Consider the following 57671-nt stretch of genomic DNA (forward strand, 5'->3'; position numbering starts at 1 on the left):
CCCGATCGGATCTGAGCTGCGTCTCGTATGCGACGCTGCGGATAAGGGGTTGGTGAAACACATACTCGGGCTGTCGAGTGAACGTGACCTGATCGATGAGTTGAGCCGCCAGCAGGTCGTCGACCACAGGGTCGATGCCAAGCGCCGTCAACAGGTCAGCGCCGAACCGTGACCCGACTACCGCAGCTGCGCTCAACGTTCGTTTAGCCTTCGGGTCGAGTCGATCGATGCGTGAAGCGATGGTCGCCTGCAACGTCGCAGGCACACTGACCTCCGCTGCCTCTGCGGCGGCCACGTACGAGCGTGGTTTACCTTGCAGCACACCACGTTCCGCCAGCTCGAGAACGATTTCTTCGGCGAAGAACGGTGTGCCTGCGGACCTTTCGATGATCGCCTCGCCCAGCGTACCGACAGAGGGGTCGGTTCCGAGCAGATCCGAAACGAGCGCCGCGGTCTCGGGATCGCTAAGCGGCGCGAGGGCGAACGTGTGTGCCCCCGGCACCTGTGCCATCGCGCCGCGGTACTCGGGACGGTAGGTGATCAGCGTCAGCAAGGGCGTTTGGGGGACCACGGCGAGGAAGTCGGCGAACATCGACTCACTGGCCTCGTCCATCCAATGCGCATCTTCTATGACGTAGACCGCCGGGGCCTGCGTGGCCAGCGTCGCAGCATTCACCATCGCGGTCAGTCGCCGCCGACGGGCGTCTGGGTCGATTTGGGGCAGCTGAGCATCGGGATCACCGATGCCCAGCAGATCCTCGAACAAGGCCAAGTCCTCGGCGTCGACGTCGCTTGGCTGCGCCCCGACGAGTGCGCGAGCGCTCGCCCCGTCGAGGCCCTCGACTCCCGTCGCTGCCCTGAACAGCCTCTTGACGACATGGAATGGGACGTGACTGGTGTGCGATTCGCAGAACGTGGTGAATACATCCACGCCACGTTCGCTGGCCATCGCCGCAAGTTCGCGCGCAAGTCGGCTCTTGCCGATGCCGGCAGGCCCGGACACCCCGACGATGGCGCCTTGGCCGTCTATTGCCCTGTCCAAGAGTCCCTCAAGTGCCGACATCTCCCACCGCCGGCCGACGAGGGTCGATTCGGTGCGGACGACAGCGCGTTCCCGGCCGATGCCGAGCAGGCGACAGGCGGGGACGGGTTCGTCGGCGCCCTTGATCTGAGCCAACTCCGGCGTACCCAAAGTCGCCACCGCATCCACGAGTCGCGCGGTGGACGCGCTCAGCATGACGCCGCCCGGCGGGGCGGCCGACTCCATCCGCTGTGCCATCCCGACGTGCTCACCGACGGCCGTGTATCCCAGGGCGCCAGAACCGATTTCACCGGCAATTACCTGGCCCGAGTTGAGGCCCACCCGCAGCTGAAGATCTACGCCGTCTTGCCGCTTGACTTCGACGGCTAGGGCCTCCGCTTCTTGCTGAATCCCCAGTGCGGCCAAACACGCTCGCACCGAGTGATCCTCCAATGCCACCGGCGCGCCGAACACCGCCATGATGCCGTCGCCGGTGAACTTGTCCACGGTGCCGTCGTAACGCTGCACCACCGAGATCGCAATATCGACCAGTTCGGCCATGATCTCGCGCAACCGCTCGGGGCCGACGGCCGCTGCGATGTCCATCGAGCGGACGACATCGGCGAACAGGACCGTGACCTGCTTGTACTCGGCCGCCGATTGCGTGGCGCCCCCGACCGGGGTGCCACACTCGCTACAGAACTTGGCTGTCGCGCCTACCGCAGTGCCGCACAGCCCGCAGCGTGTGTCGTCCACGCCGATATCGTGTCACCGTCACCAGCCGCGTTCTCTCCACTCGGCGAGATTGGGGCGCTCGGTACCCAGCGTGGTGTCGTCGCCGTGACCCGGATAGACGACCGTCGAGTCGCCGTAGACGTTGAACACCCGGTTGGTCACGTCGTCGAGAAGCTTCTCGAAGTCGCCTTTTTTCCACGTCTTGCCCACGCCGCCGGGGAACAGACAGTCACCGGTGAACAGGTGGGTCGCCCCAGTTTCCGGGTCCGCTCCGTCCAGTGCCAGCGCGACCGACCCCGGTGTGTGGCCCTGCAGATGGATGACATCGAACGACAGCTCGCCGATCTGAATCGTGTCCCCGTTGGCCAGTAGCCGGTCGGGTTTGACGGGGAGGGGCTCGGCGTCCAGTTGGTGGGTGGCCGTCGGTGCGCCGGTGGCCCCGGCGACCGCCGACAGCGCCTGCCAGTGGTCGAAGTGCTGGTGACTGGTCACGATGAGCGACAGCTTGGGGGCGTATCGCTCGATGAGTTCGAGCAGGATGTCGCCGTCGTTCGCGGCATCGATGAGTAGTGTTTCGCCGGTTTGGGAACAGGTGACCAGGTATGCGTTGTTGTCCATCGGGCCCACCGAAACCTTGACGATGGACGCGCCCGGAATGGTGCGCCGGGCGCCCGTCCCGGGATCGACGTGCCCGGTGTAGTTATCGTCGACAACAGTCATGTCGTCACCGTAGTCGCCGCGAGACTGGAGCGTATGCCCGCATTAGGTCGACTGATATCGCATCACGCCGGCGAGGCAACCGCGCTCGTGCACAACGGTCGCCGGTGGACGTATCGAGAACTCGCCGCCGCCGCGGATGCACTCGCCGAAGCGATGGATGCCGACCGGCTGGCCGGCGAACGGGTCGCGCTGATGCTGCCGAACAGCCCGGAACTGGTGACCACCTACCTCGCGTGTTTCGCCGCCGGTGCCGTCGCGGCGCCGCTCAACCGCCGCTACGCCCCGCCCGAGATCGAGGCGGCGCTGCGCAGGGCGCGCCCCCGGTGGCTCGTCGTGCACGCAGATCGGCTGCACGCGCTAGGACAGGTCGACGACGCGGTGCTGGCCGACATTCGGGTGATCGTCGCCGGCAACGCGAATTCACCTGTGCCGCACGAGGATTACTCCGCATTGCTGGTGGACCGCAACTCGGCACCGCGGCCGCCCGTCGCGCCCGACGCCCCGGCCGTCATGTTCTTCACCTCGGGGTCGACGGGACAGCCCAAGGCGGTCGTGCACAGTCACGCCTCCACGCTGGCGATGCTGACCAGCACGTCGGAGGCGCTCGGCGACGTCCGGTCCGACGACGTGATTCAGGTCTTCGAACCACAAGTGCATGTCAGCGGCTTCATCGCAACCTTCTCCGCATTGCTGGCCGGCGGCACCGTCGTCCTCAACGACGGATTCGACATCGACGCCTACGTTCGGGCGCTGATCGAGCACCGTCCGACCCTGGTGTGCACACACGTTGACGTGTTGGCGCAACTGCTGCGCGCACCCGGGGTGTGCCGGGACTGGTTCTCCTCTCTGCGTGGCGTGTACACCGGCGGCGACACCGTGCCGGCTGCGCTGCAGCGGGAGTTTGTCGAGGTCACCGGCTTGCCGATCGGAGTCGGCTACGGGATGACCGAAGCGATCTGGCTCACGGTGCAACGCGAGCCGCGCACCGACCGCGACGGCTGCATCGGACGACCGGTGCGAGACGTCCGGCTGCGGCTCGACGACGCGACGGGCGAACTCTTGGTCGCCGGCCCGATGGTGATGCTGAGGTACTGGGACGAAGACGCGCGCACCGCCGACACGCTGAGAAACGGGTGGCTTCATACCGGCGATCTCGGGCAGCAGGATGCCGATGGCGTGTGGTGGTTCACCGGCCGGATCAAGGACGTGATTGTGCGGCGCACGTCGAAGATCACCCCGGGGGAGATCGAGGCCGCGTTGGATCAGCATCCGGACGTCGCGATGGCGGCCGTCATCGGCGCCCCCGATGCCGACGAGGGCCAGGTGCCGGTGGCGTTCGTGGTGCCGCGACCCGGCGCGGCGCCGCCGGCGGACGATCTGGTCGCCTTCCTGCGCGAGCGTATCGCCGGCTACAAAATCCCCGCCCGCGTCCACGTGCGCTCGTCGCTGCCGCTCACCGCGAGCGGAAAGATTTCTCGGCATGACCTCTCCGAAGACGGCCCATAGTTATGAGCTGGCCGACTCCGCCTTGTCGGTGGCGCCACATAGCATGGGCATGAACTCTGTCGTGCGGGAGGGACCGCGATGAGCGCTTGCGCGAAGAGCAAGGAGTCTGAGAAAGGACACAGTTGTCTGAGCGCCTGATCATCAAGGGTGCGCGGGAGCACAACCTTCGAAGCATCGACCTCGACCTACCTCGGGATGCGCTGATCGTCTTCACCGGGCTGTCCGGGTCCGGCAAGTCGTCACTGGCCTTTGACACCATCTTCGCCGAGGGCCAGCGGCGCTACGTCGAGTCGCTGTCGGCGTATGCCCGGCAGTTCCTCGGCCAGATGGACAAGCCCGACGTCGACTTCATCGAGGGCCTGTCGCCCGCGGTCTCCATCGACCAGAAGTCCACTAACCGCAACCCGCGGTCGACGGTGGGAACCATCACCGAGGTCTACGACTATCTGCGGTTGTTGTACGCGCGGGCCGGGACACCGCATTGCCCGGTGTGCGATGAGCGGATCGCTCGCCAGACGCCCCAGCAGATCGTCGACCAGGTGCTCGCAATGGACGAGGGCCTGCGGTTTCAGGTGCTCGCGCCGGTGGTGCGGACCCGCAAGGGCGAGTTCGTCGACCTGTTCGACAAGCTGAACACCCAGGGATACAGCCGCGTTCGGGTCGACGGCGTGGTGTATCCGCTGACCGACCCGCCGACGCTGAAAAAGCAGGAGAAACACGATATCGAGGTGGTCGTGGACCGGCTCACGGTCAAGGCGTCCGCCAAGCAGCGGCTGACCGATTCGGTCGAGACGGCGCTCAAGCTGGCCGATGGCATCGTGGTGCTGGAGTTCGTCGACCGCGACGACGACCACCCGCATCGTGAGCAGCGGTTTTCCGAGAAACTGGCCTGCCCGAACGGGCACCCGCTGGCCGTCGACGATCTCGAGCCGCGGTCGTTCTCGTTCAACTCGCCCTACGGGGCCTGCCCGGAGTGCACCGGCCTGGGCATCCGCAAGGAGGTCGACCCCGACCTCGTCATCCCGGATCCGGAGCTCACGCTGGCCGAGGGCGCGGTGGCGCCGTGGTCCATGGGCCAGACCGCCGAGTACTTCACCCGCATGTTGGCCGGGCTGGGTGACTCGCTGGGCTTCGACGTGGACACTCCGTGGCGCAAGCTGCCGGCCAAGGCGCGCACCGCGATTCTGGAGGGCTGCGACGAGCAGGTGCACGTGCGGTACCGGAACCGTTACGGCCGAACCCGGTCGTACTACGCCGATTTCGAGGGCGTGATGGCGTTTCTGCAGCGGCGCATGGAGCAGACCGACTCCGAGCAGATGAAGGAGCGCTACGAGGGCTTCATGCGCGACGTTCCGTGCCCGGAGTGCGACGGCACCCGGCTGAAGCCGGAGATCCTGGCCGTCACGTTGTCGGCAGGGAAGCGTGGCAAGAAGTCGATCGCCGAAGTCGCCGAGCTCTCGATCGCCGACTGTGCTGACTTCCTCAATGCACTCACCCTCGGGAAGCGTGAGCAGGCGATCGCCGGACAGGTGCTCAAGGAGATCCAGTCGCGACTCGGCTTCCTGCTCGACGTCGGCCTGGAGTATCTCTCCCTGTCGCGCGCGGCGGCGACGCTGTCCGGCGGTGAGGCGCAACGCATTCGGCTCGCCACCCAGATCGGTTCCGGACTCGTCGGCGTCCTGTATGTGCTCGACGAGCCGTCGATCGGTCTGCATCAGCGTGACAACCGCCGGTTGATCGAAACCCTGTTGCGGCTGAGGGATCTGGGCAACACGTTGATCGTCGTCGAGCACGACCTGGACACCATCGCGCACGCCGACTGGGTAGTGGACATCGGCCCGATGGCGGGGGAGCACGGCGGGCGGATCGTGCACAGCGGCCCGTACGACGAGCTGTTGCGCAACCGCGATTCGCTTACCGGTGCTTACCTTTCCGGCAAGGAGAGCATCGAGATACCCGTCATCCGCCGGCCGTTCGACCGCCGGCGGCAACTCACCGTGGTGGGTGCCCGGGAGCACAACCTGCGCGAGATCGACGTGTCTTTCCCACTCGGTGTGCTGACCTCGGTCACGGGCGTGTCGGGCTCGGGGAAGTCGACCTTGGTGAACGACATCCTGGCGTCCGTGCTGGCCAACAAGCTCAACGGGGCGCGACTGGTGCCGGGGCGGCACACCCGGGTCAACGGCCTCGACAACGTGGACAAGCTGGTCCGGGTGGACCAGTCACCGATCGGCCGGACGCCGCGGTCCAACCCGGCCACCTATACCGGGGTGTTCGACAAGATCCGCTCGCTGTTCGCCGCGACCACAGAGGCCAAGGTCCGCGGCTATCAACCGGGCCGGTTCTCGTTCAACGTCAAGGGTGGCCGCTGCGAGGCGTGCTCGGGCGACGGCACCATCAAGATCGAGATGAACTTCCTGCCCGACGTGTATGTGCCCTGCGAGGTGTGTCACGGCGCGCGTTACAACCGGGAAACCCTCGAGGTGCACTACAAGGGCAAGACCATCTCGGAGGTCCTGGACATGTCGATCGAGGACGCGGCCGAGTTTTTCGCGCCGATCACGTCCATTCACCGGTATCTGCAGACGCTGGTCGACGTGGGACTGGGCTACGTGCGGCTCGGGCAGCCCGCCCCGACGCTGTCCGGCGGGGAGGCGCAGCGGGTGAAGCTGTCCGCCGAACTCCAGAAGCGCTCGACCGGCCGCACGGTCTACATCCTCGACGAGCCCACCACCGGTCTGCACTTCGAGGACATTCGCAAGCTGCTCGCGGTCCTCAACGGCCTTGTGGACAAAGGCAATACGGTCATCGTCATCGAGCACAATCTCGATGTGATCAAGACGTCCGACTGGATCGTCGACCTCGGCCCGGAGGGCGGTGCCGCCGGCGGCACCGTGATCGCGGAGGGCACGCCGGAAGATGTCGCGGCGATCCCGCAGAGCTATACCGGCAAGTTCCTCTCCGACGTGGTGGGCGCCTCGGTCCCCGCTCCGGCGCCGGCACGGCGGCGCCGCAAGGTCAGCGCGTGAGGTATGTTCTCCTCGGCTGAGAATGCCGTTACCGAGATCGGCGAGGAGAGTATGTCGAGAACAGTAGTGGTCGGCGCGTCGAGTGGGCTCGGGCGCTGCATTGGTGTCGGACTGGCACAGCGCGGCGATCAGGTGGCTCTGCTCGCCCGGCGCCGTGACCGAATAGAGGCTGCGGCGAAGGAGGCGGGGCCGGGAGCGATCGGAATCGAGTGCGACGTCACCGACCAGGCCTCGTGCCGTTCGGCCATCGGTGAGGCCGCGGACTCACTGGGTGGCATCGACAACGTGGTCTACGCACCCGCCATCGGTCCGCTGGTCCGGTTGGTCGATACCGACGCCGAAACATGGGGGCGCGTGTTCGCGACCAATGTCACCGGTGCGGCCCTGACGACGGCGGCAGCCATTCCGCACCTGACGGCATCGGCGGGCAAGGTGGTCTATCTGTCCTCGGACGCCGGCAGTTTCGCTCCGCCATGGCCTGGCCTCGGCGCCTACGGCGTCAGCAAGGCCGCGCTGGAGAGACTTATCGAGGCGTGGCGCGCCGAACACCCCGATATCGGGTTCACGTCCCTCATCGTCGGGGAATGCCAAGGCGGCGAGGGTGACTCGCGAACGGGATTCAACGTCGACTGGGATCGGGAGCTCGCAGCCGAGAACTATCCGATTTGGTTGGCGCGGGGGTGCATGCCCGGCCAGTTGATGCCGGTCGAGGATCTGGTCGAGGTGGTGCACACGGTCCTGCGGACCGACGCCGCGACGGCGATGCCGGTCGTGGTGGCGCGGGGTGCGCCCGCCCGCCCGTCAGCCACCGGCTCTTGACACCGGCGAGGGGAAGCGCGGGCTGATCCGCACGCCGCCGAGCCAATCCGTCAGTTCGTCCGCCCGCCGCGCCAGGGCCTGCTGGGCGTCCCGTCCGACGTCCTCCAGCAGCCGCACCTGCACCCGCCCGTCGGCGTCCTGGCCCCAGCCGCCGACCACTCGCCCGTTCCACCAGGCCGTGGGGCCGGCGTTGCCGTTGGTGTCGAACACCTGGCCGCGATGGGCGCCGAGATACCAGTCGCGGTCGTACCAGCCCATCGTGCTGACATCCAGGCCCGGCAGCAGCGCGCCCCAGGGTTCGGGCTCCGGTTCGGGGTCCAGATCGTGGTGCAGCGCGTAACCCGGCGTGCCGTCCAGGTCGACCTCGACCGCGTCGATGTCGCGCAGCGCGTGCCGCGCCCAGGTCAACGTGTTGCCGAACCACCACTTGATGTCGGTGACGGTGGCCGGTCCGAACGCCCGCAGCCAGGCGCAGACCAATTTCGCGCGGGCCGATTCGATTGCCGCGGCTTCGGCGCTCGGGCTCAGCCAATGTGACGCGGCGGCCCACCGCGGCCGCGATACCGTCCAGGCGCCGTCGTTCGGGCCGCGGACGATGTCGCCGCGCACCGACAGCACGGTCAGCACCCGCGGGGACAGCGGAGTGTCTCCGCCCCAACGCTTTCCGGGCGCCGGGTCATAGCTGCCCGCCAGCTCGGGCAGGGCTTCCCGCAATTGCCTGGCGCTGGTCGGACCATGGTCGGTCAGATGCGCCAGCACCGCCTCGCACGCCCGGTCCAGCCACCGGTCTCCGTCGGCCGCCACGCCCGCCTTCTGCACGTCGGCGACCAACCGTCGCCGTTCGTTGTCGGCCACCCGGTCACTGGCCGCGGCCTGGACGACGGGCAGGTCCTCGACGCGTACCACCCACAACGTGCGGCGCATCGCGAGATGTTTGGCCAGCGTGCGGTGCTGGTACAACTCGGCGTCAAGGTCGGCGACGGTGAAACCCGGCACGCGGGCCCACAGTGAGAGGTAGGGCGTGGCGGGGTCGGTGGCATGCAGCCCGACGAGCGCGCCGGTGATCGTCGTTATCGGTTCGGCCGCCCGGTCGGGTGTCAGGTAATGCCGGCGTGCCAATCGCGCCCGCCGTTCGGCGGGATCGAAAGACCGCACCGCTCAGGAATTGTCGCGCTGCTCGGAGTCGTCGCGCATCGACTCGCGGATCTGCTCCAGGCGCTCGGCGGCGGCCCGCTGGCGCTCTTCGTACTGCTCCTCGACCGTTTGGCCTTCGGGAGTCTCCGCGGCCAGCTCGGTGGCGCCGATGGCGGTGCCGTACCGCGTATCGATCTTCTCCCGCACCGACTCGAACGTCGGCACGCCGCCGGGCGTATAGCCGGTATCTTCAGGCGGCGCCGGCGCGGCCTGCTCCTCCGAGTCAGCCGGGGCAGGCTCGGGTTTCGGTTCATCGGGCATGCCGTCACCGTACTCCGCGGCCTAGCGCGGTTTGGCCAACGGGAACGGCAGTGTCTCGCGGATGCTGCGGCCGGTGATCAGCATGACGACCCGGTCCACCCCCATGCCGAGCCCGCCGGTGGGCGGCATCGCGTACTCCATGGCTTGCAGGAAGTCCTCGTCGAGCTCCATCGCCTCGGGATCGCCGCCCGCGGCCAGCAGCGACTGCTCCTGTAGCCGCCTGCGCTGTTCGACCGGATCGGTCAGCTCGCTGTAGGCGGTGCCCAGCTCGACCCCCCAGGCCACCAGGTCCCAGCGTTCGGCGATGCCGGGGACGCTGCGGTGCGGCCTGGTCAACGGCGACACGGACGTCGGGAAATCCTTGTAAAAGGTGGGCTCCTCGGTGCGGTCCTCGACCAGCCGCTCGTAGAGTTCGAGCACCACCGCGCCGGCGTCCCAATGGGTCAGGTAGGGGATGTCGGCGGCGTCGCACAGCTTGCGCAGCGTCGCCAGGTCGGTGTCGGGCCCGATCTGTTCGCCGAGCGCCTCGGACACCGCGCTGTGCACCGTCTTGACCGCCCACCTGCCCGAGATGTCGACGGGTTCCAGCGCGCCGTCTGTGCTGTTTGGGCGCGGACGCAGAAACACGTGCTCGCCGTTGGCGGCCAGCGCGGCGTTCTGGATCAGCTCGCGACAGCCGTCGATCCACACGTTGTAGTCGGCATGCGCCTGGTAGGCCTCCAGCAGCGTGAACTCCGGGTTGTGACTGAAGTCCACGCCCTCGTTGCGGAACGCCCGGCCCAGCTCGAAGACCCGCTCGACACCGCCGACGCACAATCGCTTCAGGTACAGCTCGGGCGCGATGCGCAGATACAGGTCCAGGTCGTAGGCGTTGATGTAGGTGAGGAATGGCCGCGCATTGGCGCCACCGTGGATCTGCTGCAGGATCGGGGTCTCGACCTCCAAAAACCCCTTACCGACCAGGGTTTCGCGGATCGCATGCAGAACTCCGCTGCGGGCGCGAATGAGGTCACGAGCATCGGTGTTGATGGCCAGGTCGACATATCGGGCGCGGACCCGCGCCTCCTGATCGGTCAGGCCCTTCCACTTGTCGGGCAGCGGGCGCAGGCACTTGCCGGTCAGTCGCCAGCCGTGTGCCATCAGTGATGGCGTGCCCGACTTGCTGTGGCCCATGGTGCCGGTCACCTCGATCAGGTCGCCCAGATCAATGGCATGGGTGAAATCGACGGTCGTTCCCTTTTCCAGCCGCGAATTATCGAGCAGCAGTTGGACTTCGCCGGACCAGTCGCGCAGCTGAGCGAACAGCACGCCGCCGTAGTCGCGGATCCGCAGCACCCGCCCGGCCACCGTCACGCCTGCGTCGTCGTCGGCCTCGAGCGCCTGCGCGATGGTGTGACTGGGTTCCTGGCCGACGGGGTAGGCGTCGACGCCGTCGTCCTGCAATGCCTTGAGCTTGGCCATCCGGACCCGAACCTGTTCGGGCAGCCGTTGCTGGTCCTCGTCATCGGGCAGGTCGGCCTGCAGCTCCCCGAGATCGGGCGCGCTGCCGTCGTGGTGCAGCAACCCGGTTGCCACCAGATTTTCTGGTGCGGATATGTGATGGCCGGTGTGGGGTTGGGTGTTGCGGCGCGAAAACGGCAGCACCAGAAAGCCTTCGGCGATCACCGACGCGACACCGACCCGGGGAACGAGCCTTGCGTCCTCATAGCAGGCGTACCGCGGCACCCATTCGGGTTGGTACTTCATGTTCGACCGGTACAGCGTCTCGAGCTGCCACCAGCGGGAGAAGAACACCAACAGCCAGCGCCAGAGCCGCGCCACCGGACCGGCCCCTAGCTGGGCGCCCTGCTCGAACGCCGATCGGAACATCGCGAAGTTCAGCGAGATCCTCGTCACCCCAATACCTTCGGACTGCATACACAGCTCGCTGACCATCAATTCGATCGTGCCGTTGGGCGATTGCGGCGAGCGGCGCATCAGATCCAGCGAAACGCCATTGTTGCCCCACGGCACCAGTGACAGCATTGCGAGGACGTTCTGGTCATTCTGTACGGCCTCGACCAGCAGGCAGTCGCTGTCCGCGGCATCGCCGAGCCGGCCCAACGCCATCGAGAAACCCCGCTCGGTCTCGGTGTCACGCCAGGCGTCGGCCCGCCTGATCACCTCGGCCATCTCTTCGGCGGTGATGTCGCGATGCCGACGGGTCCGCACCGTCAGCCCGGCCCGCCGCGCCCGGGTCACCGCCTGGCGGACGGCGCGCATGTCGGGCCCGGACAGCCGGAAGCTGTCCGGGTGCAGGATCGCTTCGTCGCCGAGTTGCAGGGCGTTCAGCCCGGCTTCTCGGAAGGCTTCGGCCGCAGCGGAACTGGCGCCCATCACGCCGGGCGCCCAGCCGTATTCCTGGCACAGCCGCAGCCACGCCTCGATGGCCTGCGGCCAGGCCTTCGGATCACCCACCGGGTCGCCACTGGCCAGACAGACGCCGACCTCGACGCGATAGGCGATGGCGGCACGGCCGTTGGGCGCGAACACCACCGCCTTGTCGCGGCGGGTGGCGAAGTAACCCAGTGAGTCGTTCTTGCCGAACACCTCCAGCAGTCCGCGGATGGCGGATTCGTCCTCGCCGGTCAGCGCGTTCTCGGCACGCTGCGATCGGAACAGCACGATCGCCGCGACCATCAGCGCCAGCGCGCCGAACAGGCCCAGCAGTGCGTTGACGAATACGTGAGGATGGCCGGAGAACGAATCAGAGGCGGCGCCCGCGAAGGCGCCAACCCTGTTCAGCGCGTACCAGAATCGGTCTTCGCGGGCCAGGGTGCCCGGGAAGAGCTCCAACAGTCCCCACCCGACGAGAGTGCCGATCGCCATGCCGGCGACCAGAACCGCCGCCGCCTTCAGCAGTGCCCCCCGGCGAACCTTCGCCCAGAACTCCTTGCGGGCAAGAACCAGGAAGGCGATGGCGGCGACATGGAAGACCAGACCGATGACCTCGCCGATGTCTTCGACGATCGTTTCGTCGCCGGCGATCAGGTCGCCGACGTTCCAGCCGATCGCGGCGATCATGTATCCCACCAGGATCAACCACGCGAGGCGCTTGCGGGCCGCCAGGGCCGCCGCCAGCAGGGCCAGCACGAAGGCCCAGGCGAAGCTGGTGTCGGGGAAGTTGAAGATGTAGTCGTTGACGAACTCCCGCGGCACCTTGATGATCCATCGGATCAGCGGCGAGATGCTCGCGAGCAGCGAGAGAGTGGCGATGACGCCGACGGTCCAGCCGGCCGCCGCAGGGACCCACGAGTATCGGGACGTCGGCCGCGCCCTCGGCGGGCTAGTCAGGGTCATAGGCCGCGAGGATATTCCGTATCAGACCGGGCCGGTGTATTTCTCGCCCGGACCGTGTCCCGGTTCATCTGGGACGGCGCTGGATTCACGGAACGCCAACTGCAGGCTGCGCAATCCATCGCGGACCGGTCCGGCGTGCGGCCCGAGGTATTCCGCTGAGCCGGTCACCAGACCGGCCAACGCGGTGATCAGCCGGCGCGCCTCGTCGAGATCGCGATGCGCGCTGTCGTCAGGGCTTTCCGACGACAGCCCGAGCTTCTCCGCCGCGGCGCTCATCAGCATCACCGCCGCCCGGGTGATCACTTCGACCGCGGGAATTTCGGCCAGCTCACGGATGTTCGGGTCACCGGTCATGCCTGATAGACTGACATGCGCGACCGTCCCGGCGTACGCCAGGACAGCAAGTGGAGTCCCACTCCCACCGCTGGCCAATCCGGCTCAGCGGTCCGGTCACAGCCACCTGCGTGGTGGCTGTCCTGGTCGGTATTGGGCCCTGCTTCGTGCAGGGCTTTTCTGTTCTGATGAGCAGGGTGCTGATGGCGTGGGCTCCTCGAAGAGGACAACATAGGAGGCCCCATCAGCACTGAGACCCGCGTCAACGAGCGCATTCGGGTACCCGAAGTCCGCCTGATCGGACCAGGTGGTGAGCAGGTAGGCATCGTGCGCATCGAAGACGCACTCCGCGTCGCCGTGGACGCCGATCTCGACCTTGTCGAAGTAGCCCCGAACGCCAGACCTCCGGTCTGCAAGATCATGGACTACGGCAAGTACAAGTACGAAACGGCGCAGAAGGCACGCGAGTCTCGCAAGAACCAGCAGCAGACCGTCGTCAAGGAACAGAAATTGCGACCCAAGATCGACGACCACGACTACCAGACCAAGAAGGGTCACGTGGTGCGCTTCCTGGAAGCCGGGTCCAAGGTCAAGGTCACCATCATGTTCCGCGGACGCGAGCAGTCGCGGCCCGAGCTGGGCTACCGGCTGCTGCAGCGGCTGGGCGCCGACGTCGCCGACTACGGCTTCGTCGAGACGTCGGCCAAGCAGGACGGACGCAACATGACGATGGTGCTGGCACCGCACCGCGGCGCGAAGACTCGCGCCAGGGCGGCGCAACAGGCCGAGCATGCTCCCGAGACAGCTGAACCTGAACCCCAAGGCTCCGACGTAGCACAGAACTGAGGACTAGAAAATATGCCCAAGGCGAAGACCCATAGCGGCGCTGCCAAGCGGTTCCGGCGCACCGGAACCGGAAAGATCGTGCGCCAGAAAGCCAACCGCAGGCACCTGCTGGAGTACAAGCCGAGCACCCGCACCCGCCGCCTCGAGGGGCGCACCGAGGTGTCGGCGAAGGACAAGCGGCGCATCAAGAAGCTGCTCAGCGGCTGATTCGCAAGACGCACCGGCCTTTTGGCCCGAACGAGAATAGGAACACCTCATGGCACGCGTAAAGCGCGCAGTCAACGCCCATAAGAAGCGGCGCACCATACTCAAGGCCTCGAAGGGATACCGGGGTCAGCGGTCACGGCTGTACCGCAAAGCCAAAGAGCAGCAGCTGCATTCACTGACGTATGCCTACCGCGACCGGCGTGCCCGCAAGGGTGAGTTCCGCAAGCTGTGGATCTCCCGAATCAACGCAGCAGCCCGCGCCAACGACATCACCTACAACCGGCTGATCCAGGGCCTGAAGGCCGCCGGTGTCGAGGTGGACCGCAAGAACCTCGCCGAGATCGCCGTCAGCGACCCGGCCGCGTTCACCGCGCTGGTCGAGGTCGCCAAGGGTGCGCTGCCCGAAGACGTCAACGCGCCTTCCGGAGCCGCTCGGCCGGCGACATCAGACGCCGGCGAGGCCGCCTGACGCTCACCGAGCGCTCCGCCCGGGTGGCGGCCGCAGTCAAGCTGCATCGCCACGTCGGACGGCGCCGTGCCGGCCGCTTCCTCGCCGAGGGGCCCAACCTGGTCGAGGCGGCACTGCGGCGCGATCTGGTGGTCGAGGCGTTCGCCACCGAGGCCGCAGCGCAGCGGTTTGCGCCGATCCTGGGCGACGTGCCGGTCCATCTGGTCACCGAGCGCGCCGCAAAAACGTTGTCGGACACCATCACGCCGGTCGGCCTTGTCGCCGTCTGTGATGTGCCGACCACCGACCTGCAGGACGTGCTCGCCGATGCACCGCGACTGGTCGCGGTCGCGGTGGAGATCTCGGAGCCGGGCAACGCCGGCACGCTCATTCGCATCGCCGACGCGATGGGCGCGGACGCGGTGGTACTGGCCGGCCACAGCGTCGACCCCTACAACGGCAAGTGCCTGCGCGCCTCGGCGGGCAGCATCTTCTCGATCCCGGTGGTTTCCGACCAAGACGCCGGACGGGCGGTTGGCGCGCTGCGCGACGCCGGCCTGCAGGTGCTGGCGACCACCGTCGACGGCGAAACCAGCCTCGATGACGCCGACCTGTCGCAGCCGACGGCGTGGTTGTTCGGGCCCGAAGCCCATGGACTGCCAACCGAATTGGCGGGCATGGCGGCGCACCGCGTGAACATACCGATGCCGGGTGGCGCGGAGAGCCTCAATGTGGCCGCCGCCGCCGCGATCTGCCTGTATCAGAGCGCACGGGCACATCGTGGCCAGCAGACGCAAAGGTCCCGCGACACGCCGTGAACCGGGGACTTTTACGTCTGCTCGCGCAGGAAACTAGCCGCTGAGCAGTCCGCGGGCGACGTGGGTGATCTGCACCTCGTTACTGCCCGCGTAGATCATCAACGACTTGGCGTCGCGAGCGAGCTGTTCCACCCGGTACTCGGTCATGTAGCCGTTGCCGCCGAACAACTGCACGGCGTCCATCGCCACGTCGGTGGCCGCCTGGGAGCAGTACCACTTGATCGCCGACGCCTCGGCAAGTGATAACTCGGCACCGGTCTGTGCCGCCTCGATGACGCGGAAGAGCATGTTGCGCACGTTCATTCGGGCCACTTCCATGCTGGCCAGCTTGAGTTGGATCAACTGGAACTGGCCGATCTCCTGGCCCCACAGCTTGCGGTTCTTGGCGTAGTCCACAGACAGTTTCAGGCACTCCTCGATGACGCCCAGCGCCATCGCGGCCACCCCGATCCGCTCGGTGGAGAAGTTCGAGCGCGCGCTGTCACGGCCATCGCCGACCTTGTTGTCCTCGGTCTCGCCCAACAGCCGGTCCCGGCCCAGCCGGACATTGTTGAAGAACAACTCGCCGGTGCGTGAGCTGTGAATGCCCATCTTGCGGAACGGCTTTGACTGGACGAAGCCCTCCATCCCGCGATCCAGCACGAATGTCAGCACCTTGCGGTCGCGCTTGTCGATCGTCGGGTCGCCCTCGTCCAGCTTGGCGTAGACCACCACCACATCGGCGTCGGGGCCGTTCGTGATGAACGTCTTCTGCCCGTTGAGGACGTAGTCGTCACCGTCGCGCACCACGTAGGACTTCATGCCGCCGAACGCGTCCGAGCCGGAGTCGGGCTCGGTGATCGCCCAGGCGCCGACCTTCTCGTAGGTCACCAAGCCCGGCAGCCAGCGCTCCTGCTGGGCCAGCGTGCCGCGGCCGGCGATGGTCGGCACCGTCAGGCCGAGGCTGACGCCCATCCCGGTCACGACACCCATGCACACCCGGCACAGTTCGCTGACCACGACGAAGCCCATGCCGGCCTGGGCGGCATCGCCGCCGAACATGCCGCCAGAGCCGTCGGAATCGGACTTCGCGGTGCCTTCGCGCATCCGGGCCAGCCGCTTCTCCAGTGACTCGCGCGCTATCGCGTCGATGCCGAAGGTGACGAACAACTTGCGAATGATGGGGTACGGCTCCATCTCGCCGCTTTCCAGGGCATCCACATGTGGGCGGACCTCTTTGTCCACGAACTGCCGTACCGCGTCGCGTACTGCTACGTCGACATCAGACCAATCGAGCATGACCACAGCCTATGCTGCGGTGCTGCGGCCCCGCGCCGGGCGTAGGCCGGCGAGCGAGAAGGTGGTGTGCACCAACGAGCCGGCGCGATCCAGCAGCGTCTTGCGCGGCGGCACATAGTGCATGGGCAGTCCGTGCCGGTCCCGCGGCGGCGCCATGAACGCGGGCGCCTCGACCAGCGGAGCGTCGTCCGCAACACGTCCGGATGCGCGGCGATAGGCGGCCAGCGCGCGCGGATGCAGCCGAATTTCGTCGGGGACCGCCACGAAGGCCAGTTCCACCAACTTGCCGAACAGCCGCAGCAGGACCTCGTCGCCGGCGGTCCAGCGCATGCCGGTCTTCTCGCGGACCGCGGGGTCGAACAGCCCGGCCGCGATCCAGCGTTGCCCGGCGACCATCGGTTTGAACAGCTGATCCCAGATCGGGGTCGGCATCAGCACGAACCACGGCTTGGGAATCCGGATCGAGAAGATGTCCAGCGTGGCGCGGTTGATTTCGAGCTCCTCGCTGCACACCCGGTCCCAGTACTCCTGAAATTCCTCCCAGGTCTTCGGCACCGGTCGCATGCTCATGCCGTACATCGCGTACCAGTGCACATGCTCGTCGAAGAGCTGACGCTTCTCCGCCTCGGTCAACCCGCCGCAAAAGTACTCGGCGGTCTTGATGACGAGCATGAAGAACGTGGCGTGCGCCCAATAGAACGTCTCGGGGTTCAGCGCGTGATAGCGCCGCCCGTCGGCGTCGACTCCCTTGATGGTGGCGTGGTAGCCCTTGATTTGCTGGCCGGTGTGCGCGGCCCGTTCGCCGTCGTAGACAACGCCCATGATCGGGTATACCGAGCGGGCTACCCGCTGCAGCGGCTCGCGCAGCAGGATGGAGTGCTCCTGCACGCCGGCGCCGAGCTCGGGATACATGTTCTGCAGCGCACCGATCCAGACACCCATCATTCCGGTACGCAGATCACCGAAGTATTTCCAGGTCAGGGAGTCGGGGCCGAGCGGATCGGCCGAATCGGTGGGCCGGCTACTGGTCACATTCTTCACAATAATATTGACAACGCGCGTTGTCCATTATTTCGGGGGCGCGTCGCGGCCTCCTGACGACGGACATCTAGTCTTGCGCTGTGGATGGCGAATCGTTCGACGAACGATCCGGCCGTATCGGAGAAATGGAGCAGCTACCGGATCGACCGGAGCTGCAGAAACGTTCATCGGGGCCGTTGGAGTGGCTGCGCACTACCAATCACAGGCCGGCTGTCGTCAAGTTGATCCGGCGCGCCCGTCGAGCCCTGCCCGGCGACCCCGAGTTCGGAGATCCGTTGTCCGCGACCGGTGTTGGCGGTCCGAGCGCCGCCGCCCGCGCGGCCGACCGGCTGCTGGAGCGCGATGCCGCTTCACGTGAAGTGAGCCTGGCCGGGCTGCAGATCTGGCAGGCGCTGACTGAACGGGTTTCCGGGAAGCCGGCGAATCGCGAGGTGACGCTGGTCTTCACGGATCTGGTCGGGTTTTCGTCGTGGGCACTGAAGGCCGGAGACGACGCCACGCTGAAGCTGCTGCGCCGGGTGGCCCAGGTCGTCGAGCCGCCACTGCTGGAGGCCGGTGGGCAAATCGTCAAGCGGATGGGTGACGGCACCATGGCGGTATTCGCCGACCCAGCCACCGCTGTGCGTGCCATACGAATGGGCCTCGATGCGGTGAAAGGCATTGAGGTGGATGGCTATACGCCACGAATGCGGGTTGGCGTGCATACCGGCCGGCCGCAGCGGATCGGCTCGGACTGGCTCGGCGTCGACGTCAACATCGCCGCGCGGGTGATGGAGCGCGCCACCAGGGGCGGGCTTATCGTGTCCCAGGCCACCCTCGACCGGATCTCCGATGAGGACTTCGAGCAGTTGGGGGTCACCGCCAAACGGGTACGCAAGCAAGTGTTTACGCCCAAGCAAGACGGGGTGCCCGCGGATCTGGCGATGTACCGCTTGACGTCGAAGTCACCTGCCGATCACCTATGATCGCCGGGTGGCTGATCAGCCGGTAGATCTGTCGGAGGAAACGCTGGCCAAGGTGGTCAGCGCGGCCCGGCATGCCTTCGATCTGGCCGGAGACCTCGACGCGTTGGCCCGCGCCAAGACCGAGCATCTCGGCGACCGCTCGCCGGTCGCGCTGGCCCGCCAGGCGCTGGGATCGTTACCGAAGGCCGACCGCGCCGACGCCGGACGGCGGGTGAACCTCGCCCGCGCCGCGGCGCAGCGCGGCTACGACGAGCGCCTCGAGGTGCTGCGGGCCGAGCGCGACGCCGCGGTGCTGGTGGCCGAGCGCATCGATGTGACACTGCCGTCGACGCGGCAGCCGATCGGCGCCCGCCACCCGATCACGATCCTGGCCGAGCATGTGGCCGACACGTTCGTCGCGATGGGCTGGGAGCTCGCGGAGGGACCCGAGGTCGAGACCGAGCAGTTCAACTTCGACGCGTTGAACTTCCCGCCCGACCATCCGGCGCGCAGCGAGCAGGACACCTTCCAGATCGCGCCGGACGGATCGCGGCAGGTGCTGCGCACGCACACCTCGCCCGTGCAGATCCGCGCGCTGCTGGAGCGCGAGCTTCCGGTGTACGTCGTGTCGATCGGCCGCACGTTCCGCACCGACGAGCTGGACGCCACCCACACCCCGGTCTTCCATCAGGTCGAGGGCCTGGCGGTGGACCGCGGCCTGACGATGGCGCACCTGCGCGGCACCCTGGACGCGTTCGCGCGTTCCGAGTTCGGGCCGCAGGGGCGCACTCGGTTCCGTCCCCACTTCTTCCCGTTCACCGAGCCGTCGGCCGAGGTCGACGTGTGGTTCGCCAACAAGAAGGGCGGCCCCGGCTGGGTGGAATGGGGCGGCTGTGGCATGGTCAACCCAAATGTGTTGCGCGCCTGCGGTATCGATCCCGAGGTCTATTCTGGTTTCGCATTCGGCATGGGGCTGGAGCGCACCCTGCAGTTCCGCAACGGGATCCCGGATATGCGCGACATGGTCGAGGGCGACGTGCGGTTCTCCCTGCCGTTCGGGGTAGAGGCCTGATGCGGGTTCCGTACAGCTGGCTGCGCGAAGTCGTCGCCGCCGGCGCGCCGGAGTGGGAATCCTCCGCCGACGAGCTCGAGCAGACGCTGATCCGCATCGGCCACGAGGTCGAGGAGGTCATTCCCGTGGGGCCGGTGAGCGGCCCGCTGACCATCGCCCACGTGCTCGAGATCGAGGAGCTCACCGAGTTCAAGAAGCCGATCCGCGCGGTCAAGATCGACATCGGCGAAGCGGAGCCCCGCGACATCGTCTGCGGTGCAACGAACTTCGCCGTCGGCGACCATGTGGTGCTCGCGCTTCCCGGCACCACGCTGCCCGGCGATTACACCATCACCTCACGCAAGACGTACGGCCGAACTTCCGAGGGCATGATCTGCTCGGCGGCCGAACTCCATTTGGGCACAGACCATTCCGGTATCCTGGTGCTGCCGCGTGGCACCGCCGAGCCCGGCGATGACGCCGCCGCGGTGCTCGGCCTGGACGATGTGGTGTTCCATATGGCCATCACGCCGGACCGCGGCTACTGCCTGTCGGTGCGCGGCTTGGCCCGCGAAATCGCCTGCGCCTATGACCTTGACTTCGTCGACCCCGCCAATGTGCCGACGCTGCCCGCCGAGGGCGACGCCTGGCCGCTGACCGTACAGCCGGGCACCGGGGTCCAGCGGTTCACGCTGCGGCCGGTGTCGGGTATCGACCCGGCCGCGGTGTCGCCGTGGTGGATGCAGCGCCGACTGCTGCTGAGCGGCATCCGGGCGATCTCGCCTGCCGTCGACGTCACCAACTACGTCATGCTCGAGCTCGGCCATCCCATGCACGCCCACGATCGCAGCCGTATCAGCGGCGGGTTCGACGTGCGGTTGGCTAACCCGGGGGAGACCGTCGTCACGCTGGATGACATCGAACGCAAGCTGGACCCGCGCGACGTCCTCATCGTCGACGACGTGGCCACGGCGGCCATCGGCGGCATCATGGGCGCGGGCACAACCGAAATGCGCGACGACACCACCGATGTGCTGCTGGAGGCCGCGGTGTGGGATCCCGCAGCGGTGTCCCGCACCCAGCGCCGCCTGCACCTGACCAGCGAGTCGGGCCGGCGCTACGAGCGTGCGGTCGACCCGGCCATCTCGGTCGCCGCACTGGACCGGGCGTCGATGCTGCTGGCGGACATCGCCGGTGGCACGATCGAGCCGAAGCTCACCGACTGGCGGGGGGACCCGCCGCGCGACGACTGGTCGCACTCCCCGATAGAGATGCCCGCCGACCTGCCCGACCACACGGCCGGCGTCCAGTACCCCGAGGGAACCTCGCGGCGACGGCTGACCCAGATCGGCGCCGAGGTGACCGGCGACGAACGGTTAACGGTGACGCCGCCGAGCTGGCGCCCCGACCTGGTGCAGCCCGCCGACCTGGTCGAGGAGGTGCTGCGGCTGGAGGACTTCGAGATCATCCCGTCCGTGCTGCCGCTGGCACCGCCCGGGCGCGGATTGACGCCGATCCAGCAGCGACGCCGTGCGATCGGAAAGTCGCTGGCGCTCAACGGCTATGTCGAGGTGTTGCCGACGCCGTTTTTGCCCGCCGGGGTGTTCGACGCGTGGGGCCTGCCGGCCGACGATTCTCGGCGGTCCACCACCGACGTGGTGAACCCGCTGGAGTCGGACCGCCCTCAGCTGGCCACCACGCTGCTGCCGGGACTGCTGGAGGCGTTGGCGCGCAATGTCTCTCGCGGTGCGGTCGACGTGTCCCTGTACGCCATCGCACAAGTGGTGCAGCCGACCGCCGAAACCCGGGCGGTGGAGCTGATTCCGACAGATCGCCGGCCCACCGACGCCGAGATCGCCACACTCGACCGCTCGTTGCCCGAGCAACCGCAGCACGTCGGCGTCGTGCTGGCCGGACTGCGCGAACCCGCCGGCCCGTGGGGGCCCGGCCGGCCCGCCCAGGCCGGCGACGCGTTCGAAGCGGTGCGCATCGTCGGGCGCGCCGCCGGTGTCGAGCTGACGCTTCGGCCCGGGCAGTACCTGCCCTGGCATCCCGGGCGCTGCGCGGAGGTGCTCGTCGGCGACACCGTGGTCGGCCACGCCGGCCAACTGCACCCGGCCGTCATCGAGCGGGCCGCCCTGCCGAAGGGCGCCTGCGCCGTCGAGCTCAACCTCGACGCCATCCCGATCACCCAGGCGTTGCCGGCGCCGGCGGTGTCGCCGTTTCCGGCGGTATTCCAGGACATCAGCCTGGTCGTCGAGGCCGACGTGGCCGCCCAAACCGTGGTCGACGCCGTCCGCGAGGGTGCCGGGGAGCTGCTGGAGGACGTCCGGCTGTTCGACGTCTACACCGGCCCGCAGATCGGCGACGGCCGCAAGTCGCTCGCCCTGGCGCTGCGGTTCCGGGCACCCGACCGCACGCTGACCGAGGACGAGGCCAGCGCGGCCCGCGCGGCCGCGGTAGCGCGGGCCGCCGAGCTGGTCGGCGCCGTGCAGCGGGCCTGATGGGAATTAATTTGCAACTAATTGCATAACCATGCAGAATCGGCTGTATGACATCTGTGGCGGTGGCCGGCGCCAGCGGTTATGCCGGCGGGGAGATCCTGCGGCTGCTGCTCGGCCACCCAGCCTATGCCGACGGGCGGCTGACCATCGGGGCACTGACGGCCTCGGCCAGCGCAGGAACCACGCTGGCCGAACACCATCCGCATCTGCTGCCGCTGGGCGGCCGGGTGCTGGAGGCCACCGACGCCGACGTGTTGGCCGGGCACGACGTGGTGTTCCTCGCGCTGCCGCATGGCCACTCCGCGACGCTGGCCGAGCAATTGAGTCCGGACACCGTGATCGTCGACTGTGGCGCGGACTTCCGGCTCACCGATGCGAAAGCGTGGGAGCGGTTCTACGGGTCCACTCATGCCGGCAGCTGGCCCTACGGGCTGCCCGAACTGCCCGGTGCCCGGGAACGCCTGCGCGGTGCCACCCGGATCGCCGTCCCTGGGTGCTATCCCGCCTCCGCACTGCTCGCGCTCTGGCCAGCGGTGGCCGAAGACCTCGTCGAACCGGCCGTGACCGTCGTCGCGGTCAGCGGCACCTCCGGCGCCGGACGGGCCGCAAGAACGGACCTGCTGGGCTCGGAGGTCATCGGTTCGGCCCGCGCCTACAACATCGCCGGTGCGCACCGGCACACCCCCGAGATCGCCCAGGGACTGCGGGCGGTCACCGACAAGGACGTCACCGTCTCGTTCATCCCGGTGCTGATACCCACCTCCCGCGGAATCCTGGCCACCTGCACAGCACGTACCACCGCCCCGCTGTCCCAACTCCGTGCGGCCTACGAAAAGGCCTACGATGCCGAGCCCTTCATCTATCTGTTGCCCGAGGGCCAGCTGCCGAAGACCGGCGCGGTCATCGGCAGTAACGCCGCGCAGATCGCGGTCGCCGTCGACGAGGACGCTCAAACTTTCGTCGCAATCGCCGCGATCGACAACCTGGTCAAGGGCACCGGCGGTGCGGCGGTTCAGTCGATGAACCTCGCACTGGGCTGGCCGGAGACCGAAGGCCTGTCGATCGTGGGAGTGGCGCCATGACCGATGTAACCGACACCACGCCGCTGGTCCGCACCCAGGGCGTCACCGCACCCGCGGGATTCCGCGCCACCGGGATCGCCGCGGGTATCAAGGAATCCGGTGCACTGGACCTGGCGCTGGTGTTCAACGAGGGCCCGGACTACCCCGCCGCCGGCGTGTTCACCCGCAACCAGGTCAAGGCCGCGCCGGTGCTGTGGACCCAGCAGGTGCTGACCACCGGGCGGCTGCGCGCGGTGATTCTCAATTCCGGCGGCGCCAACGCCTGCACCGGACCGGGTGGTTTCCAGGACACCCATGCCACCGCCGAGGCCGTCGCCGCCGCCCTCTCGGACTGGGGCAGCGAGACCGGGGCCATCGAGATCGCCGTCTGCTCCACCGGATTGATCGGCGACCGGCTGCCGATGGACAAGATGCTGGCCGGGATAGAGGAGATCGTGCACGAGATGGCGGGCGGGCTGACCGGCGGTGAGGAGGCTGCCCGGGCCATCATGACAACCGACACCGTGCCCAAACAGGTTGCGCTGCACCACCCGAACAACTGGACCGTCGGCGGCATGGCAAAGGGCGCCGGCATGCTGGCCCCGTCGCTGGCGACCATGTTGAGCGTCATCACCACCGACGCCGTCGCCGACGCCGCCGCGCTGGAACAGGCGTTGCGCCGTGGCAGCGCGCTGACATTCGACCGGCTCGACATCGACGGCAGCTGCTCGACCAACGACTCCGTGCTGCTGCTGGCATCGGGCGCCAGCGAAATCACCCCCAGCCAAGCCGATCTCGACGACGCGGTGTTGCGGGTCTGCGACGATCTGTGCGCGCAGCTGCAGGCCGACGCGGAGGGCGTCACCAAGCGGCTTGTCGTCACCGTGACCGGCGCGGCTTCCGAGGCCGATGCGCTGACCGCCGCCCGCATCGTGGCACGCGACAGTCTGGTCAAGACCGCGGTATTCGGTTCCGACCCGAACTGGGGCCGAGTGCTGGCCGCTGTCGGGATGGCGCCGGTGCAACTCGATCCCGAGCGGATCAGCGTGTCGTTCAACGGATCTGCGGTCTGCGTCGACGGGCTCGGCGCCCCCGGTGCGCGGGAGGTCGACCTGTCCGGCGCCGACATCGACATCACCGTGGACCTCGGCGTCGGCACCCAACGCGCGGCCATCCGCACCACCGACCTGTCGCACGGATACGTCGAAGAGAACTCGGCCTACAGCTCATGACGCTCGCCACACCGGTCAAGGCACAAGTGCTCGCCGCGGCGTTGCCGTGGCTTAAGCAACTGCACGACAAGATCGTCGTGGTCAAATACGGCGGCAACGCGATGACCGACGACACGCTGCGGCAGGCGTTCGCGGCGGACATGGTGTTCCTGCGCAACTGCGGCATCCATCCGGTCGTGGTGCACGGCGGCGGGCCGCAGATCAGCGCGATGCTGAAACGCCTCGGCATCGCGGGCGATTTCCGGGGCGGCTTCCGGGTCACCACACCCGAGGTGCTCGACGTCGCACGGATGGTGCTGTTCGGCCAGGTCGGCCGCGAACTGGTGAACCTGATCAACGCGCACGGCCCCTACGCGGTCGGCATCACCGGCGAGGACGCGCACCTGTTCACCGCCGTCCGGCGCAGCGTCACGGTCGACGGCGTGGCCACCGACATCGGCCTGGTCGGCGACGTGGAGCTGGTGAACACCGAGGCGGTAATGGATCTGATTGGGGCCGGCCGCATTCCGGTGGTGTCCACCATCGCACCGGACGCCGACGGTGTGGTGCACAACATCAACGCGGACACCGCCGCGGCCGCGCTGGCCGAGGCGCTGGGCGCCGAGAAGCTGCTGATGCTGACCGACATCGAGGGGTTGTACACCAGCTGGCCCGACCGGGAGTCACTGGTCAGCCAGATCGACGCCGCCGCACTGACGCAACTGCTGCCGACGCTGGAGACCGGCATGGTGCCGAAGATCGAGGCCTGTCTGCGCGCCGTCGCCGGTGGGGTACCCAGCGCGCATGTCATCGACGGCCGCGTCGAACACTGCGTGCTGGTCGAGTTGTTCACCGACGAGGGGACCGGCACCAAGGTGGTGAGCGCATGACTCTTCTGCAGCGCTGGGAGGCCGTGATGATGAACAACTACGGCACCCCGCCGCTGGCGCTCGCCAGCGGTGACGGCGCCGTGGTCACCGATGTCGACGGCAAGTCCTACATCGACCTGCTCGGCGGCATCGCGGTCAACATTCTCGGCCACCGCCATCCCGCGATCATCGAAGCCGTGGCCAACCAGCTGAACACCCTGGGCCACACCTCGAACCTGTACGTCACCGAGCCGGGCATCGCGCTGGCCGAGGCGCTGGTGGGCTTGTTGGGGGCCGACGCCGCGGCCCGGGTGTTCTTCTGCAACTCGGGCACCGAGGCCAACGAAGTGGCCTTCAAGATCAGCCGGCTCACCGGCCGCACCAAACTCGTTGCGGCGCAAGGCGCTTTCCACGGCCGCACGATGGGGTCACTGGCGCTGACCGGTCAGCCGTCCAAGCAGCAGCCGTTCGCCCCGCTGCCCGGCGACGTTCAGCACGTGCCGTACGGCGATGTCGCCGCGCTGGCCGAGACCATCGACGACACGACCGCGGCCGTTTTCCTCGAGCCGATCATGGGGGAGGGCGGCGTCGTCGTCCCGCCGGCCGGCTACCTGGTGGCCGCGCGGGAGCTCGCGACGACGCGCGGCGCCCTGCTGGTACTCGACGAGGTGCAGACCGGGATGGGCCGCACCGGAGCGTTTTTCGCGCACCAGCACGACGGCATCACGCCCGACATCGTGACCCTCGCCAAGGGTCTCGGCGGTGGGCTGCCGATCGGCGCATGCATCGCGGTCGGCAAGGCCGCCGAGCTGCTCACGCCCGGCCTGCACGGCAGCACGTTCGGGGGCAACCCGGTCTGCGCGGCCGCGGCGCGGGCGGTGCTCGGAGTGCTGGCCGCCGACGACCTGATCTCGCGGGCCGACATGCTCGGCAAGATGCTGCACCACGGCATCGAGGCGCTGCACCATCCGCTCATCGACCACGTCCGCGGCCGCGGCCTGCTGCGCGGGATCGTGCTGGGCGAACCGGTGGGCAAGGCCATCGAGGCCGCCGCCCGCGATGCCGGCTTCCTCGTCAACGCCGCTGCGCCCGACGTGATCCGGCTGGCCCCGCCGCTGGTCATCACCGAGCGTCAGATCGACGTGTTCCTCACCGCGCTGCCAAATATTCTCGACAAGGCGCAGGAATCTTTCCAATGACGCCGCGCCATTTTCTGCGCGATGACGACCTGTCGCCCGACGAGCAGGCCGAGATCCTGGCGTTGGCCGCCGAGCTGAAGAAGGACCCGTTCTCCCATCGGCCGCTCGACGGGCCCCGCGGGGTGGCGGTGATCTTCGACAAGAACTCCACCCGCACCCGGTTTTCGTTCGAGGTTGGGATCGCGCAGCTCGGCGGTCACGCCGTTGTCGTCGACGCTCGCAGCACCCAGCTCGGGCGCGAGGAGACGCTGGAGGACACCGGAAAGGTGTTGTCCCGCTATGTCGAAGCGATCGTGTGGCGGACCTTCGCGCAAGCCCGGCTGACCGCGATGGCGTCCGGTGCGAGCGTCCCCATCGTCAATGCGCTGTCCGACGAGTTTCACCCCTGCCAGGTGCTGGCCGACCTGCAGACCCTGGTCGAACGCAAGGGCGCGCTGAAGGACCTGCGGTTGTCCTACTTCGGTGACGGCGCCAACAACATGGCGCACTCACTGATGCTGGGCGGGGTCACCGCGGGCATCCGCGTGACGATCGCCGCGCCGTCCGGCTTCGAGCCGCACCCCGAGTTCGTTGCCGCCGCCGAGGAGCGCGGCCAGCAGACCGGTGGGACGGTGACGCTGACGGCCGATCCGAAGAAGGCAGTGGACGGTGCCGACGTGCTGGTGACCGACACCTGGACGTCGATGGGACAGGAGAACGACGGGCTGGACCGGGTAGCGCCGTTCCAGCCGTTCCAGGTCAACGCCGACCTGTTGAGCCTGGCCGATCCGGATGCCGTTGTGCTGCATTGCCTTCCGGCACATCGCGGGCAGGAGATCACCGACGATGTGATCGACGGCCCGCACAGCGCGGTGTGGGACGAGGCGGAGAATCGGCTGCACGCCCAGAAGGCGCTGCTGGTGTGGTTGTTGGAGCGATCCCGATGACTAGTGCGACAAGAGCCGGACGTCAGGCTCGGATCGTTTCGATGGTGGCGTCGCAATCGGTGCACAGCCAGAGCGAACTCGCCGCACTGCTGGCCGCGGAGGGCATCGACGTCACCCAGGCCACGCTGTCGCGTGACCTCGAGGAACTGGGCGCGGTCAAGCTGCGCGGCGCCGACGGCGGGGTCGGCGTGTACGTCGTCCCCGAGGACGGCAGCCCGGTGCGCGGCGTTTCCGGTGGCACCGAACGGATGTCGCGGCTGCTGGGCGAGCTGCTGGTGTCAACGGACGCCAGCGGCAACCTCGCGGTGCTGCGCACCCCGCCCGGCGCGGCACAGTATCTGGCTAGTGCGATCGACCGCGCCGCGCTGCCATACGTCATCGGCACCATTGCCGGCGACGACACCATCTTCGTGGTGGCCCGCGAGCCGATGACCGGCGCCGAACTCGCCGCCAAGTTCGAAAGCATCCAACTAAGGGAGATTGGTTAATGTCCGAGCGCGTCATCTTGGCGTATTCCGGTGGTTTGGACACCTCGGTGGCGATCAGCTGGATCGGCAAGGAGACCGGCCGCGAGGTGGTGGCGGTGGCCATCGACCTCGGGCAGGGCGGCGAGGACATGGAGGTCGTGCGGCAGCGAGCGCTGGACTGCGGCGCGGTCGAAGCCGTCGTGATCGACGCCCGCGACGAGTTCGCCGACGAATACTGCCTGCCCGCCATTCAATCCAATGCGCTGTACATGGACCGCTACCCGCTGGTGTCGGCGCTGAGCCGGCCGCTGATCGCCAAGCACCTGGTTTCCGCGGCCCGCGAGCATGGCGGCAGCATCGTCGCGCACGGCTGCACCGGCAAGGGCAACGACCAGGTCCGGTTCGAGGTCGGGTTCGCCTCGCTGGCACCGGATCTGGAGGTGCTGGCACCGGTCCGCGACTACGCCTGGACCCGGGAGAAGGCGATCGCGTTCGCCGAGGAGAACGCCATCCCGATCAATGTCACCAAGCGCTCACCGTTCTCCATCGACCAGAACGTGTGGGGCCGGGCCGTGGAGACCGGGTTCCTCGAACATCTGTGGAACGCCCCCACCAAGGACGTGTACGACTACACCGAGGACCCGACGGTCAACTGGGGCACGCCGGACGAGGTGATTGTCGGATTCGAACGCGGCGTGCCGGTTTCGATAGACGGGAATACCGTGACGGTTCTGCAGGCGATCGAGGAACTCAACCGCCGCGGCGGTGAGCAAGGCGTGGGCCGGCTGGACGTCGTCGAGGACCGCCTCGTTGGCATCAAGAGCCGCGAGATCTACGAAGCACCCGGCGCGATGGTCCTCATCACCGCGCACACCGAGCTCGAACACGTCACGCTGGAGCGCGAGCTGGGCAGGTTCAAGCGGCAGACCGACCAGCGTTGGGGCGAACTGGTTTACGACGGTCTGTGGTACTCGCCGCTGAAGACCGCGCTGGAATCCTTCGTCGCCAAGACCCAGGAACACGTGTCCGGGGAAATCCGGATGGTCCTGCACGGTGGGCACATCGCCGTCAACGGACGACGCAGCGCGGAGTCGCTCTACGACTTCAACCTCGCCACCTATGACGAGGGCGACAGCTACGACCAGTCCGCGGCCAAGGGCTTCGTACACGTGCACGGCCTGTCATCCAAGATCGCTGCACGACGGGATCTGACGTGACCGTCTTCTCGCGAGAGTGCGTGTCTGTCGGCGACACGCCGCAGAAATTCGGCAGTTTGCGCACGCTCGCGCGGGACTCAGCGTGAGCACCAACGAGGGGTCCCTCTGGGGCGGGCGGTTTTCCGAAGGCCCGGCGCCCGAACTGGCGGCGCTGAGCAAGTCCACCCACTTCGACTGGGTGCTCGCGCCGTACGACATCACCGCGTCCAAGGCGCACACCCGCGTGCTGTTTCGGGCCGGGCTGCTCACCGAGGAGCAACGCGACGGCCTGCTCGCCGGTCTGGACAGCCTCGGCGAGGACGTGGCCGACGGCAGTTTTCTGCCGGTGGTCACCGACGAGGACGTGCACGGTGCGCTGGAGCGTGGGCTGATCGATCGGGTCGGCGAAGACCTCGGCGGCCGGCTGCGGGCCGGTCGGTCGCGAAACGACCAGGTGGCCACGCTGTTTCGGCTCTGGCTGCGCGACGCGGTGCGGCGCATCGGCGCGGGCGTGCTGGACGTGGTGTCGGCGCTGGCCACCCAGGCCGCCGCGCATCCGACGGCGATCATGCCCGGCAAGACGCACCTGCAGTCGGCGCAGCCGATCCTGCTGGCCCACCACCTGCTGGCGCACGCGCACCCGCTGCTGCGCGACGTCGACCGGCTGATCGATTTCGACACGCGGGCCGCGGTGTCGCCGTACGGTGCCGGGGCGCTGGCCGGCTCGTCGCTGGGCCTCGACCCGGACGCCATCGCCGAGGAACTCGGCTTCACCACCGCCGCCGACAACTCGGTGGACGCCACCGCCGCCCGCGACTTCGCCGCCGAGGCGGCATTCGTGCTCACCATGATCGGCGTCGACCTGTCCCGGCTCGCCGAGGACATCATCCTCTGGAGCACAACGGAGTTCGGCTACGTGGAGCTGCACGACTCGTGGTCGACCGGCAGCTCCATCATGCCGCAGAAAAAGAACCCCGACATCGCCGAGCTGGCGCGCGGCAAGTCGGGCCGGTTGATCGGCAACCTGACCGGGCTGCTGGCCACGCTGAAGGCGCAACCGCTGGCCTACAACCGCGATCTGCAGGAGGACAAGGAGCCGGTATTCGACTCGGTCGCGCAGCTGGAGCTGCTGCTGCCGGCGATGGCCGGGCTGGTCGGCACCCTGCGCTTCGACGTCGACCGGATGGCCGAGCTGGCGCCACTCGGCTACACGCTGGCCACCGACATCGCCGAGTGGCTGGTGCGCAGGGGTGTGCCGTTCCGCGTCGCACACGAGGCGGCCGGCGCCGCGGTGCGCGCCGCCGAGGCCAGGGGAGTCGGGTTGGCCGATCTCGAGGACGCCGAGCTGGCGGGTATTCACCCGGATTTGACGCCGGAGGTTCGCGAGGTGCTCAGCATCGACGGCTCGGTGAACTCGCGCGACGCCCGTGGCGGCACCGCGCCGATCCAGGTGGCCAAGCAACTCGGTGTCGTCCGCGACACCGCCGACGCGTTCCGATCGCGGCTATAGCCCGCGATGGCCGAGCCATTGCACGATTCGCTCGGCGACCGCTGCCCACCCCGGTTCCAACATCATGTTGTGCCCCATGTCGGGGAAGAACTCCGCGTCGGTGCCGTACGCGCGTGCGGTCGCACTCACCTCGTCCTTCGTGAACGCTCCGTCGTCGACGGCGCCAAGCACCAAGAGCGGGGTACTGATCCGTTCCGGCTGCGGCAGATCGCGATACATCATGTCGAACATCGCGCGTCCGCTTTCCGGTTGGAGCCGCGCGATGCAATCGGCCACGACGTGCCCCGGTGTTTGTGCGCAAAATAGGTGTCCGCGGGCCAGCCTGGGTGTGTTGACGACATCGAGGCTGTTTCCGTACGTGTTGGGCTTAATCAACCCCGCCCACGGGTGGCGTGCCATCAGGCGCAGCGAGGCTCGAACGGTGCCTTGTGGGGGCGCCGAGGTCATCAGCACGCCGGCCGGCGCATGGTGAGCCTCCAGGTACTTCTGCACGACAAAGCCACCCATGGAGTGCCCGACGACCACCGGCTCGCTACCGAGTTGGTCCGCTGCCGTTTTCACATCGTCGACGTAGTCGGCGATCGAACAGGTTCGGAGCCGCTGCGAGGTCGCGCTTTTCCCGTGCGCGCGCAGACTCACCGCGACAGCGCGAAAGCCGTTGTCGGCGAAGAAGTCGAGAAAGTGCTCGTCCCAGCACCACGCGCCGTGCCAGGGGCCGTGAACGAAAAGCAGCGGCACCGGATGTGCCGCGCTGCAGTGTCCTTTGTCGATGATCTCGAGCATCGCCGCTGACGGTAATGCACAGCTGCCGTCGCCGTTGCCATTAGCATCCAGCAACATGCGGCGATGGTTCGCGGGTTTGAGTTTCCGCCAGTGGAGGCAGACCGTCGTCGTGGTGATATTGGCCGCCACCGCGGTGTTCGGTGGTCTCGACACCGTCGACACCAAAGTCACCCCGTTCGAGCCGGGGGAGGAGTTCAACGACGGCGAGTTCACCGTCACCGTCGAACGGGCGAGGTTGCTCAATGAACTGACGGGTGGTCGCGGCGTTGTCGGCCCGGCCAAGCCCGGCCGGCGTTATCTCGGCGTGGTCGCCACCCTGCGAAACGACGGCACCGTGCCCGGACGACTCCGAAACGAGCTGGATCTGCAGGACCAGCCGGACAAGGAGTCCTTCGGGGTGTGGCGCTACCGCGATGGGTCGCCGATCCAGACCCTCGGCCCGGGCCTCACCGAGCAGCTGGCGTTCACGTGGATCCTCCCGGAGGCCGCGCTGCGCCCGGGACAGACGGTGACGTTGCGGGTGTGGAAGAAGAAGTACACGCAGCTGCTGGTGACCTATGGCGGCAAGGAGTGGATCGACAGCGACACCGACTACGGTGAGACGGTCGTTCCGGTGGGGGTATCACAATGAGGCTGTGGCCGAAAATCCGGTCGGCACTGCCGGCGTTGAGTGTGGTTGTTGTGGTCGCGGCGGCCGCCGTGGTGTGGCAGAACCTGCCGACGCCAACCGATATCAACGGCCCCTTCGACGTGCACGCGCAGGCCGGCGCAGCCGCCACCGGCCGGGCCGTCACCGCCACCGTCACCGGCGTTCGCATTGCGCCGCAGGTGAACTCCATCCAGGCCGCCGGGCTTTGGGTAGTCGTCGATACAACCCTGGAAGCGACCCGCACCACCGAGTTGCCGCACAGCGAGCTGATCATCGGCCCCAACACCTACATACCGACGGACCGATTCTTCGTCAAAACCCTTAAGGCCGAGATCAATCCAGGAATCGCGCAGCGCGGGGCCTGGGTGTTCGACGTAGCCTCCGCGTTGCTTGCGACCGGAGCGTCCGAACCGTTGACCCTGCGGGTCTGGGTGGGTGACGGGCGGTTGGATTCGCGACTGGTCATCCGCATTCCCGCCGACGACCCGCGGGTCAGCAGGGCCGATGCCGTCAAGCTGGAGGCCCCGGTGGAGAGCGCCTCATGACAGGGCGTCCATTGGTCCGGTGGCAGCGGAACGTGATCGGGGCCGTTGTGGTGGCCGCGGCCGTGGGTGTCCTCGTCGTCACCGGTCTTGGACCGGCGTGGTCGGCCTACCGTCACACCGTCGTTCCGGAGACTGTGGTGCCCGCAGGCCAAAGCGGTACCGCCGGCGGGCAGAACTGGAAACTCGGGTCGATTCGACACCTGAATCGCAGCCCGGTGAACTACGGCCCGGCACTACCTACCGGCACGGTGCTGACCGTCGTCACAATCGACCGGTCCGGGCCGATAACCGACGAAATGTGCGTCGGCGTCATCACCGATGGTGATCGGCGGTGGAATGCCGAGGGCGTCGGCGGATTCCGCCCGCCGCAGGCCGACGGGCTCACCACCATGTGCAACAAACCCGGTCGGCTTCAGTTGACCTTTCTGCTGCCACACGATGTGGTGCCGACGGCGATAGACGTCACCACGCTCGACGGCCAGATCACGGTGCGGATGCTGGTGTAGATTCGCGCGTTCGCACTTGCTCGAGGCAGTACGCCACGGTTGTGGCGATCAGGCACACCCGCAGGGGCTCGATGATCAGGTGCGAGATCAGGGTGATGATGTCGGCCACCCCGTTCCAGAACGACAGCGGATGCGGCCCGAAAAGCCATGCCACACCGCGGAACAGATACCCGGCTTCCACCTCGGGTCGATAGAAGGCGCCCGCCATGTCCAACCACGCCAATCCCAGGTAGACCAGCACGTACAGCGACAACGCCAGCACGCCGCCGTGCAGGATGAGCCGCGCCGAATCCGCGATGGGCCGGAAATTGCCCAGTTGGGCGAGCAGCCGTTCGCGCACCTTGTCGCGCACCGAACGGGGAATCCGCGACCATCGTGCGCGGATTCGCTTCTCGGTGGACGCCGTCCGGTCGAATACCTTGTCGGTGCGGCCGCCGGTCACTCGACGGGCGGCGCTCCGCCAGTCCGGCATGGACACGCCGTAGATGATGCCCGCCACCGCCAGCCATAACAGCGGAATCGTCGCGCCGCCGAATACCGTCCGCAGCACCGACATCGCGACGTCCCATACCATTTCCAGCGGCTGGAAGTGCGAGAATAGCTCGGCCCGAGTGTCGTTGAACCACACCACGATTCGCCGCTCGGCGATCCAGCCGGTCGGATTGATGATGAATTTGACGCCCTGGCTGGCCGAGAAGCTCAAGACTAGGAACACCCATAACGCGTCGACGTAGACGCGGATCGCGACCATCCACCCCGGCAGGCGGTCCTTGAGCCAGCCGAGCAGGTAGCGCACGATCAGTGCGGCCACGATCAGGACCCAGGTGATCGTGCTCACCGGCAGGGTCTCGGGATGCAGCTCGGTGGGGCCCGGCGTCGCCATCGCATCGCCGATCCGGTAGTCGAGTGCCTGGTTCTCGAACGCGAGCCAATCCTCGGCGAACAGCTTCCATGCCAGATAGATGGCGAAGAACGGAACGATGACGTTGGAGAACACGTCGATGCCTCGCGCCGAACGTCGGGGCAGCGCCGCCAGCGCAGGGATGGCGGACCGAAGGACCAGGAACATCGCCACATATGACCCAAGCCGGGCCAGCCCGGCGAACGGCATGATCAGCGAGGCCCATACGTCGTTGTCCCAGCCGGCCCACGCGGCCAGCTCGATGGCGCCGCGGCGCCCCAGCAGTCCGAGCAGATACAGCGCGGCGAGCTGCGGCCAATAGCGCCACCACAATGCCAGCGGCCGCAGCACGTAGCGCATCGGCACATCGTATGCATCGTTCTAGTCTTCGGCGGCCGCTAGCCACGCCTCCTCAAGCGATTCCTTGCGCGCCAACAGCTCGTCGAGTTCGGTGTTGAGCTCGCCAAGCCGCACATGATCGTGTGCGGCGGCGGCCATCGTCTCGTGCATGGCGGCGATCCGCTCGCCGAGTTTGTCCAGCTGGCCCTCGATGCGGGCCATCTCCTTGCCGGTCCTTCGTTCTCGCGCCGCGGCAGATTCCGGGCGCTGCGGTTCGGCACGCGTGAACGCCGGCTCCGCGGCGGCGCGGTCGGCCAGATACTGCTCGACGCCACCGGGCAACAGGTCGCAGCGCCCATTACCGGTGAGCGCGTAGGTGACGTCGGTGACGCGTTCGAGGAAGTACCGGTCGTGGGTGACGACGATCAGCGTCCCGGGCCAGTCGTCCAGGTAGTCCTCGATGGCGGTGAGCGTGTCGATGTCGAGATCATTCGTCGGCTCGTCGAGCAGCAGCACATTCGGCTCGTCCAGCAGCATCCGCAGGAACTGCAGCCTTCGTCGCTCGCCGCCGGACAGATCGGCCAGCCGCGCCGTCAGCTTGTCCCCGGTGAAACCGAAGTCCTTGAGCAGCGTGTCGGCGCTGATCTCGCGGCCACCGGCAAGCCGACTGATGCGACGACGGTTCTCGACGGCATCGATGACGCGGTCCGCGCCGGTCAGCTCGGTCAGCGTCTGGCTGAGATAACCGATCTTCAGTGTATGGCCGCGCTTGATTGTGCCTGCGGCGGGCGGCAATTCACCCGTCAACACCCGCAGCACCGATGTCTTGCCGGTGCCGTTCACCCCGACCAATCCGATCCGCGCGCCCGGGCCGATGGACCAATCGATCCCATCGAGGATGGTCCGGTCGCCCACCTCGAGCCGCAGCCGATGCAGGTCGAACACGTCCTTGCCCAGCCGGGTGGTGGCGAAGCGTTGCAGCGCAAGCGAATCGCGCGGCGGCGGCTCGTTCGCGATCAGCTCGTTGGCGGCCTGGATGCGGAACTTCGGCTTCGACGTCCGCGCGGGCGGGCCGCGGCGCAACCACGCCAGCTCCTTGCGCATCAAGTTTCGGCGACGGGCCTCCGCCCCGGCGGCCAGCCGCATCCGCTCGGCGCGCGCCAGCACGTAGGCGGCGTACCCGCCGTCATACCCGTCGACGGCGCCGTCATGCACCTCCCATGTCCTGGTGGTGACCGCGTCGAGGAACCAGCGGTCGTGGCTGACCACCACCAGCGCCTTCGATCGCAGCCCGGAAAGGTGGCCGGCCAGCCAACCGATCACCTCGACGTCGAGATGGTTGGTGGGCTCGTCGAGCACCAAGACGTCGTGCCCGGCCAGCAGCACGGCGGCCAGTGCCACCCGGCGCAGCTCACCGCCGCTGAGGCGGCCGACGTCGGTGTCGAGAGCCACTTCTGTCAGCAGGTGCTCGACGACGGAGCGGGTGCCGGGTTCGGCGGCCCAGATGTGGTCCGGTCGGCCGCCGACATCCGATTTCCCGTCGCTCCGCTCGCCCCAGACGACCTCGCGTACGGTGGCGGCTGCGGCGAAGTCGTCGGTTTGGCGGAGATAGCCCACCGACAATCCGGATGTGTGGGTGGTGCGACCCGCATCGGGTCCGCGGATGCCGGTGAGGACCTGCAGCAGGGTGGTCTTGCCGTCGCCGTTGCGGCCGACGACACCGATCGCGTCACCCTCGTCGACACCCAGGCTGACCCCGTCCAGCAGCGTGCGGGTGCCGTAGCCGACCGTCGCGCGTTCGACGTTGATCAAGTTCGCCATCAGCCGCCGATGATAGGCGGCGGCTGTGCCATGATGACCTCGGCAATTGGGGGACAGGCGTGAACAAAGGGGAACCGCCGGTGGTGGACCTTTCGGCAATTACCAGGCCGGTGGGCCGGCTGATGGCCACCGCGCAAAACGGCCTCGAAGTGCTGCGTTACGGCGGGCTGGAGACCGGAGCGGTGCCCTCGCCGTTCCAGATCATGGAAAGCGACCCGATGTACCGGCTGCGGCGGTATTTCCCGCCCGACACCCGTCCCGGCGCGGAACCACCCGGACCGCCGGTGCTGATGGTGCATCCGATGATGATGTCGGCCGACATGTGGGACGTCACCCGCGACGAGGGCGCCGTCGGCATTCTGCACGCCGCCGGAATCGACCCGTGGGTCATCGACTTCGGTTCACCCGACAAGGTCGAGGGCGGCATGCAGCGCAATCTGGCCGACCACGTCGTGGCGTTGAGCGAAGCCATCGACGCCGTCAAGGAGACCACCGGGCGCGACGTCCACCTGGCCGGTTACTCGCAGGGCGGCATGTTCTGCTACCAGACCGCGGCGTTCCGGCGGTCGAAGGACCTGGCCAGCATCATCGCGTTCGGCGCACCGGTCGACACGCTGGCCGCCCTGCCGATGAACCTGCCCGCCGGGTTCGCCGCCGGAGCCGCGGACTTCATGGCCGATCACGTGTTCAGCCGCATCGACATTCCGAGCTGGCTGGCCCGGGCCGGGTTCCAGATGCTCGACCCGATCAAGACCGCCCAGTCACGCCTGGAGTTCCTGCGCCAGCTGCATGATCGTGAGGCACTGCTGCCGCGCGAGCAGCAGCGGCGGTTCCTGGCTTCAGAGGGTTGGATCGCCTGGTCAGGACCGGCGATCTCGGAACTGCTCAAGCAGTTCATCGCGCACAACCGGATGATGACGGGCGGCTTCGCGATCCGCGGCGATCTGGTGACGCTCAGCGATATCAACTGCCCGGTGCTGGCGGTGGTCGGTGAGGTCGACGACATCGGCCAACCAGCCTCGGTGCGCGGCATCAAGCGCGCCGCCCCGGAGGCCGACGTGTACGAATTCATGATCCGCGCAGGCCATTTCGGCCTGGTCGTCGGGTCGAAGGCGGCCACCCAGACCTGGCCGACGGTGGCGCAGTGGGTCAAGTCGATCGACGGCGACGCCGATTTGCCGGAGGGCGTCGCGCCGATGGCCCTGCAGCCGACCGAACACGCCGAGAGCGGCGTCCCGTTGGCCTCCCGGGTGGCGCACGGCGCGACCGCGGCCACCGAGATGGCCTTCTCCTTCGCGCGCTCAGCCGCCGACGCCGTGGTCGCGGCCAACAAGTCGGCGCGCGCGCTGGCCGTGGAGACGGCCCGCACGTTGCCCAGGCTGGCCCGGCTCGGCCAGATCAACGACCACACCCGGATTTCGCTCGGCCGGATTATGTCGGAGCAGGCCCGCGGCGCGCCGGACGGCGAATGCCTGCTGTTCGACGGCCGTGTCCACACCTATGAAGCGGTTGATCGGCGCATCAATAATGTGGTGCGCGGCCTGATCGACGTGGGGGTGCGGCAGGGCGCACATGTCGGTGTGCTGATGGAGACGCGCCCCAGCGCGCTGGTGGCGATCGCCGCGCTGTCGCGCCTCGGCGCGGTCGCCGTGCTAATGCCGCCCGACGGTGACCTCGCGACCGCGGTGCGGCTGGGGGCGGTTTCGGAGATCATCGCCGACCCGAGCCACCTGGAGGCCGCCCGCGGGCTGTCCATGCGGGTGCTGGTGCTCGGTGGTGGCGAGTCACGCGAGCTGCACCTGGTGGAAACTGACGACGTCGCGGATGTCGTTGATATGGAGCAGATCGACCCCGCCCAGGTGGATCTGCCCGGCTGGTACCGGCCGAACCCGGGATTGGCCCGCGACCTGGCGTTCGTCGCGTTCGCCACGGTCGGCGGGGAATTGCTCGCCCGCCAGATCACCAACTTCCGCTGGGCGCTGTCCGCGTTCGGCACCGCGTCGGCGGCCAACCTCGGCCGCGGCGACACGGTGTACTGCCTCACCCCGCTGCATCACCCGTCCGGACTGCTGGTGAGCCTGGGCGGCGCGGTGGTCGGCGGCGCCAGGGTCGCGCTGTCGCGCGGCCTGGTGTCCGACCGATTCGTGCAGGAGATCCGCCAGTACGGCGTGACGGTGGTGTCGTACACCTGGGCGATGTTGCGGGAGGTCATCGACGACCCGTCGTTCTCGCTCACCGGCAACCACCCGGTGCGGCTGTTCATCGGCTCGGGCATGCCGACCGGACTGTGGCGGCGCGTGGTCGACATCTTCGAACCCGCGCATGTCGTCGAGTTTTTCGCGACCACCGATGGCCAGGCCGTGCTCGCCAATGTGTCCGGCGCCAAGATCGGCAGCAAGGGCCGGCCGCTGCCCGGCGGTGGCCACGTCGAGCTGGCCGCCTACGACCCCGATGACGACCTGATCCTGGAGGATGACCGGGGCTTCGTGCAGATGGCCCAACCCAACGAGGTGGGTGTGTTGCTGGCTCATCCGCGGGGCCCGATCGACCCGACGGCCTCGGTCAAGCGTGGCGTGTTCTCCCCGGCCGACACCTGGGTGTCCACCGAGTACCTGTTCCGCCGCGACGAGGACGGCGACTACTGGATGGTGGACAACCGTGGCCTGGTGATCCGCACCGCCCGCGGCCCGGTCTACGCCTCGACCGTCAACGACTGCGTCGGCATGATCGAGGCGGTCGACCTGGCGGTGACCTACGGTCTGGAGGCCGGTGGTCGGCAGCTTGCGGTGGCCGCGCTGGAACTGCGTCCGGGCGGCAGCGTTTCGGCGGCCGACGTGTCCGAGGCGCTGTTGGGTCTGCCGGCCGGCGCCCCGCCCGACATCGTGCACGTGGTGGCACACATGACGCTCAGCGCGTCGTATCGACCCGTCGCGAGCCCGCTGCGGGCGGCCGGATTACCCAAGCCGTCACGTAACGCCTGGTACCTCGATCGGGATAGCAATAAGTACAAGCGGCTCACGGTCGCGGCCCGAACCGAGATCGCGGGTGCGGGGTAGCGACGCCGTGCCCTGAGCTCGACGCACTGTTAGGCTCCCGCGGCAGGAGGTTTGATGACATCGCAGAGCGGTAAGAACCGCTTCGCACCGCGCGTCAGGGGCGCGGTGGTCGGCGGCGCTGTCGCTGTCGGGCTGCTGATAGGTATCGGCGCGTCGACGGCGGTCGCCGAACCCACCAGCTCGACCACGGAGGCCGAGGCCCCGCCGACGGCGACGATGACGGCCGACGAAGCGCTTGCCATCATCGCCGAGGATTACGACGTGGGTGCGGGCGGCGGTCAGCTCGCGAACCTGATCCATGACGTGATGACACTGCGCGCTCAGGGCTTCATGCCGTCCAAGGCGAACCGGGCCGCCATTCAGGAGGCCCTGGACTACCGACCCAACCAGACCCCGCTGGTCGAGGCGCTCGAAGATACGCTGTCCTACCAACGCAAGATTCAGGCGCAGGCCGCGCAAGCGCAGCCCACCCAGGGGCCGGGCATGGGCATTAACCAGGTGCCGCCGGGGCAACAGCGCGACCCGAACGATCCGGAAAACTCCGGCATCTTCATCGCACCGGGCGGCGGATCGACGATCAACCAGCCGATCGGCTGACCCGGTTTCGTGCTCGACGAAAAACTGCTCGACATTCTGGTCTGCCCGCAGGACCGCGGGCCGCTGCTGCTGATTGGCGATGAGTTCCTGTACAACCCGCGGCTGCGCCGCGCCTACCGCATCGAGGACGGCATCCCGGTGCTGCTCGTCGACGAAGCCACCGCGGTGACCGACGACGCTGAGCATCAGCGACTGCTCGACCGCGCGAAGTCGGCAGACCCCGGTGGCCAGGTTTCCTGACGGTTTTCTCTGGGGAGTGGCGACGGCCGCTTACCAGGTCGAGGGCAACAACGTCGCCAGCGACGCCTGGCTGATGGAGCAGCTGCCCGGCTCCATGTACCGGGAGCCCAGCGGCGACGCGGCCGACTTCTATCACCGGTATCCCGACGACATCGCGGTGATCGCCGCCCTGGGGCTGAACGCTTTTCGGTTCGGTGTCGAGTGGGCGCGCGTCGAGCCGGAGAACGGTGAGATCTCCACCGCGGAGCTGGACCACTACTCGCGGGTGGTCGACACCTGCCTGCGGCATGGTATCGAGCCGGTGGTGACACTGCACCATTTCACCAGTCCGCAGTGGCTGATCCGGCACAACGGCGGTTGGCGCAGCCCGGACACAGCTGCCCGATTCGCCGACTACGCCGCTGTCGTGATGGCCCGTCTCGGCGATCGGGTGTCCTGGGTGTGCACCATCAATGAGGCCAACGCGCCGGTACTGCTGGCGGCCAGTGGCTCGCTGTTCGACTCGAAGCTCGCCAACACGACTGCCTCGATGGCGCTGGCGGCCAAGGCGTTTGGGGTTTCGGAGGACAAGTTCTGCCCGTTCCTTCCGGCGGCCAGCGACGACAAGGCCATCGAGGTGGTCGGGCAGGCGCACCGGACGGCGGTGGATAGCGTGCACGCCGTGGCGCCGGATGCACGGGTGGGAATCACGCTGTCACTGCAGGAGGTCGCCGCCGAACCCGGTGGCGAGCAGATCGCCGACGTGGCCGACGAGTTCGTCAACCGCCGCTTCCTGCGCGAGCTCGGTTCGGTCGGTGACTTCGTCGGCGTGCAGACCTACACCCGCATCGCCTTCGGCCCGGATGGGCTGAAGCCGCCGGCCGGGCAGGTCTCCGACAATGGACTGGAGCTGGTGCCGGCCGCGCTGACCGCGACCTGCCGTCAGGCGCAACAGATCACCGGACTGCCGGTGCTCGTCACCGAGCACGGCGTCGACCTGGATGACGCCAACGACGGTCTGCGGGCCACCCTGATCGAGGACACCCTGCGCGAGTTGGGGCCGGCGATCGCCGGGGGACTCGACGTACGCGGATACCTGCACTGGTCGCTGGTCGACAACTTCGAATGGTTCAACGGATATCGCGGCCACTTCGGGTTGTTGGGCAACGACCGAAGGACGCAACGGCGTTGGATACGGCCGAGCGCCGTCCGATACGGGACGATCGCCCGGGCCAACGGCTTCGGCCGCTAACCGAGACCGGGCAGGTCACCGGTGAGGTATCGCTGCAGGTTCGGTGCGATGGTCTCGGCGATCTGCTCCACCGGAAGCGATTTGAACGGATCCAGCTCGAGGATGTAGCGCGCCATCACCACGCCGACCAACTGCGACGCCACGAACTGGACGCGGATCGGTCCGCTGCCCGGCGGGTTGTCGACACGCGAGCCCACCTCGACGGCGATCACTTCCTGCAGGAACGACCGAATGAGCGAGACATCGTTGCCGGCCAGGATCGATCGCAGGGTCGCGATGAATCCCTTGCCCAGCTCGGAATCCCACAGCGGCAACAGGATCGACGGCAGCGTGTAGCCGATCTGTTCGACAGGAACTTCCCGCAGCGGACCGATCACCGCCATCGGGTCGATCGGGATGTGGATCGCCGCGGCGAACAATTGGGTCTTGGTGCCGAAGTAGTGATGCACCAGCGCGGGATCCACAGCCGCATCGGCCGCGATCGCGCGGATCGATGTCTTGTCGATCCCGTTGCGGGCAAACAGCTCTCGGGCGCTGGTGAGGATCCGCTCGCGGGTGTCCGACGTTCCGGGCGGTCGCCCGGGACGTTTGCGTTCGGTATTGGTGGTCAACGTGGTTACGGTGTCCTTCGTCGTAGCGTCGCCGCGGCGAGGCAGAGTGCGATGACCGCAAAGCCCACCACAACGGCAATGTCGCGAGTGGCGATTGCGGTCAGATCCGGATAAGCGCCCACCTGTTGCAGTGCCTCGAGGGCGTAGCTGGCCGGCATCACATTGCTGATCCACTGCAGCCATTCCGGCATCACCGCGCGGGGCACGATGATGCCCGCCAACAGCAGCTGCGGTGCGATCACCAGTGGCATGAACTGCACCGCCTGAAATTCGGTGCGGGCGAACGCACTACACAGCAGGCCCAGGCCGACGCCCAGCACCGCATTGACGATGGCAATCACGAAAACCCAGAACGGACTGCCCGCGGTGTCGAAGCCAAGGAGCCAGAACGACACTATGCACGCCAGCGTGGCCTGCGCCGCGGCCGCGATCGAGAACGCGGTCCCGTACGCCGCCAGTAGGTCGAGCCGACGCAGCGGCGTGGTCAGGATGCGCTCCAGCGTCCCCGAAGCCCGTTCGCGCTGCATGGTGATCGAGGTGATCAGGAACATCACCAACAGGGGGAACACGCCCAGCAGGATCAAGCAGGCGTTATTGAAGCCCGACGTGGCTCCGGGCCGGGTCGGAACGTTCTGGAACATGAAGTACATCAGCGTGATGATGAGGCTCGGCACCAACAGCATCATCGCGATGGTGCGATGGTCGGCGGCCAACTGGCGCAGGATCCGCGCCGTGGTCGCGAAATACGCCTGCAGACCTATCCGGCTTGGCGTTCGGTGCTGCGCCGGATGATCGACAGAAACGCGTCCTCCAGTGACGTGCATCCCGTTTCCTCTCGTAGTCGGGTCGGTGTGGTGTGGGCGACCATCTGGCCTTCGCGCATCAGCAGCAGATCGCCGCAATGATCGGCTTCGTCCATCACGTGGCTGGACACCACAAGCGTTGTGCCCGCTCGGGCCAAGTCATCGAACTGGTCCCACAGGTCGGCGCGCAGCACGGGGTCCAGCCCTACGGTGGGCTCGTCCAGCACCAGCAGATCGGGATGACAGACCAGCGCGCAGGCCAACGAGACCCGGGTGCGTTGTCCGCCAGACAGGTTGGCGCAGTACGCGGTGCGGTGATCCTCCAGTCCGACCGCCTTGATGGCGGCATCGGCGGCACCGGCGTCCATGCCATAAAGCGACGCAAAGTAGCGGACGTTGTCGACGATGCGCAGGTCGTCGTAAATGGTCGGGTCCTGAGGCAAGTATCCGACCCGCCTGCGCAGGGGAGCGGAACCGGCCGGTTGCCCGAGCACCGTGACACTGCCCGCGGCGATGATCTGGGTGCCGACGATGCTGCGCATCAACGTGGTCTTGCCGCAGCCCGAAGGCCCGAGCAGGCCGGTGATGGTGCCGCGCGCAATCTGGACCGATAGGTCGTGAATGGCCGGCCGCTTACCGCGGATAACGCGCAGGTGGTCGATGACGACGACCGGCTCGACGCCCCGCCTAAGTAATTCATCACTCGATGAAGTCATCATATGGTGAATATTGCTCCCCGCTGATCGGCATGTCAAGGGCGGCGGGCAGAATCGCCCCGGTGACCCCCAGGCTGTTGCCCGTCGAACCGGTCGCGGCCGCTGGGCGCCTGCTGGGGGCCGCCCTCACCGGCCGCGATGTGAGCGCGATGATCGTGGAGGTCGAGGCGTACGGCGGGCCACCGGACGGGCCCTGGCCGGACGCCGCGTCGCATTCGTTCCGGGGTCGGCGCGGGCGCAACGCCGTCATGTTCGGGCCTGCCGGCCGGCTGTACACGTATCGCAGCCACGGCATTCATGTCTGCGCGAACGTGGTCTGCGGCTATGACGGCGTCGCCGGGGCGGTGCTGCTGCGGGCCGCCGCGGTGGAGGCGGGTTTGGACGTCGCCCGCGTTCGTCGTGGCGATTCGGTTCGTCCGGCGGCCTTGGCCCGCGGACCGGGCAATCTGTGCGCGGCGCTGGGAATCACCATGGACGACAACGGGATTGACCTGTTCGATGCCCACAGCCCGATCCAGCTCACGCTGGCGGAAGTACACGCTGGCGCTGACGGCCCGCGCGTCGGCGTCAGCCAGGCTGCCGACCGGTCATGGCGGTTCTGGCTGGCCGGCCGACCCGAGGTGTCGCTGTATCGGCGCAGCCCGCGGGCACCCGCTCCCGGTGAAAGCGATTGATGCGGGAAGATCGACACCGTGACGTCCAAGGCCACCACCATCCTCGACGAGCTGGACTGGCGTGGGCTGATTGCGCAGTCCACCGATCGGGACGCGCTGGCAGAGCAGCTGGCGGCCGGACCCATCACCGTCTATTCGGGGTTCGACCCGACCGCGCCGAGCCTGCATGCGGGGCACCTGATCCCGCTGCTGACCCTGAGACGCTTTCAGCAGGCGGGCCACCGTCCGATCGTGCTGGCCGGTGGCGCCACCGGCATGATCGGCGACCCGCGGGAGACCGGCGAACGCACTTTGACCAACGCCACGACCGTCGCCGAGTGGACCGACCGGATCCGCGGCCAGCTCGAGCGGTTCGTCGACTTCGACGACTCACCATCCGGCGCCATCGTCGAGAACAACCTGACGTGGACCAGCGACATGTGGGCGATCGAGTACCTGCGCGACATCGGCAAGCACTTCTCGGTCAACGTGATGCTCGACCGCGACACGGTTAGGCGGCGGCTGGAGGGCGAGGGCATCTCCTACACCGAGTTCAGCTACATGCTGCTGCAGGCCAACGATTACGTTGAACTGCACCGCCGCTACGGGTGCACGCTGCAGATCGGCGGCTCCGATCAATGGGGCAACATCATCGCCGGCGTGCGGCTGGTTCGCCAGAAGGAGGGCGCGACGGTACACGCGCTCACCACACCGCTGGTGACCGATTCAGAAGGCAACAAGTTCGGAAAATCGACCGGGGGCGGCAACCTGTGGCTGGACCCCGACATGACCAGCCCGTACGCCTGGTACCAGTACTTCATCAATACCGCCGACGCCGATGTCGTCGACTACCTGCGCTGGTTCACCTTCCTGCCGCCCGACGAGCTGGCCGAACTGGAGCGGGCCACCGCCGACAGGGCGCACGAGCGGGCCGCGCAGCGCCGGCTGGCCCAAGAGCTCACCACGCTGGTGCACGGCGAGGCACAGCTCAAGGCGGCCGAACATGCCAGCCAGGCGCTGTTCGGCCGGGGCGAGTTGTCCGAGTTGGACGAGCCGACGCTGGCGGCGGCGCTGCGCGAGGCCAGCAATCACCATGTGGCCGAACTGAAGCCGGGCGGCCCAGACGGAATCACCGACCTGCTAGTGGCCAGCGGTTTGGCCGAGAGCAAAGGGGCCGCGCGGCGCACCGTCGCCGAAGGGGGCGCCTACGTCAACAACGTTCGGATCGAGACAGACGAGTGGGTGCCACAGCCGTCGGACTACCTGCACGGCCGCTGGCTGGTGCTGCGCCGGGGCAAGCGGAATATCGCCGGCGTGGAACGCGTCGGGTGAATTGCGTTGGCTTCAGCGGACTTTGGTCGCCTCCAACTCGCCGTAGGCCGTTTGCTGCCGACCGTTCCGGGACGGTAACAGCAAATACACAGCTGGGGCACAGAATGGCGAATGGTGCAGTCCAGCGGCCAATTGGCAGCGAGCCGTATCCTGACACGAGTCTTGATGGCGAAAGGTTCCAGTGGTTGACAACAGATCAGGTGGCGAGCGTCGGCAGTCTCGCGGCGGCAATGGAAGTGGCCCCCGCGGTCCGCAATGGCGGGGGAATCGTTCCCAGGCGCCGCGGTCGTCGGGGCCCAACCGCGCTCGTTCCGCTCAGCCAAGACCGGACGCATCACCCGAACGAAGCGGGCCGGTGCTGCCGCCGGATATCGAAGCCCGGCAGCTCTCCCCAGAGGTTCGCCGCGAACTCACCACCCTGGACCGCGCCACCGCCGATTTCGTGGCCCGCCATCTGGTTGCCGCCGGCGAGCAGATCGACGAGGATCCCGAGGCGGCCCTGGAGCATGCCCAGGCGGCCCGGGCCCGGTCGGGACGGATCGCCGCGGTCCGCGAGGCCGTCGGCATCGCCGCATATCGTTGCGGGGACTGGGCGCAGGCACTCGCCGAGCTGCGTGCGGCCCGCCGGCTGGGCAGCAAGTCGCCGCTGCTGCCGCTGCTCGCCGACTGCGAGCGAGGGGTCGGCCGTCCCGAGCGTGCGATCGAGTTGGCCCGCACCCCCGAGGCCACGCAGCTCACCGGCGACGACGCCGACGAACTACGCATCGTCGTGGCAGGCGCCCGCTCCGACTTAGGACAGCGCGAGCAGGCTCTGGCGATTCTCTCGACGCCGCAACTGGATCCGACCCGGACCGGCCAGACCGCCGCGCGCCTGTTCTACACCTACGCTGAAACGCTGCTTGCACTGGGCAGGGAGGAAGAGGCGCTGCAGTGGTTCATCAACGCGGCCGCCGCGGACACCGAGGGCGTGACCGACGCCGAAGAGCGGATCACGGAGCTCGGCTGACGTGACGACCCTTGCCCAAGAACACGATTGCCTGCTCCTCGACCTCGACGGCACCGTTTTCCGTGGACACGAACCCACCGCCGGAGCCGTCGAGACGCTGGCGGCCGTCACCGCCCGCACGTTGTACGTCACCAACAACGCTTCCCGTGGACCCAGCGAGGTCGCCCAGCACCTGCGCGCCATGGGTTTCACCGCCACCCCCGACGACGTCGTTACCAGCGCGCAGAGTGCCGCTCATCTGCTGGCGGAGCAGTTACTGCCGGGCGCGCCGGTGCTCATCGTCGGCACCGAATCACTGGCCGCCGAAGTCCGAAACGTGGGCCTCAAGCCCGTCCGGTTGTGGTTTGACGAACCCGTCGCGGTCGTGCAGGGCCATTCACCGGAGACCGCATGGCCGGACCTGGCCGAGGCCGCACTTGCCATCCGCAGCGGCGCGCTGTGGGTGGCGGCGAACGTCGATCTCACGCTGCCCTCCGAACGAGGTCTGCTGCCGGGCAACGGCTCGATGGTCGCGGCGCTGCGAGCGGCCACCGACCGCAAGCCGCAGGTCGCCGGAAAGCCGCAGCCGACACTGCTGACAGATGCATTGGCCCGCGGCAATTTTCGCACTCCGCTGGTGGTCGGTGATCGGCTCGACACCGACATCGCGGGTGCCAACGCGGCCGGTCTGCCCAGCCTGTTGGTGCTCACCGGGGTCAGTACCGTCCGCGATACCGTGCGCGCCGTGGCCGGCGAGCGACCCAATTACATCGCCACCGACCTGCGCTCGCTGTACAGCCGGGCCGACGCGCTTCGAGTGGCGCCGCATCCGGCCTGGCGCATCGAAATCGGCCCGGGGGCGGTGACGGTGTATTCGACGGGCAGCGAGCCGAGGGACCCGCTGGCGGTGGTGCGTGCCACCGCCAGCGCGGTGTGGAGTGCCGACCTCGACGGGAGACCCGTGCAGGTCGCCGCCGGCGACTACCCGGCCCGTAAGGCGCTGGAGCGTTGGTCGCTGCTGACAGGCCCGATCGACTAGCGTGAACACCGATATGAGTACCGATCCTGACCAGATCCGCGCCCAGATCGCGGCGTTGCTGGCCCAGCTGCCCGACACCGACAGCGCCGACTCCGCCGAGGCGGATATCGACGCCATCGCAGCGCGATTGGAAGAGGCCCACGAACTTCTGGTGAACGCGCTGGAATCGGTCGAAAAGGGTTCGGCGGGCGAATGACACGGCGGGCTCGTGTTGATGCCGAGCTGGTGCGCCGTGGGTTGGCGCGTTCGCGTCAGCAGGCGGCGGAGTTGATCGGTGCCGGGCGGGTCAGCATCGACGGCATGCCGGCGGCCAAACCCGCAACGGCGATCGCGGTGAGCGCCACGCTCACGGTGGAAGGCTCCGGCGAACGCTCCTGGGTGTCGCGCGGCGCCCACAAGCTGATCGGCGCACTGGACGCCTTCGCGATTTCGGCAACCGCCGCCCGCTGCCTGGATGCCGGCGCTTCGACGGGCGGATTCACCGAGGTGCTGTTGGACCGTGGTGCCGGCGAAGTCGTGGCGGTCGACGTCGGCTACGGGCAGCTGGCGTGGTCGCTGCGCACGGATCCGCGAGTGACGGTGGCCGAACGCACCAACGTGCGTGAGTTGACCGCGGACGCCATCGGTGGCCCCGTCGACCTGGTGGTCGCCGATCTGTCGTTCATCCCGCTGGCGACGGTGTTGCCCGCGCTCATCTCGTGCGCGGGCGACGACGCCGATATCGTTCCCATGGTGAAGCCACAGTTCGAGGTGGGCAAGGATCATGTCGGCGCCGGCGGGGTCGTCTCCGACCCGCACCTGCGCGCCGGCGCGGTGCTGGCCGTCGCAGGCCGGGCCGCCGAACTGAACTGGCACACCGTCGGCGTCACCGCGAGCCCGCTGCCGGGCCCGTCGGGCAATGTCGAATACTTCCTGCACCTGCGCGCCCGGCCCGACCATCGGTTGCACGGTGAAGAGCTCGAGCGGGCCGTGCGACGCGCCGTCGCCGAGGGACCGCAATGAGCCAGGACCGCACCATCCTATTGGTGGTGCACACCGGACGCGACGAGGCCACCGAGACGGCACGCCGGGTGGAAAAAGTGCTCGGCGACAACGGGATTGCCCTGCGGGTGTTGTCGGCCGAGGCGGTTGACCGCGGCCCGGTGCACCTTGCGCCCGACGACATGCGCGCGCTCGGCGTCGATATCGAGGTGGTGGACGCCGACGAACGCGCCGCCGAAGGGTGCGAGCTCGTCCTCGTCCTCGGCGGCGACGGCACCTTCCTGCGCGCCGCCGAACTCGCCCGCAATGTCGAGATCCCGGTGCTGGGCGTCAATCTGGGCCGCATCGGTTTCCTCGCCGAAACTGAGGCGGACTCAATCGACACGGTTCTCGACCATGTCATCACGTGCGACTACCGCGTCGAGGAGCGCATGACGCTCGACGTCGTGGTCCGCGTCGAAGGCCGGATCGTGAACCGTGGCTGGGCGCTCAACGAGGCCAGCCTGGAGAAGGGTCCGCGGCTCGGCGTGCTGGGTGTCGTCCTGGAAGTCGACGGCCGTCCGGTCTCGGCGTTTGGCTGCGACGGCGTGCTGGTCGCGACGCCGACGGGGTCGACCGCGTGGGCGTTCTCGGCGGGCGGGCCGATCGTATGGCCGGATCTGGAAGCGATCCTGGTGGTCCCCAACAACGCGCATGCGCTGTTCGCCCGGCCCATGGTGACCAGCCCGGCCGCCGCCATCGCCATCGAGATCGAGGCCGACGGCCATGACGCACTGGTGTTCTGCGACGGTCGCCGCGAGATGGTGGTGCCCGCGGGCGGCCGCCTCGAGGTGACGCGCTGCGGCACACCGCTGAAGTGGGTGCGACTGGACAGCGCCCCGTTCACCGACCGCCTGGTGCGGAAGTTCCGGCTGCCGGTCACGGGTTGGCGCGGACAGTAGTGCTCGCCGAGATCCGAATCGAGTCGCTGGGCGCCATCGGCACGGCGACCGCCGAATTCGACCGCGGGCTGACCGTGCTGACCGGGGAGACCGGTACCGGGAAGACGATGGTGGTGACCGGCCTGCACCTGCTCGGCGGTGCGCGCGCGGACGCCACCCGGATCCGGTCTGGCGCCGATCGCGCCGTGGTGGAAGGCCGATTCAGCACGGCCGAGCTCGGCGACGAAGTGGTCGCCCAGGTCGACGTGATCCTCGACTCGTCGGGTGCGGAGCGCGACGAGGACGGCAGCGTCATCGCGGCGCGGTCGGTCAGCCGCGACGGACCCTCACGGGCCTACCTCGGCGGCCGCAGCGTGCCCGCCAAGTCGTTGAGCGGCTTCACCACTGAGTTACTCGCCCTGCACGGCCAGAACGATCAGCTGCGGCTGATGCGCGCCGACGAACAGCGTGCCGCGCTGGACCGCTTCGCCGACGTCGGGCCGCTGCTGCAGCGGTATCGCAAGCTGCGCGGAGCCTGGCAGGACGCCCGGCGGGATCTGGCCGATAGGACGCAGCGGGCAAGGGAATTGGCGCAGGAGGCCGATCGGCTGAAGTTCGGCATCGGCGAGGTCGATGCGGTCGATCCCCAGCCTGGCGAGGACGATGCGCTCGTCGACGACATCCGGCGGCTCTCCGAGCTCGACGCGTTGCGGGAAGCCGCGCAGGTCGCGCGGTCGGCGTTGTCCGGCGCGCTGGACGACGCGGTGGAGTCGGACGCGATGTCGGCTGTCGACGGTGTCGGGCAGGCGAAGTCGGCGCTGGAAGCCACCGACGACAATGCGCTGCGGGCGCTCGGCGCGCGGCTCGGGGAGGCATTGGCCGTCATCGGTGACGTGGCCGCGGAGCTTGGCGACTTCCTGACCGAACTGCCCACCGATGCCAGCACCTTGGAGACCAAGCTGGCGCGGCAGAGCGAGTTGCGGGTGCTGACGCGCAAATACGCCGCAGACATCGACGGGGTGCTGGCGTGGGCCCGCGGGTCGCGGGAAAGGCTCGCGCAGTTGGACGTGTCCGAGGAGGCGCTCGCCGAGCTGGAGCGACAGGTCGTCGAGCTCGACACCCAACTCGTCACCGCGGCAACCGAACTCACCAAGGCGCGCACGAAGGCGGCCAAGGGTCTGGCCAAGGCGGTGACCGCCGAGCTGTCCGGACTGGCGATGGCCGACGCCGAGTTCACCGTGGCAGTGGCGCCGCTGGCCGCACGGGCAGACGACTCCGCGCGGCTCACGCTGCCGTCCGGCGTGCCGGTGCATGCCGGTCACGATGGCACCGACGCCGTGGAGTTCGGTTTTGCCGCGCACCCGGGCACCGACGTGCTGCCGCTGAACAAGAGCGCATCGGGAGGTGAACTGTCCCGGGTGATGCTGGCGTTGGAGGTCGTTCTGGCCGCGTCCGCCGAGGGCACCACGATGGTCTTCGACGAGGTCGACGCCGGCGTCGGAGGGCGTGCCGCGGTGCAGATCGGTCGGCGGCTGGCCCGGCTGGCGCGCACCCACCAGGTCATCGTCGTCACGCACTTGCCGCAGGTCGCCGCATACGCCGACATCCATCTCGTCGTCGACAGCGCCGGCCGCACCAAGGCCAGCGGGGTCCGTCGGATCGACGGCGACGATCGGGTGGCCGAACTGGCCCGCATGCTGGCCGGACTCGGCGAATCGGACAGCGGGCGGGCGCACGCGCGGGAACTGCTCGAAGCGGCACAGCAACTGCGCTCGGGCAGCGACTAAGGCGTCATTGCCCGAGCACGGTGCCCATCAGGCTTGTGATGAACGCCGCGTCGAGGGCGTCGTCGGTCATCAGTCGGCGATAGAACAGCGCGCCCGATAGCGCCGCGGATGCGGCGTCCGGGTCGATGCGGTCCGAAAATTCCCCACTCGCAACGCCTGCGGCGATCGTGTCGGTCTGCCGCCGACGCCGTTGCGCCGAGTACCGGTGGAAGAACTCGCGCACGGCCGAATCGTTGTCGGTGGCGTGAACCAACGCGGGAATGCAGGCCGCCACCGGCGAGTCGGTGAGTGCCCGCGCAAGATGCCTCATTAGCAACTCGACCCGCTGCCGAGCCGTGCCGGCGACGAGTTCGCGTTCCGGGTCGGGTTGTACGTTGAGCGTCTCGAGCGCATCGGCGATCAACGCGGCCTTGTCCGGCCAGTGCCGGTATACGGTGCTTCGCCCGACTCCGGCCCGCGCCGCTACCGACTCCATCCGGAAGCCCGCGTAACCCACCCTCGCGAACTCGTCGAGGGCAGCGCGGCAGATCACCCGTCGGGAGTGGCCGACGCGCGGATCGGGCTGACGTGAGTGGGACACTTCTGTATCATAAACCCTAGGAGGTGCAAAGATGACCGACATCAGTGTTCGCTACATCGTCGATGACGTCGATGCTGCGGTGGACTTCTACACATCCCAGTTCCAGTTCGAGGTGGCGATGCACCCGGGCCCGGGCTTCGCGATGCTCCGTCGCGGTGAATTGCGGCTGCTGCTGAATTCGCCAGGCGGTGGAGGCGGCGCCGGCCAGCCGCTCGCCGATGGCAGCCGGCCGGAACCTGGTGGCTGGAACCGATTTCAGCTGCAGGTCGATGATTTGGACGACGCCGTAGCCAGCCTGCGGAAGGCCGACGTGAATCTTCGCGGCGACGTGATCACCGGCAGAGGCGGCCGTCAGGCGCTCGTAGTTGATCCAGCCGGCAACCTGGTGGAGCTGTTCCAGCCGTTGGAATGAGCCTGTGACAGCTGTGACAAGAGGTAACTTCTGGGGCTAATGTTACGGCGCGCCTCCCCCTGCTGATTGGTCTTCGCCGACAGAATCGGCCCATGAAGATGTCAGCGCTGTTAACCCGTAATGCCAGCTCACGGCCGGGCGTCACCGGCACGGCCCGCGTGGACCGCGACATCGATCGGCTGCTGCAGCGCGTCGGACCCGGAGACATTGTGGTGATCGACGCGCTGGATCTCGACCGGATCACCGCCGATGCGCTGGTCGAAGCCGATATCGCCGCCGTGGTCAATGCGTCGCCGTCGATCTCCGGGCGCTATCCCAACCTGGGGCCCGAGGTGCTTGTCACCAACGGCGTCACGCTGATCGACGAGACCGGCCCGGAGGTCTTCAAGAAGGTCAAGGACGGGGCCAGGGTCCGGCTGCACGACGGCGGGGTGTACGCGGGCGACCGTCGGCTGATTCTCGGTACCGAGCGCACCGACCACGAGATCCACGAGCTGATGCACGAGGCCAAGAGCGGTCTGGTGGCCCACCTGGAGGCGTTCGCCGGAAACACCATCGAATTCATCCGCAGTGAAAGCCCGCTGCTGATCGACGGCATCGGCATCCCCGACATCGACGTCAACCTCAATCGCCGCCATGTCGTGATCGTCGCCGAGGAACCCAGCGCCGGCTACGACCTGAAGGCCCTCAAGCCCTTCATCAAGGAGTATCAACCCGTGATGATCGGCGTCGGCGGCGGCGCGGATGTGCTGCGCAGGGCGGGATATCGGCCGCAGCTCATCGTCGGCGATCCCGACCTGATCAGCGCGGAGGTGTTGCGGTGCGGCGCCCAGGTGGTGATCCCGGCCGACGCGGATGGTCACGCGGCCGGACTGGAGCGCATCCAGGACCTCGGCGTGGGGGCGATGACCTTCCCCGCGGCGGGCTCGGCCGCCGACCTGGCGCTGCTGCTGGCCGACCATCACGGCGCGTCGCTGATCGTCACCGCCGGCCACACCGCCAGCATCGAAGAATTCTTCGATCGGTCCCGCCAGCACAGCAACCCGTCGACGTTCCTGACCCGGCTCAAGGTCGGAGAGAAGCTGGTCGACGCCAAGGCGGTCGCCACCCTGTATCGCAGCCGGGTGTCCGGCGGAGCCATCGCCCTGCTGGTGCTGGCCATGCTGGTCGCGGTGATCGTCGCGCTGTGGGTATCGCGCGCGGATGTCGCGGTGCTGGACTGGGTCGGTGACTACTGGAACCGCTTCTCGCTGTGGGTACAGGGCTGGACCACCTAGGTCGTGCAGCAGTGATATCCCTACGCACACATGCGATTTCACTGGCCGCGGTATTCCTCGCGCTCGCAGTGGGGGTGGCGCTCGGTTCCGGTCTGCTATCCAACACGGTGCTGTCCGGGCTGCGTGATGACAAGCACGAGTTGCAGAACCAGATCAACGTGCTCGCCGACCAGAAGAACGCACTCAACGAAAAGCTGAGTGCCGCCGGAGAATTCGATGCGCAGATGTCGCCGCGGATCCTGCGTGACACCTTGTCGGGCAAATCCGTCGTGGTCTTTCGCACCCCGGACGCCGCAGACGACGAGGTCGACGCGATATCGCGAATGGTGCAGCAGGCCGGCGGCACGGTGACCGGGACGGTGTCACTGACCCAGGAGTTCGTCGACGCCAACTCCGCGGAGAAGCTGCTCTCGGTGGTGAACTCGCCGATCGTTCCCGCCGGGGCGCAGCTGAGCACCCAGGCGGTGGACCAGGGCTCGCAGGCCGGCGACCTGTTGGGCATCGCGCTTCTGATGAGCAAGGATCCCGCCGTCGCCGCGGTCAACGACCAGCAGCGCGACACCGTGCTGGCGGCGCTGCGCGAAAGCGGGTTCGTCACCTACGGCAACGAGCGGATCGGGGCGGCGAACACGGCGCTGATCGTCACCGGCGGCGGGTTGGGCGACGACGCGGGGAACAAGGGCGCCACGGTCGCCCGGTTCGCCGCCGGGCTGGCACCGCACGGTTCCGGCACCGTCATCGCGGGCCGGGACGGCTCCGCATCGGGGACCGCCGCGGTGGCGGTGACGAGGTCCGACGCCGGCCTGACGGCCGCGGTGAGCACCGTCGACGATGTCGACACCGAGTCCGGGCGCCTCACCACGGTGCTGGCCCTGCACGACCTGATCACCGGGGGTCCGCCCGGCCAGTACGGCATCGGCCAGGGCGCCACGTCGGTGACCGTTCCGCAATAGCCGGCGCGTCGCGCACGGCGCGTCAGCGACGCCTTGTCGGCGTCGGTGTTAGGGTTAAGTTCCGTGGGTCGGCAGGCCCCGAGCTAGGCCCCAGCCTAGAAAAGTAAGCCCTGCCCGTCGTCACGGAGGTTGCTCTTGCCAGCGTTACGCAAGCACCCGCAAACCGCCACCAAGCATATCTTTGTCACTGGCGGCGTGGTTTCATCGCTCGGGAAGGGCCTCACCGCGTCCAGCCTCGGGCAGTTGCTGACCACGCGCGGCTTGCACGTGACGATGCAGAAGCTGGACCCGTATCTCAACGTCGATCCGGGCACCATGAATCCGTTCCAGCACGGCGAGGTGTTCGTCACCGAGGACGGCGCCGAGACCGACCTCGATGTCGGACACTACGAACGGTTCCTGGACCGCAACTTGTCCGGGTCGGCGAATGTGACGACGGGACAGGTGTATTCGTCGGTGATCGCCAAGGAGCGCCGCGGCGAGTATCTCGGCGACACCGTTCAGGTGATCCCGCACATCACCGATGAAATCAAGAGCCGGATCCTGGCGATGGCGGAGCCTGACGCCGACGGGAACCGACCGGACGTGGTGATCACCGAAATCGGCGGCACGGTAGGCGATATCGAGTCTCTGCCGTTCCTGGAGGCCGCGCGCCAGGTGCGCCACGAGGTCGGCCGGGAGAACTGCTTTTTCCTGCACTGCTCGCTGGTCCCGTATATGGCACCATCCGGTGAACTCAAGACCAAGCCGACCCAGCATTCGGTCGCCGCGCTGCGCAGCATCGGTATTACCCCCGACGCGTTGATTCTGCGCTGCGACCGCGATGTGCCCGAACCGCTGAAGAACAAGATCGCGCTGATGTGCGACGTCGACATCGATGGCGTGATCTCCACGCCGGATGCGCCGTCGATCTACGACATTCCCAAGGTGCTGCACCGCGAAGAACTCGACGCCTATGTGGTGCGGCGGCTGAATCTACCATTCCGCGATGTCGACTGGACCGAGTGGGACGACCTGCTGCGCCGGGTACACGAGCCGCAGGAGACCGTGCGGATCGCGCTGGTGGGCAAGTACATTGACCTCTCCGACGCTTACCTCTCGGTCGCCGAGGCGCTGCGCGCCGGCGGCTTCAAGCACCGCGCCAAGGTCGAGCTGCGGTGGGTGGCCTCCGATGACTGCGAAACCGACAGCGGGGCCGCCGCGGTGCTCAGCGAGGCGCACGCCGTGCTGATTCCCGGCGGATTCGGCATCCGGGGCATCGAGGGGAAGATCGGCGCCATCCGCTATGGCCGTAAGCGCGGTCTGCCGGTACTGGGCCTGTGCCTCGGCTTGCAGTGCATCGTCATCGAAGCCGCCCGCTCGGTCGGGCTCACCGAGGCCAACTCTGCGGAGTTCGATCCGTCCACACCCGATCCGGTGATCTCCACAATGGCCGACCAACGCGACGCTGTCGCGGGGGAGGCGGACCTGGGTGGCACCATGCGACTGGGTGCCTATCCCGCTGTGCTCCAACCGGATTCCATTGTGGCGCAGGCGTATGAGACCACCGAGGTATCCGAACGGCACCGGCATCGCTACGAGGTCAACAACTCCTATCGCGACCGCATCGCCGAGAGCGGGCTGCGGTTCTCCGGAACCTCACCCGACGGGCATCTGGTCGAGTTCGTCGAGTATTCCGCCGACGTGCACCCGTTCATCGTCGGAACCCAGGCTCATCCGGAGTTGAAGAGCCGTCCCACCCGCCCGCACCCGCTGTTCGTGGCGTTCATCGGTGCGGCACTGGACTACAAGGCCGGCGAGCGATTGCCGGTGGAGATCCCCGAACAGCGAGCGAACGGAGCCGAGCACCAGGAGGATGGGCAGCTGCTGCAAGATGCCCCGCTCGAAAAATCTCGGGTCCGTGGCTGATCACGACTTCGAGACCGTCGCCTCCGAAACTATCCACGTCGGAAAGATTTTCGCGTTGCGCGGCGACGAGGTCCGGATGCCCGGCGGCAACACCGCCAGACGCGAAGTCGTGGAGCATTACGGCGCGGTTGCCGTCCTCGCCAAAGACGACGACGAGAACATCGTGCTGGTGTACCAGTACCGCCATCCGGTGGGGCGCCGGCTTTGGGAACTGCCCGCCGGACTGCTCGACCTCGGCGGGGAGCCGCCGCACGTCACCGCCGCCCGTGAACTGAAGGAAGAGGCCGGGTTGACCGCGCAGAACTGGCGCGTGCTCGTCGACCTCGTCACCGCGCCAGGTTTCAGCGACGAGGGGGTGCGGGTGTATTTGGCCACCGCACTGACGGATGTCGGCAGGCCCACGGCCCACGACGAGGAAGCCGACCTCGAGCTGCGGTGGTTCTCCCTCGACGAGGCGGTGCGGATGGTGATCAGCGGCGAGATCGTCAACTCCATTGCGGTGGGCGGAATTCTGGCCGCGCACGCCGCGCGCGACGATATCGGTGCGCTGCGCCCGGTCGACGCGGAGTGGGTCGACAAGTCGGGGGCGTTCGCTCGCCGAAAGGGCACGCATGACGACGTTTAAGCCTGCCCTCGACGACCAGGTGCGGGGGTATCTCGATCACCTGAAGATCGAGCGTGGCGTCGCCGCCAACACGTTGAGCTCCTACCGGCGAGACCTGCGTCGCTATACCGAGCACCTGACGCCGCGCGGCATCGACGACCTGGCCAACGTCACCGAGGCCGACGTCAGTGACTTCCTGGCTGCGCTGCGCCGCGGCGACCCGGACACCGGAGCGGCCGCGCTGTCGGCGGTGTCGGCGGCCCGCGCGTTGATCGCCGTCCGCGGATTGCACCGCTTCGCCGCTGCCGAGGGACTCACCGAACTCGACGTGGCCCGGGCGGTCAAACCGCCGACGCCGAGCAGGCGGCTGCCCAAGAGCCTGACCATCGACGAGGTGCTGGCTTTACTGGAAGGTGCCGGGGGCGACAGTGACGCGGACGGCCCGCTGACGCTGCGCAATCGCGCGCTGCTGGAGCTGCTGTACTCGACCGGGGCGCGGATCTCGGAGGCGGTCGGGCTCGACGTCGACGACATCGACACCCAGGCCCGCTCGGTGCTGTTGCGCGGCAAGGGCGGAAAGCAGCGGCTGGTTCCGGTCGGCCGTCCGGCGGTGAGCGCGCTGGACGCCTACCTGGTGCGCGGCCGGCCCGATCTGGCCCGGCGCGGCAAGGGCACCCCGGCGATCTTCCTGAACGCTCGCGGTGGGCGGTTGTCGCGGCAGAGCGCATGGCAGGTGCTGCAGGACGCCGCCGAACGGGCCGGCATCACCGCCGCGGTGTCGCCACACGTGCTGCGGCACTCCTTCGCCACCCATCTACTCGACGGCGGGGCCGACGTCAGGGTGGTGCAGGAACTGCTCGGCCACGCGTCGGTCACCACGACGCAGATCTACACGCTCGTCACCGTGCA

The 57671-nt window shown here is 67.9% G+C and carries 53 protein-coding genes and 1 pseudogene (1 of these 54 running past the window's edge); 39 read left to right on the plus strand and 15 right to left on the minus strand.

Translation table 11 applies throughout. The annotated features are described in order from the left end of the window. The coding region (locus ACRDU5_RS11300; protein ID WP_526614598.1) for an ATP-binding protein at positions 1–1777 on the minus strand (1777 nt) is incomplete at its 3' end. Positions 1778–1795: 18 nt separating this feature from the next. Next, positions 1796–2476, minus strand: a complete 681-nt coding sequence (locus tag ACRDU5_RS11305; RefSeq protein ID WP_526614599.1) for an MBL fold metallo-hydrolase — start codon at positions 2474–2476, stop codon at positions 1796–1798. 33 nt (positions 2477–2509) lie between these two features. On the opposite strand from ACRDU5_RS11305, the gene ACRDU5_RS11310 reads away from it, so the two are divergent. The 3 genes from ACRDU5_RS11310 to ACRDU5_RS11320 all read left to right on the plus strand — a co-directional run bounded on the left by ACRDU5_RS11310 (position 2510) and on the right by ACRDU5_RS11320 (position 7830). Next, positions 2510–3982, plus strand: coding sequence for a class I adenylate-forming enzyme family protein (locus tag ACRDU5_RS11310; RefSeq protein WP_526614601.1), 1473 nt, complete (start codon positions 2510–2512; stop codon positions 3980–3982). A 122-nt stretch (positions 3983–4104) separates the two neighbouring features. After that, positions 4105–7011 (plus strand): excinuclease ABC subunit UvrA, encoded by a 2907-nt coding sequence (gene uvrA / locus ACRDU5_RS11315; RefSeq protein WP_526614602.1) that lies wholly within the window; start codon positions 4105–4107, stop codon positions 7009–7011. A gap of 51 nt (positions 7012–7062) precedes the next feature. Next, positions 7063–7830 (plus strand): SDR family oxidoreductase, encoded by a 768-nt coding sequence (locus tag ACRDU5_RS11320; RefSeq protein WP_526614604.1) that lies wholly within the window; start codon positions 7063–7065, stop codon positions 7828–7830. Here the strand turns inward: ACRDU5_RS11320 and ACRDU5_RS11325 are convergent. From ACRDU5_RS11325 to ACRDU5_RS11340, 4 genes are read right to left on the minus strand one after another with little or no spacing between them, the layout of a single operon-like run. Then, a complete protein-coding gene (locus ACRDU5_RS11325; RefSeq protein ID WP_526614605.1) occupies positions 7813–8985 on the minus strand; it encodes a DNA glycosylase AlkZ-like family protein in 1173 nt (390 codons plus the stop codon). The two genes, ACRDU5_RS11320 and ACRDU5_RS11325, sit on opposite strands and share 18 nt — an antisense overlap. A 3-nt stretch (positions 8986–8988) precedes the next feature. Continuing rightward, positions 8989–9285, minus strand: coding sequence for a hypothetical protein (locus tag ACRDU5_RS11330; RefSeq protein WP_526614606.1), 297 nt, complete (start codon positions 9283–9285; stop codon positions 8989–8991). A 21-nt stretch (positions 9286–9306) separates the two neighbouring features. Then, positions 9307–12624 carry a bifunctional lysylphosphatidylglycerol synthetase/lysine--tRNA ligase LysX gene (lysX, locus tag ACRDU5_RS11335; RefSeq protein WP_526614607.1) on the minus strand — a complete coding sequence of 1106 codons (3318 nt, stop codon included), beginning with the start codon at positions 12622–12624 and terminating at the stop codon, positions 9307–9309. A 21-nt stretch (positions 12625–12645) separates the two neighbouring features. Then, positions 12646–12978 carry a DUF1844 domain-containing protein gene (locus ACRDU5_RS11340; protein WP_526614609.1) on the minus strand — a complete coding sequence of 111 codons (333 nt, stop codon included), beginning with the start codon at positions 12976–12978 and terminating at the stop codon, positions 12646–12648. A 222-nt stretch (positions 12979–13200) separates the two neighbouring features. On the opposite strand from ACRDU5_RS11340, the gene infC reads away from it, so the two are divergent. The 4 genes from infC to ACRDU5_RS11360 are packed head-to-tail and all read left to right on the plus strand — an operon-like array spanning position 13201 to position 15276. Beyond that, positions 13201–13803 carry a translation initiation factor IF-3 gene (gene infC, locus ACRDU5_RS11345; protein WP_526614739.1) on the plus strand — a complete coding sequence of 201 codons (603 nt, stop codon included), beginning with the start codon at positions 13201–13203 and terminating at the stop codon, positions 13801–13803. A 12-nt stretch (positions 13804–13815) separates the two neighbouring features. Then, complete coding sequence (gene rpmI / locus ACRDU5_RS11350) at positions 13816–14010, plus strand: 50S ribosomal protein L35 (protein WP_526614611.1); 195 nt, start codon at positions 13816–13818, stop codon at positions 14008–14010. Between the two features lie 49 nt (positions 14011–14059). Then, entirely contained in the window at positions 14060–14479 is a 420-nt protein-coding gene (rplT, locus tag ACRDU5_RS11355; protein WP_526614612.1) for a 50S ribosomal protein L20, read from the plus strand. Then, positions 14476–15276 (plus strand): TrmH family RNA methyltransferase, encoded by an 801-nt coding sequence (locus tag ACRDU5_RS11360; protein WP_526614740.1) that lies wholly within the window; start codon positions 14476–14478, stop codon positions 15274–15276. Before rplT ends, ACRDU5_RS11360 begins: the two co-directional genes overlap by 4 nt. Before the next feature lie 33 nt (positions 15277–15309). On the opposite strand, the gene ACRDU5_RS11365 is transcribed toward ACRDU5_RS11360, so the two are convergent. Continuing rightward, positions 15310–16554: an acyl-CoA dehydrogenase family protein gene (locus ACRDU5_RS11365; protein ID WP_526614614.1), complete on the minus strand. Its 1245-nt coding sequence runs from the start codon at positions 16552–16554 to the stop codon at positions 15310–15312. A gap of 9 nt (positions 16555–16563) precedes the next feature. Next, a complete protein-coding gene (locus ACRDU5_RS11370; protein ID WP_526614615.1) occupies positions 16564–17586 on the minus strand; it encodes an oxygenase MpaB family protein in 1023 nt (340 codons plus the stop codon). A gap of 89 nt (positions 17587–17675) precedes the next feature. On the opposite strand from ACRDU5_RS11370, the gene ACRDU5_RS11375 reads away from it, so the two are divergent. The 11 genes from ACRDU5_RS11375 (at position 17676) to argH (ending at position 30533) form a co-directional block, all read left to right on the plus strand. Then, positions 17676–18560, plus strand: a complete 885-nt coding sequence (locus ACRDU5_RS11375; protein ID WP_526614616.1) for an adenylate/guanylate cyclase domain-containing protein — start codon at positions 17676–17678, stop codon at positions 18558–18560. Between the two features lie 7 nt (positions 18561–18567). Continuing rightward, positions 18568–19611, plus strand: coding sequence for a phenylalanine--tRNA ligase subunit alpha (pheS, locus tag ACRDU5_RS11380; RefSeq protein ID WP_526614617.1), 1044 nt, complete (start codon positions 18568–18570; stop codon positions 19609–19611). After that, a complete protein-coding gene (pheT, locus tag ACRDU5_RS11385) occupies positions 19611–22094 on the plus strand; it encodes a phenylalanine--tRNA ligase subunit beta (RefSeq protein WP_526614619.1) in 2484 nt (827 codons plus the stop codon). Before pheS ends, pheT begins: the two co-directional genes overlap by 1 nt. Positions 22095–22141: 47 nt before the next feature. After that, positions 22142–23176 (plus strand): N-acetyl-gamma-glutamyl-phosphate reductase, encoded by a 1035-nt coding sequence (gene argC, locus ACRDU5_RS11390; RefSeq protein ID WP_526614620.1) that lies wholly within the window; start codon positions 22142–22144, stop codon positions 23174–23176. After that, the gene (gene argJ, locus ACRDU5_RS11395; RefSeq protein WP_526614621.1) at positions 23173–24387 is read left to right on the plus strand and encodes a bifunctional glutamate N-acetyltransferase/amino-acid acetyltransferase ArgJ; all 1215 of its coding nucleotides are present in this window, start codon (positions 23173–23175) and stop codon (positions 24385–24387) included. The genes argC and argJ overlap by 4 nt, the downstream gene beginning before the upstream one ends. Beyond that, entirely contained in the window at positions 24384–25256 is an 873-nt protein-coding gene (argB, locus tag ACRDU5_RS11400; protein WP_526614622.1) for an acetylglutamate kinase, read from the plus strand. Before argJ ends, argB begins: the two co-directional genes overlap by 4 nt. Further along, a complete protein-coding gene (locus tag ACRDU5_RS11405) occupies positions 25253–26434 on the plus strand; it encodes an acetylornithine transaminase (RefSeq protein WP_526614623.1) in 1182 nt (393 codons plus the stop codon). Before argB ends, ACRDU5_RS11405 begins: the two co-directional genes overlap by 4 nt. Continuing rightward, a complete protein-coding gene (argF, locus tag ACRDU5_RS11410; RefSeq protein ID WP_526614624.1) occupies positions 26431–27360 on the plus strand; it encodes an ornithine carbamoyltransferase in 930 nt (309 codons plus the stop codon). Before ACRDU5_RS11405 ends, argF begins: the two co-directional genes overlap by 4 nt. Continuing rightward, positions 27357–27848 (plus strand): arginine repressor, encoded by a 492-nt coding sequence (locus ACRDU5_RS11415; RefSeq protein WP_526614625.1) that lies wholly within the window; start codon positions 27357–27359, stop codon positions 27846–27848. The genes argF and ACRDU5_RS11415 overlap by 4 nt, the downstream gene beginning before the upstream one ends. Next, on the plus strand, positions 27848–29044 hold the full coding sequence (locus tag ACRDU5_RS11420) for an argininosuccinate synthase (protein ID WP_526614626.1): 1197 nt from the start codon (positions 27848–27850) through the stop codon (positions 29042–29044). The genes ACRDU5_RS11415 and ACRDU5_RS11420 overlap by 1 nt, the downstream gene beginning before the upstream one ends. Positions 29045–29126: 82 nt before the next feature. Continuing rightward, positions 29127–30533, plus strand: coding sequence for an argininosuccinate lyase (gene argH, locus ACRDU5_RS11425; protein ID WP_526614627.1), 1407 nt, complete (start codon positions 29127–29129; stop codon positions 30531–30533). Here argH and ACRDU5_RS11430 read toward each other — a convergent pair. Then, positions 30528–31316, minus strand: a complete 789-nt coding sequence (locus tag ACRDU5_RS11430; protein WP_526614628.1) for an alpha/beta hydrolase — start codon at positions 31314–31316, stop codon at positions 30528–30530. The genes argH and ACRDU5_RS11430 overlap by 6 nt on opposite strands. Before the next feature lie 55 nt (positions 31317–31371). On the opposite strand from ACRDU5_RS11430, the gene ACRDU5_RS11435 reads away from it, so the two are divergent. The 3 genes from ACRDU5_RS11435 to ACRDU5_RS11445 are packed head-to-tail and all read left to right on the plus strand — an operon-like array spanning position 31372 to position 33016. Further along, a complete protein-coding gene (locus ACRDU5_RS11435) occupies positions 31372–31947 on the plus strand; it encodes a hypothetical protein (protein WP_526614629.1) in 576 nt (191 codons plus the stop codon). Next, positions 31944–32510: a hypothetical protein gene (locus tag ACRDU5_RS11440; protein WP_526614630.1), complete on the plus strand. Its 567-nt coding sequence runs from the start codon at positions 31944–31946 to the stop codon at positions 32508–32510. Before ACRDU5_RS11435 ends, ACRDU5_RS11440 begins: the two co-directional genes overlap by 4 nt. Next, on the plus strand, positions 32507–33016 hold the full coding sequence (locus tag ACRDU5_RS11445) for a hypothetical protein (protein WP_526614631.1): 510 nt from the start codon (positions 32507–32509) through the stop codon (positions 33014–33016). Before ACRDU5_RS11440 ends, ACRDU5_RS11445 begins: the two co-directional genes overlap by 4 nt. Here the strand turns inward: ACRDU5_RS11445 and ACRDU5_RS11450 are convergent. Next, positions 32994–34277 (minus strand): hypothetical protein, encoded by a 1284-nt coding sequence (locus ACRDU5_RS11450; RefSeq protein ID WP_526614632.1) that lies wholly within the window; start codon positions 34275–34277, stop codon positions 32994–32996. The two genes, ACRDU5_RS11445 and ACRDU5_RS11450, sit on opposite strands and share 23 nt — an antisense overlap. A 21-nt stretch (positions 34278–34298) precedes the next feature. Next, a complete protein-coding gene (locus ACRDU5_RS11455; RefSeq protein ID WP_526614633.1) occupies positions 34299–36077 on the minus strand; it encodes an ABC-F family ATP-binding cassette domain-containing protein in 1779 nt (592 codons plus the stop codon). Positions 36078–36160: 83 nt separating this feature from the next. On the opposite strand from ACRDU5_RS11455, the gene ACRDU5_RS11460 reads away from it, so the two are divergent. From ACRDU5_RS11460 to ACRDU5_RS11475, 4 genes are read left to right on the plus strand one after another with little or no spacing between them, the layout of a single operon-like run. After that, positions 36161–39133 (plus strand): AMP-binding protein, encoded by a 2973-nt coding sequence (locus ACRDU5_RS11460; RefSeq protein WP_526614741.1) that lies wholly within the window; start codon positions 36161–36163, stop codon positions 39131–39133. 54 nt (positions 39134–39187) lie between these two features. After that, positions 39188–39730, plus strand: coding sequence for a hypothetical protein (locus ACRDU5_RS11465; protein WP_526614634.1), 543 nt, complete (start codon positions 39188–39190; stop codon positions 39728–39730). 9 nt (positions 39731–39739) lie between these two features. After that, positions 39740–39970 carry a Trm112 family protein gene (locus ACRDU5_RS11470; RefSeq protein ID WP_526614635.1) on the plus strand — a complete coding sequence of 77 codons (231 nt, stop codon included), beginning with the start codon at positions 39740–39742 and terminating at the stop codon, positions 39968–39970. Positions 39971–39986: 16 nt separating this feature from the next. Continuing rightward, positions 39987–41201, plus strand: coding sequence for a glycoside hydrolase family 1 protein (locus ACRDU5_RS11475; protein ID WP_526614636.1), 1215 nt, complete (start codon positions 39987–39989; stop codon positions 41199–41201). Here ACRDU5_RS11475 and ACRDU5_RS11480 read toward each other — a convergent pair. Genes ACRDU5_RS11480 through ACRDU5_RS11490 form a run of 3 tightly spaced genes read right to left on the minus strand, consistent with a single transcriptional unit; the run spans position 41198 to position 43334 of the window. Beyond that, positions 41198–41812 carry a TetR/AcrR family transcriptional regulator gene (locus ACRDU5_RS11480; RefSeq protein WP_526614637.1) on the minus strand — a complete coding sequence of 205 codons (615 nt, stop codon included), beginning with the start codon at positions 41810–41812 and terminating at the stop codon, positions 41198–41200. The two genes, ACRDU5_RS11475 and ACRDU5_RS11480, sit on opposite strands and share 4 nt — an antisense overlap. Positions 41813–41817: 5 nt before the next feature. After that, on the minus strand, positions 41818–42567 hold the full coding sequence (locus ACRDU5_RS11485; RefSeq protein WP_526614742.1) for an ABC transporter permease: 750 nt from the start codon (positions 42565–42567) through the stop codon (positions 41818–41820). A 2-nt stretch (positions 42568–42569) separates the two neighbouring features. After that, positions 42570–43334, minus strand: coding sequence for an ABC transporter ATP-binding protein (locus ACRDU5_RS11490; protein WP_526614639.1), 765 nt, complete (start codon positions 43332–43334; stop codon positions 42570–42572). A 29-nt stretch (positions 43335–43363) separates the two neighbouring features. Between ACRDU5_RS11490 and ACRDU5_RS11495 the strand changes: the two genes are divergently transcribed. The 8 genes and pseudogenes from ACRDU5_RS11495 to recN all read left to right on the plus strand — a co-directional run bounded on the left by ACRDU5_RS11495 (position 43364) and on the right by recN (position 51028). Continuing rightward, the gene (locus ACRDU5_RS11495; RefSeq protein ID WP_526614640.1) at positions 43364–44005 is read left to right on the plus strand and encodes a DNA-3-methyladenine glycosylase; all 642 of its coding nucleotides are present in this window, start codon (positions 43364–43366) and stop codon (positions 44003–44005) included. Positions 44006–44044: 39 nt separating this feature from the next. After that, the gene (gene tyrS / locus ACRDU5_RS11500; protein WP_526614743.1) at positions 44045–45316 is read left to right on the plus strand and encodes a tyrosine--tRNA ligase; all 1272 of its coding nucleotides are present in this window, start codon (positions 44045–44047) and stop codon (positions 45314–45316) included. 266 nt (positions 45317–45582) lie between these two features. Further along, positions 45583–46322, plus strand: a pseudogene (locus tag ACRDU5_RS11505) (tetratricopeptide repeat protein). Between the two features lies 1 nt (position 46323). Continuing rightward, entirely contained in the window at positions 46324–47340 is a 1017-nt protein-coding gene (locus tag ACRDU5_RS11510) for an HAD-IIA family hydrolase (RefSeq protein ID WP_526614641.1), read from the plus strand. Positions 47341–47353: 13 nt separating this feature from the next. Next, positions 47354–47536, plus strand: coding sequence for a hypothetical protein (locus tag ACRDU5_RS11515; protein WP_526614642.1), 183 nt, complete (start codon positions 47354–47356; stop codon positions 47534–47536). Further along, on the plus strand, positions 47533–48342 hold the full coding sequence (locus ACRDU5_RS11520) for a TlyA family RNA methyltransferase (RefSeq protein WP_526614643.1): 810 nt from the start codon (positions 47533–47535) through the stop codon (positions 48340–48342). Before ACRDU5_RS11515 ends, ACRDU5_RS11520 begins: the two co-directional genes overlap by 4 nt. After that, positions 48339–49262, plus strand: a complete 924-nt coding sequence (locus ACRDU5_RS11525; RefSeq protein WP_526614644.1) for an NAD kinase — start codon at positions 48339–48341, stop codon at positions 49260–49262. The genes ACRDU5_RS11520 and ACRDU5_RS11525 overlap by 4 nt, the downstream gene beginning before the upstream one ends. Further along, entirely contained in the window at positions 49262–51028 is a 1767-nt protein-coding gene (gene recN, locus ACRDU5_RS11530; RefSeq protein WP_526614744.1) for a DNA repair protein RecN, read from the plus strand. The genes ACRDU5_RS11525 and recN overlap by 1 nt, the downstream gene beginning before the upstream one ends. Positions 51029–51032: 4 nt before the next feature. Here recN and ACRDU5_RS11535 read toward each other — a convergent pair whose 3' ends face one another. Continuing rightward, positions 51033–51608 (minus strand): TetR/AcrR family transcriptional regulator, encoded by a 576-nt coding sequence (locus ACRDU5_RS11535; protein WP_526614645.1) that lies wholly within the window; start codon positions 51606–51608, stop codon positions 51033–51035. Positions 51609–51639: 31 nt separating this feature from the next. On the opposite strand from ACRDU5_RS11535, the gene ACRDU5_RS11540 reads away from it, so the two are divergent. The 6 genes from ACRDU5_RS11540 to xerD form a co-directional block, all read left to right on the plus strand. Next, positions 51640–52020 (plus strand): VOC family protein, encoded by a 381-nt coding sequence (locus tag ACRDU5_RS11540; RefSeq protein ID WP_526614646.1) that lies wholly within the window; start codon positions 51640–51642, stop codon positions 52018–52020. 92 nt (positions 52021–52112) lie between these two features. Then, positions 52113–53297: a putative cytokinetic ring protein SteA gene (gene steA, locus ACRDU5_RS11545; protein WP_526614647.1), complete on the plus strand. Its 1185-nt coding sequence runs from the start codon at positions 52113–52115 to the stop codon at positions 53295–53297. An 11-nt stretch (positions 53298–53308) separates the two neighbouring features. After that, complete coding sequence (locus tag ACRDU5_RS11550; protein WP_526614648.1) at positions 53309–54250, plus strand: copper transporter; 942 nt, start codon at positions 53309–53311, stop codon at positions 54248–54250. Positions 54251–54385: 135 nt separating this feature from the next. Beyond that, the gene (pyrG, locus tag ACRDU5_RS11555) at positions 54386–56158 is read left to right on the plus strand and encodes a CTP synthase (protein ID WP_526614650.1); all 1773 of its coding nucleotides are present in this window, start codon (positions 54386–54388) and stop codon (positions 56156–56158) included. Next, a complete protein-coding gene (locus ACRDU5_RS11560) occupies positions 56151–56783 on the plus strand; it encodes an NUDIX domain-containing protein (RefSeq protein WP_526614651.1) in 633 nt (210 codons plus the stop codon). The genes pyrG and ACRDU5_RS11560 overlap by 8 nt, the downstream gene beginning before the upstream one ends. Next, on the plus strand, positions 56770–57671 hold the 5' portion of the coding sequence (xerD, locus tag ACRDU5_RS11565; protein ID WP_526614652.1) for a site-specific tyrosine recombinase XerD. The gene runs 46 nt beyond the window's last position; 902 of the gene's 948 nt are visible here — the first part of the coding sequence; its start codon is at positions 56770–56772; the stop codon falls past the right edge of the window. The genes ACRDU5_RS11560 and xerD overlap by 14 nt, the downstream gene beginning before the upstream one ends.

Origin of the sequence: Mycobacterium sp., assembly GCF_050701515.1 — a bacterium.
Taxonomy (GTDB): domain Bacteria; phylum Actinomycetota; class Actinomycetes; order Mycobacteriales; family Mycobacteriaceae; genus Mycobacterium.

What these genes read in the sequence shown, in the direction of transcription:
- ACRDU5_RS11305 (WP_526614599.1), bottom strand. Translation starts at nt 2,476, where the DNA reads ATGACTGTTGTCGACGATAACTACACCGGGCACGTCGATCCCGGGACG.
- ACRDU5_RS11310 (WP_526614601.1), top strand. Translation starts at nt 2,510, where the DNA reads ATGCCCGCATTAGGTCGACTGATATCGCATCACGCCGGCGAGGCAACC.
- ACRDU5_RS11320 (WP_526614604.1), top strand. Translation starts at nt 7,063, where the DNA reads ATGTCGAGAACAGTAGTGGTCGGCGCGTCGAGTGGGCTCGGGCGCTGC.
- ACRDU5_RS11330 (WP_526614606.1), bottom strand. Translation starts at nt 9,285, where the DNA reads ATGCCCGATGAACCGAAACCCGAGCCTGCCCCGGCTGACTCGGAGGAG.
- lysX (WP_526614607.1), bottom strand. Translation starts at nt 12,624, where the DNA reads ATGACCCTGACTAGCCCGCCGAGGGCGCGGCCGACGTCCCGATACTCG.
- ACRDU5_RS11340 (WP_526614609.1), bottom strand. Translation starts at nt 12,978, where the DNA reads ATGACCGGTGACCCGAACATCCGTGAGCTGGCCGAAATTCCCGCGGTC.
- rpmI (WP_526614611.1), top strand. Translation starts at nt 13,816, where the DNA reads ATGCCCAAGGCGAAGACCCATAGCGGCGCTGCCAAGCGGTTCCGGCGC.
- rplT (WP_526614612.1), top strand. Translation starts at nt 14,060, where the DNA reads ATGGCACGCGTAAAGCGCGCAGTCAACGCCCATAAGAAGCGGCGCACC.
- ACRDU5_RS11365 (WP_526614614.1), bottom strand. Translation starts at nt 16,554, where the DNA reads ATGCTCGATTGGTCTGATGTCGACGTAGCAGTACGCGACGCGGTACGG.
- pheT (WP_526614619.1), top strand. Translation starts at nt 19,611, where the DNA reads ATGCGGGTTCCGTACAGCTGGCTGCGCGAAGTCGTCGCCGCCGGCGCG.
- argC (WP_526614620.1), top strand. Translation starts at nt 22,142, where the DNA reads ATGACATCTGTGGCGGTGGCCGGCGCCAGCGGTTATGCCGGCGGGGAG.
- argJ (WP_526614621.1), top strand. Translation starts at nt 23,173, where the DNA reads ATGACCGATGTAACCGACACCACGCCGCTGGTCCGCACCCAGGGCGTC.
- argB (WP_526614622.1), top strand. Translation starts at nt 24,384, where the DNA reads ATGACGCTCGCCACACCGGTCAAGGCACAAGTGCTCGCCGCGGCGTTG.
- ACRDU5_RS11405 (WP_526614623.1), top strand. Translation starts at nt 25,253, where the DNA reads ATGACTCTTCTGCAGCGCTGGGAGGCCGTGATGATGAACAACTACGGC.
- argF (WP_526614624.1), top strand. Translation starts at nt 26,431, where the DNA reads ATGACGCCGCGCCATTTTCTGCGCGATGACGACCTGTCGCCCGACGAG.
- ACRDU5_RS11415 (WP_526614625.1), top strand. Translation starts at nt 27,357, where the DNA reads ATGACTAGTGCGACAAGAGCCGGACGTCAGGCTCGGATCGTTTCGATG.
- ACRDU5_RS11420 (WP_526614626.1), top strand. Translation starts at nt 27,848, where the DNA reads ATGTCCGAGCGCGTCATCTTGGCGTATTCCGGTGGTTTGGACACCTCG.
- ACRDU5_RS11430 (WP_526614628.1), bottom strand. Translation starts at nt 31,316, where the DNA reads ATGCTCGAGATCATCGACAAAGGACACTGCAGCGCGGCACATCCGGTG.
- ACRDU5_RS11435 (WP_526614629.1), top strand. Translation starts at nt 31,372, where the DNA reads ATGCGGCGATGGTTCGCGGGTTTGAGTTTCCGCCAGTGGAGGCAGACC.
- ACRDU5_RS11440 (WP_526614630.1), top strand. Translation starts at nt 31,944, where the DNA reads ATGAGGCTGTGGCCGAAAATCCGGTCGGCACTGCCGGCGTTGAGTGTG.
- ACRDU5_RS11445 (WP_526614631.1), top strand. Translation starts at nt 32,507, where the DNA reads ATGACAGGGCGTCCATTGGTCCGGTGGCAGCGGAACGTGATCGGGGCC.
- ACRDU5_RS11450 (WP_526614632.1), bottom strand. Translation starts at nt 34,277, where the DNA reads ATGCGCTACGTGCTGCGGCCGCTGGCATTGTGGTGGCGCTATTGGCCG.
- ACRDU5_RS11455 (WP_526614633.1), bottom strand. Translation starts at nt 36,077, where the DNA reads ATGGCGAACTTGATCAACGTCGAACGCGCGACGGTCGGCTACGGCACC.
- ACRDU5_RS11465 (WP_526614634.1), top strand. Translation starts at nt 39,188, where the DNA reads ATGACATCGCAGAGCGGTAAGAACCGCTTCGCACCGCGCGTCAGGGGC.
- ACRDU5_RS11490 (WP_526614639.1), bottom strand. Translation starts at nt 43,334, where the DNA reads ATGATGACTTCATCGAGTGATGAATTACTTAGGCGGGGCGTCGAGCCG.
- ACRDU5_RS11495 (WP_526614640.1), top strand. Translation starts at nt 43,364, where the DNA reads ATGTCAAGGGCGGCGGGCAGAATCGCCCCGGTGACCCCCAGGCTGTTG.
- ACRDU5_RS11515 (WP_526614642.1), top strand. Translation starts at nt 47,354, where the DNA reads ATGAGTACCGATCCTGACCAGATCCGCGCCCAGATCGCGGCGTTGCTG.
- ACRDU5_RS11520 (WP_526614643.1), top strand. Translation starts at nt 47,533, where the DNA reads ATGACACGGCGGGCTCGTGTTGATGCCGAGCTGGTGCGCCGTGGGTTG.
- ACRDU5_RS11525 (WP_526614644.1), top strand. Translation starts at nt 48,339, where the DNA reads ATGAGCCAGGACCGCACCATCCTATTGGTGGTGCACACCGGACGCGAC.
- ACRDU5_RS11540 (WP_526614646.1), top strand. Translation starts at nt 51,640, where the DNA reads ATGACCGACATCAGTGTTCGCTACATCGTCGATGACGTCGATGCTGCG.
- steA (WP_526614647.1), top strand. Translation starts at nt 52,113, where the DNA reads ATGAAGATGTCAGCGCTGTTAACCCGTAATGCCAGCTCACGGCCGGGC.